The organism is Chromobacterium sp. LK1, assembly GCF_001043555.1.
GTDB lineage: Bacteria > Pseudomonadota > Gammaproteobacteria > Burkholderiales > Chromobacteriaceae > Chromobacterium > Chromobacterium aquaticum.
Genome location: NZ_LDUI01000033.1, coordinates 57672 through 112843, shown reverse-complemented (window position 1 = coordinate 112843; position 55172 = coordinate 57672). Strand labels below are relative to the sequence as shown.

At 63.2% G+C, this 55172-nt stretch carries 57 protein-coding genes and 1 riboswitch (2 of these 58 cut by a window edge); of the genes, 24 read left to right on the top strand and 33 right to left on the bottom strand.

Annotated features, from left to right (window positions below; all coding sequences use genetic code 11):
* The 3 genes from VI26_RS15240 to VI26_RS15230 all read left to right on the top strand — a co-directional run.
* Positions 1-53, top strand: the end of a protein-coding gene (locus tag VI26_RS15240) for a DMT family transporter (RefSeq protein WP_048410595.1). Its footprint begins 796 nt before the window's first position; the window shows 53 of its 849 coding nt (coding positions 797-849); the start codon falls outside the window, past its left edge; it ends in the stop codon at positions 51-53.
* A gap of 72 nt (positions 54-125) precedes the next feature.
* On the top strand, positions 126-584 hold the full coding sequence (mscL, locus tag VI26_RS15235) for a large conductance mechanosensitive channel protein MscL (RefSeq protein WP_048410594.1): 459 nt from the start codon (positions 126-128) through the stop codon (positions 582-584).
* Between the two features lie 34 nt (positions 585-618).
* A riboswitch (yybP-ykoY riboswitch) is annotated at positions 619-793 on the top strand.
* A 9-nt stretch (positions 794-802) separates the two neighbouring features.
* The gene (locus tag VI26_RS15230) at positions 803-1372 is read left to right on the top strand and encodes a TMEM165/GDT1 family protein (protein WP_048410593.1); all 570 of its coding nucleotides are present in this window, start codon (positions 803-805) and stop codon (positions 1370-1372) included.
* A 61-nt stretch (positions 1373-1433) separates the two neighbouring features.
* On the opposite strand, the gene VI26_RS15225 is transcribed toward VI26_RS15230, so the two are convergent.
* From VI26_RS15225 to VI26_RS15215, 3 genes are all read right to left on the bottom strand, one after another.
* A complete protein-coding gene (locus VI26_RS15225) occupies positions 1434-3254 on the bottom strand; it encodes a methyl-accepting chemotaxis protein (RefSeq protein WP_048410592.1) in 1821 nt (606 codons plus the stop codon).
* A 192-nt stretch (positions 3255-3446) separates the two neighbouring features.
* Positions 3447-4028: a methyltransferase domain-containing protein gene (locus VI26_RS15220; RefSeq protein ID WP_197081489.1), complete on the bottom strand. Its 582-nt coding sequence runs from the start codon at positions 4026-4028 to the stop codon at positions 3447-3449.
* A 29-nt stretch (positions 4029-4057) separates the two neighbouring features.
* Positions 4058-4450, bottom strand: coding sequence for a DUF1289 domain-containing protein (locus tag VI26_RS15215; RefSeq protein WP_048410590.1), 393 nt, complete (start codon positions 4448-4450; stop codon positions 4058-4060).
* Between the two features lie 95 nt (positions 4451-4545).
* Between VI26_RS15215 and VI26_RS15210 the strand changes: the two genes are divergently transcribed.
* The gene (locus VI26_RS15210; protein WP_048410589.1) at positions 4546-4797 is read left to right on the top strand and encodes a hypothetical protein; all 252 of its coding nucleotides are present in this window, start codon (positions 4546-4548) and stop codon (positions 4795-4797) included.
* A gap of 98 nt (positions 4798-4895) precedes the next feature.
* Here VI26_RS15210 and VI26_RS15205 read toward each other — a convergent pair whose 3' ends face one another.
* Together VI26_RS15205 and VI26_RS15200 are read right to left on the bottom strand one after the other, a co-directional pair.
* Positions 4896-6185: an FAD-binding oxidoreductase gene (locus tag VI26_RS15205; RefSeq protein ID WP_048410588.1), complete on the bottom strand. Its 1290-nt coding sequence runs from the start codon at positions 6183-6185 to the stop codon at positions 4896-4898.
* Positions 6186-6300: 115 nt separating this feature from the next.
* The gene (locus VI26_RS15200) at positions 6301-7476 is read right to left on the bottom strand and encodes an ABC transporter ATP-binding protein (protein ID WP_082151096.1); all 1176 of its coding nucleotides are present in this window, start codon (positions 7474-7476) and stop codon (positions 6301-6303) included.
* Positions 7477-8219: 743 nt separating this feature from the next.
* Between VI26_RS15200 and VI26_RS15195 the strand changes: the two genes are divergently transcribed.
* The 3 genes from VI26_RS15195 (at position 8220) to sbcB (ending at position 11330) form a co-directional block, all read left to right on the top strand.
* Positions 8220-9008, top strand: a complete 789-nt coding sequence (locus tag VI26_RS15195; RefSeq protein WP_048410587.1) for an alpha/beta fold hydrolase — start codon at positions 8220-8222, stop codon at positions 9006-9008.
* A gap of 30 nt (positions 9009-9038) precedes the next feature.
* On the top strand, positions 9039-9827 hold the full coding sequence (locus VI26_RS15190) for an enoyl-CoA hydratase-related protein (protein WP_048410586.1): 789 nt from the start codon (positions 9039-9041) through the stop codon (positions 9825-9827).
* 87 nt (positions 9828-9914) lie between these two features.
* Positions 9915-11330, top strand: coding sequence for an exodeoxyribonuclease I (gene sbcB, locus VI26_RS15185; RefSeq protein ID WP_048410585.1), 1416 nt, complete (start codon positions 9915-9917; stop codon positions 11328-11330).
* A gap of 381 nt (positions 11331-11711) precedes the next feature.
* On the opposite strand, the gene VI26_RS15180 is transcribed toward sbcB, so the two are convergent.
* From VI26_RS15180 to VI26_RS24830, 3 genes are all read right to left on the bottom strand, one after another.
* Entirely contained in the window at positions 11712-11987 is a 276-nt protein-coding gene (locus VI26_RS15180) for a hypothetical protein (RefSeq protein WP_048410584.1), read from the bottom strand.
* Entirely contained in the window at positions 11984-13027 is a 1044-nt protein-coding gene (locus VI26_RS15175; protein WP_048410583.1) for a DMT family transporter, read from the bottom strand. Before VI26_RS15175 ends, VI26_RS15180 begins: the two co-directional genes overlap by 4 nt.
* Before the next feature lie 210 nt (positions 13028-13237).
* Positions 13238-14953 (bottom strand): PAS domain-containing protein, encoded by a 1716-nt coding sequence (locus VI26_RS24830; protein ID WP_197081488.1) that lies wholly within the window; start codon positions 14951-14953, stop codon positions 13238-13240.
* A 429-nt stretch (positions 14954-15382) separates the two neighbouring features.
* Here VI26_RS24830 and VI26_RS15165 point away from each other — a divergent pair, with 429 nt between their 5' ends.
* From VI26_RS15165 to miaA, 4 genes are all read left to right on the top strand, one after another.
* Positions 15383-16852, top strand: a complete 1470-nt coding sequence (locus VI26_RS15165) for an aldehyde dehydrogenase family protein (protein WP_048410582.1) — start codon at positions 15383-15385, stop codon at positions 16850-16852.
* Positions 16853-16901: 49 nt separating this feature from the next.
* Positions 16902-18584 (top strand): choline dehydrogenase, encoded by a 1683-nt coding sequence (gene betA, locus VI26_RS15160; RefSeq protein WP_048410581.1) that lies wholly within the window; start codon positions 16902-16904, stop codon positions 18582-18584.
* 27 nt (positions 18585-18611) lie between these two features.
* Positions 18612-18872: a hypothetical protein gene (locus VI26_RS15155; protein WP_048410580.1), complete on the top strand. Its 261-nt coding sequence runs from the start codon at positions 18612-18614 to the stop codon at positions 18870-18872.
* Between the two features lie 70 nt (positions 18873-18942).
* Positions 18943-19920, top strand: coding sequence for a tRNA (adenosine(37)-N6)-dimethylallyltransferase MiaA (gene miaA, locus VI26_RS15150; RefSeq protein ID WP_048410612.1), 978 nt, complete (start codon positions 18943-18945; stop codon positions 19918-19920).
* A gap of 16 nt (positions 19921-19936) precedes the next feature.
* Here the strand turns inward: miaA and VI26_RS15145 are convergent, their stop codons facing one another.
* The 6 genes from VI26_RS15145 to VI26_RS15120 form a co-directional block, all read right to left on the bottom strand.
* On the bottom strand, positions 19937-21154 hold the full coding sequence (locus VI26_RS15145; protein WP_048410579.1) for a M23 family metallopeptidase: 1218 nt from the start codon (positions 21152-21154) through the stop codon (positions 19937-19939).
* Positions 21155-21344: 190 nt separating this feature from the next.
* Positions 21345-21692, bottom strand: a complete 348-nt coding sequence (locus VI26_RS15140; protein WP_048410578.1) for a RidA family protein — start codon at positions 21690-21692, stop codon at positions 21345-21347.
* A 58-nt stretch (positions 21693-21750) separates the two neighbouring features.
* A complete protein-coding gene (locus VI26_RS15135; RefSeq protein ID WP_048410577.1) occupies positions 21751-22896 on the bottom strand; it encodes a PLP-dependent aspartate aminotransferase family protein in 1146 nt (381 codons plus the stop codon).
* A 59-nt stretch (positions 22897-22955) separates the two neighbouring features.
* Complete coding sequence (locus VI26_RS15130; protein ID WP_048410576.1) at positions 22956-24332, bottom strand: cystathionine beta-synthase; 1377 nt, start codon at positions 24330-24332, stop codon at positions 22956-22958.
* A gap of 78 nt (positions 24333-24410) precedes the next feature.
* Complete coding sequence (locus VI26_RS15125; protein WP_048410575.1) at positions 24411-25247, bottom strand: class I SAM-dependent methyltransferase; 837 nt, start codon at positions 25245-25247, stop codon at positions 24411-24413.
* 167 nt (positions 25248-25414) lie between these two features.
* Positions 25415-26596 (bottom strand): fatty acid desaturase, encoded by a 1182-nt coding sequence (locus VI26_RS15120; protein ID WP_048410574.1) that lies wholly within the window; start codon positions 26594-26596, stop codon positions 25415-25417.
* 222 nt (positions 26597-26818) lie between these two features.
* Between VI26_RS15120 and VI26_RS15115 the strand changes: the two genes are divergently transcribed.
* Positions 26819-28411, top strand: coding sequence for a YdgA family protein (locus VI26_RS15115; protein WP_048410573.1), 1593 nt, complete (start codon positions 26819-26821; stop codon positions 28409-28411).
* An 80-nt stretch (positions 28412-28491) separates the two neighbouring features.
* Here VI26_RS15115 and bfr read toward each other — a convergent pair whose 3' ends face one another.
* Both bfr and VI26_RS23930 read right to left on the bottom strand, forming a co-directional pair.
* Entirely contained in the window at positions 28492-28968 is a 477-nt protein-coding gene (gene bfr / locus VI26_RS15110; RefSeq protein ID WP_048410572.1) for a bacterioferritin, read from the bottom strand.
* 162 nt (positions 28969-29130) lie between these two features.
* Positions 29131-29331, bottom strand: a complete 201-nt coding sequence (locus VI26_RS23930) for a bacterioferritin-associated ferredoxin (protein WP_082151095.1) — start codon at positions 29329-29331, stop codon at positions 29131-29133.
* A gap of 109 nt (positions 29332-29440) precedes the next feature.
* Between VI26_RS23930 and VI26_RS15100 the strand changes: the two genes are divergently transcribed.
* From VI26_RS15100 to mnmA, 3 genes are read left to right on the top strand one after another with little or no spacing between them, the layout of a single operon-like run.
* Complete coding sequence (locus VI26_RS15100) at positions 29441-29893, top strand: NUDIX hydrolase (protein WP_048410570.1); 453 nt, start codon at positions 29441-29443, stop codon at positions 29891-29893.
* Between the two features lie 22 nt (positions 29894-29915).
* A complete protein-coding gene (locus VI26_RS15095; RefSeq protein WP_231581030.1) occupies positions 29916-30464 on the top strand; it encodes a hypothetical protein in 549 nt (182 codons plus the stop codon).
* Entirely contained in the window at positions 30461-31540 is a 1080-nt protein-coding gene (gene mnmA, locus VI26_RS15090) for a tRNA 2-thiouridine(34) synthase MnmA (protein ID WP_048410568.1), read from the top strand. Before VI26_RS15095 ends, mnmA begins: the two co-directional genes overlap by 4 nt.
* Positions 31541-31601: 61 nt before the next feature.
* Here mnmA and VI26_RS15085 read toward each other — a convergent pair whose 3' ends face one another.
* On the bottom strand, positions 31602-32864 hold the full coding sequence (locus tag VI26_RS15085; RefSeq protein ID WP_048410567.1) for an MFS transporter: 1263 nt from the start codon (positions 32862-32864) through the stop codon (positions 31602-31604).
* A 101-nt stretch (positions 32865-32965) separates the two neighbouring features.
* Between VI26_RS15085 and VI26_RS15080 the strand changes: the two genes are divergently transcribed.
* The gene (locus tag VI26_RS15080) at positions 32966-33868 is read left to right on the top strand and encodes a LysR family transcriptional regulator (RefSeq protein WP_048410566.1); all 903 of its coding nucleotides are present in this window, start codon (positions 32966-32968) and stop codon (positions 33866-33868) included.
* Here VI26_RS15080 and VI26_RS15075 read toward each other — a convergent pair.
* Together VI26_RS15075 and VI26_RS15070 are read right to left on the bottom strand one after the other, a co-directional pair.
* Positions 33852-34601 (bottom strand): SDR family oxidoreductase, encoded by a 750-nt coding sequence (locus VI26_RS15075; RefSeq protein ID WP_048410565.1) that lies wholly within the window; start codon positions 34599-34601, stop codon positions 33852-33854. The genes VI26_RS15080 and VI26_RS15075 overlap by 17 nt on opposite strands.
* Before the next feature lie 2 nt (positions 34602-34603).
* Positions 34604-35488, bottom strand: coding sequence for a prephenate dehydrogenase/arogenate dehydrogenase family protein (locus VI26_RS15070; protein WP_048410564.1), 885 nt, complete (start codon positions 35486-35488; stop codon positions 34604-34606).
* Between the two features lie 114 nt (positions 35489-35602).
* On the opposite strand from VI26_RS15070, the gene VI26_RS15065 reads away from it, so the two are divergent.
* Positions 35603-35872, top strand: coding sequence for a DUF4936 family protein (locus tag VI26_RS15065; RefSeq protein ID WP_048410563.1), 270 nt, complete (start codon positions 35603-35605; stop codon positions 35870-35872).
* Here VI26_RS15065 and VI26_RS15060 read toward each other — a convergent pair.
* The 12 genes from VI26_RS15060 to VI26_RS15005 all read right to left on the bottom strand — a co-directional run bounded on the left by VI26_RS15060 (position 35857) and on the right by VI26_RS15005 (position 47028).
* Complete coding sequence (locus tag VI26_RS15060; protein ID WP_082151094.1) at positions 35857-36732, bottom strand: EAL domain-containing protein; 876 nt, start codon at positions 36730-36732, stop codon at positions 35857-35859. The genes VI26_RS15065 and VI26_RS15060 overlap by 16 nt on opposite strands.
* Positions 36733-36988: 256 nt before the next feature.
* Positions 36989-38173, bottom strand: coding sequence for a dicarboxylate/amino acid:cation symporter (locus VI26_RS15055; protein WP_048410562.1), 1185 nt, complete (start codon positions 38171-38173; stop codon positions 36989-36991).
* A gap of 191 nt (positions 38174-38364) precedes the next feature.
* Positions 38365-39177 (bottom strand): aminodeoxychorismate lyase, encoded by an 813-nt coding sequence (pabC, locus tag VI26_RS15050; protein ID WP_048410561.1) that lies wholly within the window; start codon positions 39175-39177, stop codon positions 38365-38367.
* The gene (locus VI26_RS15045; RefSeq protein ID WP_048410560.1) at positions 39177-40469 is read right to left on the bottom strand and encodes an aminodeoxychorismate synthase component I; all 1293 of its coding nucleotides are present in this window, start codon (positions 40467-40469) and stop codon (positions 39177-39179) included. The genes pabC and VI26_RS15045 overlap by 1 nt, the downstream gene beginning before the upstream one ends.
* A 154-nt stretch (positions 40470-40623) precedes the next feature.
* Positions 40624-41865, bottom strand: coding sequence for a beta-ketoacyl-ACP synthase II (gene fabF, locus VI26_RS15040; protein ID WP_048410559.1), 1242 nt, complete (start codon positions 41863-41865; stop codon positions 40624-40626).
* Between the two features lie 180 nt (positions 41866-42045).
* A complete protein-coding gene (acpP, locus tag VI26_RS15035) occupies positions 42046-42285 on the bottom strand; it encodes an acyl carrier protein (RefSeq protein WP_048410558.1) in 240 nt (79 codons plus the stop codon).
* 106 nt (positions 42286-42391) lie between these two features.
* Complete coding sequence (gene fabG, locus VI26_RS15030) at positions 42392-43129, bottom strand: 3-oxoacyl-ACP reductase FabG (RefSeq protein WP_048410557.1); 738 nt, start codon at positions 43127-43129, stop codon at positions 42392-42394.
* 52 nt (positions 43130-43181) lie between these two features.
* Positions 43182-44111, bottom strand: coding sequence for an ACP S-malonyltransferase (fabD, locus tag VI26_RS15025; RefSeq protein WP_048410556.1), 930 nt, complete (start codon positions 44109-44111; stop codon positions 43182-43184).
* A 127-nt stretch (positions 44112-44238) separates the two neighbouring features.
* Complete coding sequence (locus VI26_RS15020) at positions 44239-45198, bottom strand: beta-ketoacyl-ACP synthase III (protein WP_048410555.1); 960 nt, start codon at positions 45196-45198, stop codon at positions 44239-44241.
* Positions 45199-45203: 5 nt separating this feature from the next.
* Entirely contained in the window at positions 45204-46241 is a 1038-nt protein-coding gene (plsX, locus tag VI26_RS15015) for a phosphate acyltransferase PlsX (RefSeq protein ID WP_048410554.1), read from the bottom strand.
* A 57-nt stretch (positions 46242-46298) separates the two neighbouring features.
* Entirely contained in the window at positions 46299-46478 is a 180-nt protein-coding gene (rpmF, locus tag VI26_RS15010) for a 50S ribosomal protein L32 (RefSeq protein ID WP_011136965.1), read from the bottom strand.
* A 46-nt stretch (positions 46479-46524) separates the two neighbouring features.
* Positions 46525-47028: a DUF177 domain-containing protein gene (locus tag VI26_RS15005; protein ID WP_048410553.1), complete on the bottom strand. Its 504-nt coding sequence runs from the start codon at positions 47026-47028 to the stop codon at positions 46525-46527.
* Between the two features lie 119 nt (positions 47029-47147).
* Between VI26_RS15005 and VI26_RS15000 the strand changes: the two genes are divergently transcribed.
* Genes VI26_RS15000 through pncB form a run of 3 tightly spaced genes read left to right on the top strand, consistent with a single transcriptional unit; the run spans position 47148 to position 49646 of the window.
* Positions 47148-47729 (top strand): nucleoside triphosphate pyrophosphatase, encoded by a 582-nt coding sequence (locus VI26_RS15000; protein ID WP_048410552.1) that lies wholly within the window; start codon positions 47148-47150, stop codon positions 47727-47729.
* On the top strand, positions 47726-48430 hold the full coding sequence (locus tag VI26_RS14995; protein WP_048410551.1) for an SAM-dependent methyltransferase: 705 nt from the start codon (positions 47726-47728) through the stop codon (positions 48428-48430). The genes VI26_RS15000 and VI26_RS14995 overlap by 4 nt, the downstream gene beginning before the upstream one ends.
* A 16-nt stretch (positions 48431-48446) precedes the next feature.
* Positions 48447-49646 (top strand): nicotinate phosphoribosyltransferase, encoded by a 1200-nt coding sequence (gene pncB / locus VI26_RS14990; protein ID WP_048410610.1) that lies wholly within the window; start codon positions 48447-48449, stop codon positions 49644-49646.
* Here pncB and VI26_RS14985 read toward each other — a convergent pair.
* Positions 49635-50510, bottom strand: a complete 876-nt coding sequence (locus tag VI26_RS14985) for a Rossmann-like and DUF2520 domain-containing protein (RefSeq protein WP_053074449.1) — start codon at positions 50508-50510, stop codon at positions 49635-49637. The two genes, pncB and VI26_RS14985, sit on opposite strands and share 12 nt — an antisense overlap.
* Before the next feature lie 98 nt (positions 50511-50608).
* Here VI26_RS14985 and VI26_RS14980 point away from each other — a divergent pair, with 98 nt between their 5' ends.
* From VI26_RS14980 to VI26_RS23315, 3 genes are read left to right on the top strand one after another with little or no spacing between them, the layout of a single operon-like run.
* Positions 50609-51181: a LemA family protein gene (locus tag VI26_RS14980; RefSeq protein ID WP_048410550.1), complete on the top strand. Its 573-nt coding sequence runs from the start codon at positions 50609-50611 to the stop codon at positions 51179-51181.
* Between the two features lie 2 nt (positions 51182-51183).
* Positions 51184-52107 carry a hypothetical protein gene (locus VI26_RS14975; RefSeq protein WP_053074444.1) on the top strand — a complete coding sequence of 308 codons (924 nt, stop codon included), beginning with the start codon at positions 51184-51186 and terminating at the stop codon, positions 52105-52107.
* A 50-nt stretch (positions 52108-52157) separates the two neighbouring features.
* On the top strand, positions 52158-52610 hold the full coding sequence (locus VI26_RS23315) for a BLUF domain-containing protein (protein ID WP_053074443.1): 453 nt from the start codon (positions 52158-52160) through the stop codon (positions 52608-52610).
* Between the two features lie 11 nt (positions 52611-52621).
* Here VI26_RS23315 and VI26_RS14965 read toward each other — a convergent pair whose 3' ends face one another.
* Positions 52622-53896 (bottom strand): O-acetylhomoserine aminocarboxypropyltransferase/cysteine synthase family protein, encoded by a 1275-nt coding sequence (locus VI26_RS14965; protein ID WP_048410549.1) that lies wholly within the window; start codon positions 53894-53896, stop codon positions 52622-52624.
* Positions 53897-54564: 668 nt separating this feature from the next.
* Here VI26_RS14965 and VI26_RS14960 point away from each other — a divergent pair.
* A protein-coding gene (locus VI26_RS14960) for a porin (protein WP_053074442.1) crosses the window boundary here: on the top strand, positions 54565-55172 show its 5' portion. The gene runs 532 nt beyond the window's last position; the window shows 608 of its 1140 coding nt (coding positions 1-608); its start codon is at positions 54565-54567; its stop codon lies beyond the right edge, outside the window.

Genomic DNA, 55172 nt, shown 5'->3' with positions numbered 1-55172 from the left:
TGGGCGGCGCCTTATTAGGCAGCCTGCCAAGCCGCGCCGTTTCCACCGCATGATGGTTTGCGGCTATAGAGAAACGGCAGGCTGATGCCTTATAATACTTAACGCTATTTAAACAGAGGTTAACCATGTCCATTATCAAAGAATTCAAAGAATTTGCCATGAAAGGCAATGTCATCGATCTGGCGGTCGGCGTGGTCATTGGCGGCGCCTTTGGTTCCATTGTCAAATCGCTGGTCGACGATGTAATCATGCCGCCCATCGGCCTATTGATCGGCAACGTCGATTTTTCCAATCTGTTCTTCGTACTGAAAGAGGGCAGCAAGCAGGCCGGCCCCTACGTATCGGTCGCGGCCGCCAAGCAAGCCGGCGCGGTCACCTTGAATATCGGCCTGTTCATCAATGCCATGGTCAGCTTCACCATCGTCGCCTTCGCCATTTTCATGCTGGTCAAGGCCATCAACCGGCTGAAACGGGAAGAACCCGCCGCCGCGCCGGCTCCCGCCACCAAGGAATGCCCGTTCTGCGCGTCCAGCATTCCGGAAAAAGCTTCCCGCTGTCCGCAGTGCACATCGCAGCTGCAGTGAGACGATTGCCGCGAACCCCCGCCTGATTTACAATCGCCGGGTTCTGGGGGAGTAGCCTCGGCGCGGATGACAGCGCCGGCATGCATCAACACACTTGGCCGCCACGGCCATGGTGCATGCGACGAAGACTTCCGTTTGGCAAGACCCATGACATGTCTGCGCAACGCGGGGCTGCGGCGCAGGCTTGTCATGGCGTATGCGCAGCCCCCGGAGTCCTCATGGAAGCCTTTCTCATTTCTACCGGCATCGTTGCCCTGGCTGAAATCGGCGACAAGACCCAATTGTTGGCGCTGATGCTGGCTGGCCGTTACCGCAAGCCCACCCCTATCATCCTTGGTATTTTCGTCGCCACCCTGTTCAACCATTTCGCCGCCGCCGCGGTTGGACACTGGCTGATGAGCAAGATTGGCCCGGACATCATGCGCTGGGGCCTGGGGCTTTCCTTCCTGGCCATGGCCGGCTGGATGCTGATTCCCGACAAGCTGGACGAAGACAGTCGCTTGCTGGAGCGCTTCGGTGTGTTCGGCACTACCTGTATCGCTTTCTTCATTGCAGAGATGGGCGACAAAACCCAACTGGCCACCGTGGCCCTGTCCGCGCGCTTTCCCGAGGCCTTGCTGCTGGTGGTGGCCGGCACCACGCTGGGCATGATGCTGGCCAATGTCCCCGCCGTGCTACTTGGCGAGGTGGCCGCCAAGAAGCTGCCGCAAAAGCTGGTGCACACCGTAGCGGCCTTGTTGTTCGCGGGCCTGGGCGTCATCACCCTGCTGACCCCGCTGCAGCTCTGAGAGCTGGCATGGAAATAAAAACGGAGGCCGCGGCCTCCGTTTTTTTATCCTACCCGATATCTCAGTGCCGTCCCGCGCCCTGTCCCAGCGACTGCAGCAATTGCTCCGGATTGAAGCCCAGGCGGAAACCGCCCCAGTGCTTGCCGGACAAGATGATGGGCAGTACCACTTCCGACAGTACTTCGCCGGTGTCGCGCGTATAGGTTTGCAACAGGAAGGACTGGGTACTGCGCGCCGCGCGCAAACCGGCCACATCCGAGAACTTACGCTTATCGCGGCTATTGATCAGATCCTTGTCCGGATCGCCGCTCAGGGGCTGGCTGTACCAGCTATTGTGAGTGGGCGCATAACCATTGGTATCCACCGCCAGACAGAACACGCCGCCTGGCACCGATTTGGCCGCGCGATCGTACACCGGCTGCATCAGCTTCTCCAGCTTGGCATCGTACTGAGTGCGGAATTTAGCCGGCTTGCTGCCCGGAATGGCCTGGTAGTTTTGATCGAACAAGGGCACGCCCAGGCCCTGTTGGGCTTCCATCATCGTTTGCAGCTCATCGCGCGCGCCGCGGGCCGCCTGCATGATCTGGTCGAACTCGCCCTCGCCCAGAATGAAGCGCGCCACCAGCTGCTGCACCTGCTCCGCCGCACCGGACAGCTTGGTGGCCGAGTCCTCGGTGTGATTCAGGCGGTCGGTCACTTTGTGGCCCAATTCATGGATTTCCGCCACATGCAGATTGACCTGGCCGTTGGCGGCGACGAATTCCGACATGGTGACCGCGATCTGGCTAAGACTGCTGGCGGTGCTTTCAAAATCCCCCATCATCTTGCTGAAGTGATCGGACGCTTTTGACACGATTTCACGCGCCGACTTGGTGTCCTCGGTGATCTGGGCGGTCTCCACCTGAGTTTCCGACACCAGTCCCAGCATACCGTCGATATTGTGCGAGATCTCGTCGGTGGCCTGTTTGACCCGCTCGGCCAGCTTGCGCACCTCGTCGGCCACCACGGCGAAGCCACGCCCGGTTTCGCCGGCTCGCGCCGCTTCGATCGCCGCGTTCAACGCCAACAGATTGGTCTGCTCGGACACGTCCTTGATCAGGTCGACTATGGTCTTGATGCTGGAAGAACGCTGACTCAGGTCATCCACCGTATGGTTGAAATGACCCACCTTCAGATTGATGTCGTAAATGCTCTCCGCCACTGATTTCAGTTCGGCATAGGACTCGCGCGCCACTTCCAGATTGGCCAGCGTGGTCGCCGAAATCGCCTGGGTCTGATCGGTGACCTGGCCCACGCCCTCGGTGCTCTGATCGCTGGCGGCACGGACTTGGGTCGCCAATTGGTCCTGCTTGCGCGCGCCCTCCAGAGACTCCACCACGTTCTTGCGGGTGCGCGCTGAATCCATTGCAATCCGCACCGTCATCAGCCGAACATTGCTGATGATCTCGCGCATCTTCAGCAGAAAGCGGTTATAGGACAGCGATAGCTCGCGGATTTCGTCATGGGTGATCGTGGGGATGTCCCGGGACAGATCGCCCTCGCCGGCGCCAATCTCATTGAAGATCTGTATGATCATCTTCAATGGCCTGACGATGAGGAAGCGCAGATACCACACCATGAAGGCGATGAAGACAACGCTGACCACCCATAGCGCCAGGGTCCAGAACAAGGCGCCGTCTATGCTGGACTCGATGCCGGCCAGCACTTGCGGCGAGCTGACTTGCCCTTTCAACGACCCCCGTATGTTTTCCAGCACGTAGTAGACATAAGCCACCATGCCCAGCTGAAACAGGCTAATGAAAAAGAAACTGCACAACTTCTTGGTCAACGTATCCCAAAAAGTCTTTTCCACCAGGGTATACACGCGCCAGAACCACTGCATGACATCTCCTCTTGCTCCGCAATCCTTGTTCAGCAACGGGAGCTCGCCGGAACCTGCCCACCCTCGCTCACCGCTGTCGCTTGGAATTATTGTTGTTTATCGACTTCAACCCGCCATCGTAAACGACGACGCGCTTATTGTCGCACTAGTCGGTGGACTATTGATTACCATCAAACCAGTAATGTCAATGTATTACAAATCCCCTGACTTGTGTTGCCTTCTCCACACCATCCAATACTCGCTGCCACCGAATACCGGCACGCCATCCGCCTGCTGCCGCTGACACTCCAACGTAAAAGCCGGCTCCAATAAAGCCCGCAGCGCCGGCATGCTCAAGCCGAACGGCGGGCCGCGTTGCGTGTCGGCAATGAAGAACACGCCAGCCAACACGCCTCCGGGCTTTAACAGCCGCGCCATTTTGCTGGCGTAATCGGCATGCAGCCGCGGCGGCAACGCGCACAGAAACGCCCGTTCAAACACCGCATCAAAGGGCTTGTCCTCCGCCAGCGCGAAATAATCCGCCTGCCGGATAGAAGCTGCGGCCTGCGGCCATTGGGCCTGGGCGATAGCCACCGCCGCCTCGCTGAAATCGACGGCCAGCACCTGATGGCCACAATCCAGCAGCAGCGGCAGATCCCCGGCGCTGCCACAGCCGGGAATCAAGACTCGCCCCTGCGGTAGGCGCTGGAAAAAATCCAGCTCCGCGGCGCTCATGCGCGCCCCTTCCCAGGGGGTGACGCCATCGCGATAGCGCACATCCCAAAATCCGGTCAAAGAGCTGTCCTGAGCCATAAGCCCTCTCCTCAGTTGCTGTCCGTTTCCGCCTGCTCGCGCAAGAACGCGGCCACTTGCGCCGGTCCCCAGCCGGCGCAGTCGCGCTGACGGGCCGCCTCCTCTCCGCGCCGCCACCACAAGCAGTCCCCATCCATGCGAAACAGCCAGGGCAGGCAGGGAACGCTCATCCACTCACCATCATCACGCGGGTGGAGCTGCGGCAGGCAGGCGAACACCGCGGCTATCTTCAGACCGCGCTGACGCAGCGGCAGTTGCTGCCACACCAGCTCCCGCTCCTCCTCATCCATGAAGCACCACTGCGAGATCTCGTCGAAGCTACGCGCGCAACCACGGCAGATATCGTCGCCAACCGCGGTGGAACACACGGCGATGCAAGGAGAATCAGGCCGCTTCGCGCTCATGCCCCACCCCCTGCAACAATAATGTCATATTTCTTGACGCACCAAACTAAAGTGTCAGATAAATGAATAGTCATAAAAATAAAATACCATCTGTCATGATCCGCAACGAGACCTTGATTTTCCGCACCCTACGCCTGCTGCAGACCATGCATGTTCAATATTTGGAGGAGCGCAGGCTGTTTTTGGCGCTGACGCGCGAATCGGGCGGCGAGTATAGCGCCGCCGATGTGCATGAGCACCTAGTCTACATGCAGCAAAACGGCCTGCTCAAACCGATACGCACCGCCGACAACCATACCGCCTATGCGCTGGATTGGGGCGGCTACGATTACCTTGACGCGTCCTGAGTACGCTCAAACCCCGCGTCGCCAAGAGCTAGCCCTAATACAAAAGGCAGCCTGGCGGCTGCCTTGAACGGGCGGGGCATCTCCACTCCGGCATTGGATCACAGATAATCGCGCATCCGGAAATAAGCCATGCCCAACACCAGCGCCGGCGTGCGCAGCCATTTGCCGCCGGGGAAGTCATTATGGCGAATCCTGCCGAAAAGATCGAAGCGCGAAGCATCGCCGGCCACCGCCTCCGCCACCACCTTGCCGGCCAAGCCAGTGATATTGACGCCGTGGCCGGAGAAACCCTGCAAGTAATAGATATTGCCGTCCAGCCGCCCGAAGTCCGGCGCCCGGTTCACCGTGATATCGCAATACCCGCCCCAGGCGTAATCGATCTTGGCATCGGCCAACTGCGGGAACACCCGCAGCATATCGTCGCGCATGCCGGCGGCGAGATTGGCCGGCTCACGCCCGGAATAGCTGACCTTGCCGCCGAACAAGAGCCGGTGATCGGCGGACAGGCGATAGTAATCCAGCACAAAGTTGGTGTCGCACACCGCCATATCGTTGGCGATCAAGGCCGCGGCCCTCTCCTTCCCCAAAGGCTCGGTGGCGATCACATAAGTGCCGGCCGGCATGATCTTGCGCTCCAGCTCCGGCACCAGCGCGCCGATATAGGAATTGCAGGCCAGCACCACTTGGCCGCAGTTGACTACGCCGCGCTCGGTCGCCACTTGCGGTCGCGCCCCTCGCGTCAGCCGCAATGCCGGGCTTTGCTCATAAATGGCGACGCCGGCCTCGCGCGCGGCGCGGGCCAGGCCCAGCGTGTAGTTCAATGGATGCAGATGACCCGAGCGCGGATCGAACAAACCGCCCTGATAGCGCTCGCTGGCCAGCCGTGCGCCCAGCTCCGCCTTGCCCCACAGCTGCATGCCGCCATAGCCGTAGACTTGTTCCGCCTCGCGCTGCCAATCCTCCAGCTCCCGCATATGCCGCGGCTTCACCGCCACGCTGACATAGCCGCGACGCCAGTCGCAATCGATGCGGTGCCGGCTGACGCGCTGCTCGATGATTTCCACCGCCTCCACCGACATGTCCCACATCTGCCTGGCCAGGCCATCGCCTAGCTGCGCGCTCAAGGTGTCGATGCCGCAGGCGTAGCCGGCAATCACTTGCCCGCCGTTGCGCCCGGATGCGCCAAAGCCGATGCTCGCGCCTTCCAGCAGCGCCACCGAAAAACCGCGCTCGCGCAAATTCAGCGCCGCCGACAGCCCAGCCAGCCCGCCGCCCACCACGCAGACATCGCAATCGACACTCCCCTGCAACGCCGCTCCGGGCTCCCAGGGCAGAGCGGTGGCGGCGTAATAGGATGGAGCGTGAGCCTGATGGGCAAAGCTAAGCATGAAGACCTCTCAATGAAAACAGGAATGGCGGCCAAAGCCGGGCGGATCAAACGCCTCGGGGAAGAGAAGAAAAAGCGGATGCCATGCGGCATCCGCTGCGGCGCGTGCGTGGGCGCTAGCGCGTCAACACCACCGGCACATCCTGGCGCCAGCTGACGAAGACCGGATCTCCCCAGGTCGGCGCGGTTTCCGCCGCATCGTACCAGCGCGACGAAGGCACCACCGATTTGACGACCTTGCCGCTGGCCAGTTTCACGTGATAGATGGAATAGCTGCCCAGATAGGCGATATCCTCCACCACGCCGGCGGCGGTGTTCGGCCCCGCTGGCAGCGGCTTCACGTCAAGCCTCACATCCTCGGGACGAATGCTGGCCCAGACATGCATGCCCTTGGGGCCGGTGATGCCGTGATCCACGCGGATGTCTCCGCCCAGTTCCTGCGAGCGGATCTCCACCAGATCCGGCTCATCCACCACCACCGCGCCCTCGAAGATATTGCTCTCGCCGATGAATTCCGCGGTGAAGCGACAGTTGGGGTAGTCATAGATTTCCGATGGCGTGCCCACTTGCAGCAGGCAGCCTTCGCTCATGATGCCGATGCGGCTGGCCATGGTCATCGCCTCTTCCTGATCATGGGTGACCATGATGCAGGTCACGCCCACCTGTTCGATGGTATTGGCCAGCTCCAGCTGGGTCTGCTGGCGCAGCTTCTTGTCCAGCGCCCCCAATGGCTCATCCAGCAGCAGCAGCTTGGGCCGCTTCACCAGGCTGCGCGCCAGCGCCACCCGCTGCTGCTGGCCGCCGGACAGCTGGTGCGGCTTGCGGTTGGCGTATTTGCGCATCTGCACCAGGTCCAGCATCTTGCCCACCCGCTCGGCGATCTCGTCCCGCGGCACCTTGTCCTGCTTCAGGCCAAACGCCACATTCTGCTCCACCGTCATGTGCGGAAACAGCGCATAGCTCTGGAACATCATATTGACCGGCCGCTCATACGGCTGCAGCCCCTGCATGTCCTCGCCGTCCAGGATGATGCGGCCCGAAGTCGGCGTTTCCATGCCGGCCAGCATGCGCAGCAAGGTGGACTTGCCGCAGCCGGAGCTGCCGAGCAGCGCGAAGATTTCATTCTTGCGGATATCCAGGTCGACATGGTCCACCGCCACATGGTCGCCGAATTTCTTCAGCACGCCGGCAATGCGCAGATAGGCTTTGTCGTCGGAACGGGCATTGGCGGCCTGGAGACTCTGGGCGGCCACGGCGGCCTGGGCCGGCTTGGCGGCAACAGCTTGCGTCATGATGGGCTTCCTCTCTTGCGATCTTGCAGCGGCGGGAGCCGGCTGCGGCTGCCTGTGACACTTTTATATAGGTTGTCACGGCAGCGGTCGATTCCTTGCTTGAAATCGCGCCGGTCCAGACCGACGCGCTGACGGGCCTGATGCCCGGCGTCTAAGAGCCTGCTCAAAGTCTCGCGAGCAAGAGCGAGACAAGGCGTTGCGGCTGAGAAAGCGGAATGTACACACGGTACATGAGCATTTCGAAGTCGTTTTCAACGCCGTATCGCCGAAGCACAGCAGACTATGAACAGGTTCTAAGGACCGCCGGGCGGGCCCGCCGCAAGCGCGCGCGGCCATGCCGCCGCAGCCATGCCTGTTGCCAACATGATGTCTCCTCTGTATGGCCGCCATCCGCGCGGCTCGGCGGCCGCGGCGCCGGCAAGCGCCTTTGTCGTTTTAGTCCTGTCTAGAAGACTATGTCACGTTTAATAAATTTGACAACATCTAGCTCCAGCGCCATCAGAAAATCATCACAGCTGTGGCGCGCGCACATCACCCCGCCAAGCCTGTCAAACAAAGAACGCCTCTGCCGAGCCGCTTGCGTCCAGCGGCAGCACCTGATTCGGAATTGTTTAATTCGTCAAACACCCATCCTGTCCACGCGGCTCAGAAACCCGTCATGGCGCTTGCCGGCTACCCAGCAAGCGCCGCCACGCTCTAGAATGAATTGACGCCGCGCAAGGCCAGAACCGAGGAGCTCCGCCATGCCCTATGCCGTAATCGCCGGACACGATGTCTATTACGAAATGAGCGGCCAGGGCTCCCAGGTGCTGGCGCTGTTCAACGGCATCACCATGTCCACCGCCGCCTGGGCCTTGCTGCAGCCGCAGCTGGAGCCCCATTTCCAGCTGCTGCGCTTCGACTTCCTGGGCCAGGGACAAAGCGACCATCCCGGCGGGGACAAATATCCGCTGAGCGAACAGGCCGATCTTGCCGCCGGTCTGTTGAATCATTTGGGCATAGATCAGGTCTATCTGACTGGCTTGTCTTACGGCGGCATGGTGGCGCAGCATTTCGCGCACCGTCATCCGCAACGCGTGTCGCGGCTGTTGCTGGCCGCCACGCTGGCGTGGGCCGACAGCGTCAATAACCGCATCAGCGACAGCTGGCTGGCAGCAAATCTCAGCGGCGGCCTGGACTTGCGTTACGCCGTCAGCGTGCCCTGGCTGTTTTCCAGCCGCTTCCTCGCCAGCAACGCCGCCCTGCTTGACGATATGAAGTTGATCGCCGGCATGGTGGACTGGGATGCGGTGATCCGGCTGATCGCGGGCGTCGCCGATCATGACGCGCGCACCTGGCTACACGAGCTGACCATGCCCTGCCATATACTGGTTGGCGACGAGGACCGCCTGACGCCGCTATATCAAGCCGAGCTATTACACGAGCGCCTGCCCGGCGCGCAGCTGGAAATCCTGCCGGGCGTCGCCCATGTGTTGCACATCGAGGCGGCCGACGCGTTTGTCCGCAGCATCATCCGTTTCGGCCAAGGCTGAAACCTCCACCATCAGAACAAGGAAAACCCAATGACCGCCGAGTCCGTTTTGCTTGCCGTTGACCCCAAGGGAATCGCCACCATCACCCTCAACCGCGCCGAACGACTGAACGCGCTGGACGATAGCGGCGTCAGTTTGCTCACCGCCATGCTGGAAACCCTGGCCGAGGATGCCAGCGTGCGCGCCGTGGTGCTGACCGGCAACGGCATCAGTTTCTCCGCCGGCCACGACATCGACTGGATGCGGCGCATGGCCGAGTTCGGCCGCGAGGAGCTGGAACGCCATGCCCGGCTGCTGGCCAGGCTGCTGCGCACGCTGGACACCCTGCCCAAACCCACCATCGCCAAGATCCAGGGCTCGGCCTTCGGTCTGGGCGCCGGGCTGGTCGCCTGCTGCGACGTGTCCATCGCCGCTTCGGAAGCCTTGTTCAGCTTTTCCGACGTCAAGCTGGGCGTGATCCCGGCGCTGGTGGCGCCCTACATGGTGCGCGCCATCGGCGAACGCGCCACCCGCCGCTACTTCATGACCGCGGAGCGCTTCAACGCCGGCAAGGCCAAGCGCCTGGGGCTGGTGCATCAGGTGGTGGAAGGAGACGAACTGGACATGGCGGTGGACTTCCTGATCAATCACCTGCTGATCAACAGCCCGGCCGCGATGCTGGAAGCCAAGCGGTTGCTGGCCGACATCGCCGGCCAGGAGGTCAGCGAGGCCACGGTGGAAACCTGCATCCAGCGCATCGTCGCCGTTCGCCTGAGCGAGGAAGGCCGCGAGGGGGTGCAGGCCATGCTGGAAAAACGCAAGCCTTCGTGGATGGATTGAAGCCGCACTGACACGCAGGCCAGCGCGGCTGGCCCTGCCGCGCCATGGATGCGACAATGCGGCCAACTTCACCGCATTGTTGCCGCCATGTCCAATCACAGCTTCTTCTGGCACGACTACGAAACCTTCGGCGCCGTGCCGCGTCAAGACCGCCCATCGCAGTTCGCCGGTATTCGCACCGATGCCGACCTCAATGAAATCGGCGAACCGGTGATGCTCTACTGCCGACCGGCGCCCGATTACCTGCCCACCCCGGTGGCCTGCCTGCTGACCGGCATTACCCCGCAATGGTGTTTGCAACACGGCGTGGCCGAGCACGAATTCGCCGGCGTGATCGAACGCGAACTGGCGACGCCGGGTACCATAGGCGTCGGTTATAACTCCATCCGCTTCGACGATGAAGTCACCCGCTTCCTGTTCTGGCGCAATCTGATCGATCCCTATGCGCGCGAATGGCAAAACCAGTGCGGCCGCTGGGATCTGCTGGACCTGGTGCGCGCCACCTTCGCGCTGCGCCCGGAGGGCATTCAATGGCCGCAACACGAGGATGGCCGCCCCAGCTTCAAGCTGGAACACCTGAGCGCCGCCAACGGCCTGGCGCACGAAGCCGCCCACGACGCCTTGTCCGACGTGCGCGCCACCATCGCGCTGGCGCGCCTGATCAAACAGCGCCAGCCCAAGTTGTTCGACTTCTATCTATCGCTGCGCAAGAAGGACGCGGTCAAGGTCCAGCTCAGCCTGCACGATCCCAAGCCGGCGCTGCACATCTCCGGCATGTACGGCGCCGAGCGCGGCAATATGGCGGTGGTGTGGCCGCTGGCGGCGCATCCCTACAATGCCAATGAAGTGATCGTCTGGGACCTGGCCCACGATCCGCGCGAACTGCAAGGCCTGGGACCGGACGCCATCCGCCAGCGCCTATACACCCGCAGCGAGGACTTGCCGGAAGGCGTGCAGCGCTTGCCGCTGAAGACAGTGCACATCAACAAATCGCCGTTCGTGGTCGCCAATCTCAAGGTGCTGAGTCCGGAGCGCGCCGCGCATTGGAGCATGGACATGGACGCGATCCAGCGCCATGCCGATTACGCGCGCGCGCTGCCGGAACTGACACCGATCTGGCGCCAGGTCTACAAGCGCGAAGCCGGGGACGTCCGCGATGTCGATGAGAACCTCTACGGCGGCTTTGTTTCCAATAATGACCGCAAGGTGCTGACCAAGCTGCGCCGGATGTCGGCCGATCAGCTCAGCGGCGAGATGGCCTTTTTCGAAGACGCGCAACTGGCCGAGCTGCTGTTCCGCTACCGGGCGCGCAATTTTCCGCGCTCGCTATCTGGTGAGGAACAACAGCGCTGGCAAGCCTGGCGCCAAACCAAGCTGAACGGCGAAGCGGGACGCGGCTTCCCGCAGTTCCGCCAGGAGCTGGCTGAGGCCCGCGCCGGCGAGCTTGACGCCAAGGCCCAGCACATCCTGGAGCAGTTGGAAGCCTACGCTGCTCAGCTGTAAGAACCTGTTTACGATCTCGCGAGCTAGAGCGAGACAAGGCGAAAACAGCTGAGAAAGCGGAATGTACGTGTGGTACATGAGCATTTCGAAGCTGTTTTCAACGCCGTATCGCCGACGCGCAGCAGATCGTAAACAGGTTCTAAGAGCCTGTTCAACGCCAGCCACGACGAAACCAGGCCTTGCGGCCGCCAGCGTGAAATGCTCGGCTGCGGGCCGAGCATTTCAAAAACCAATGCGCGCGGCGGACTTTGGGCAGGTTCTCACAACCGGCGCACATAGCGCCTGGCAACGAGCAAGGCCGCCAAACTCAGAACCACGATCAGCGCCATGGCCAAGACACATGCGCCCTCGTAGGCCCAGTAGCCGGACATCGCCATCTCCTCAAACCAGGCCGGTCTGGCGCATACGCTCCAGACCGAAGGCACTGATCCGGTAATTGAACAATAAGCGCCCATCCTCGGCGCGCCAGCGCTCGCTCAGTGCCACAACCAGGCCGCTGGCGCTCAAATCGGCCAGATTGGCTCGCACCATGCCCAGCCAATAAGCGTCCTCCGGCTTGCGGTATTCGCGGCAGATGCGGCCGGCCAGTTCGATATCCCACAAGCCAGGCTGCCTGGCCAAGGCCTGCAGGATAAAACCCTTGATATGGATCTTCATGCCCCCTCCTCCACCAGGCGCACCGCGCCAACGTTGCGCTCGCTGTCCGACACCATGACAAAGCCGCCGGCAATCACCAGCGCGAGGCCGATCAGGAAATACCACTCGGGAAAATTCAAGGTGAACGCGGCGGTGAACAGCGTGGCGAACATCGCGTAGAACGCGCCTATCGCCTGGCCGCGCCCCACGCCTATCAGCGGAAACGATTTGTACCAGGCCACCGCGCAGAAAGCGAAGCTGAGCGCGCCCACCGCCAGATAGAGCAGCGGCCGCCACGCCCACAGCTCGCCGGCCAGGCGGTACACCGGCAGCGGCGTCAGCCAGGCCAGGCCCGGCAGGATCAGCAACACCCAGTACAGCGCCTCGGCGAGATAGCGTATCGTCACTCCGCAATCGGGGTCGGTCACATCCATCGCCCGCCCGACGATGGCGCCTTCCATGCCCCAACCCAGCGCCGCCAGCGCGCCGCCCAGATACCCCAGCCAGCGCGCGCCGCCCTCCGTGTCCAATTCGCCCAGCAAGGCCGGCAGATAGATGGCGACGCCGCCCAATACGATCACCGCGATGCCCAGCGCCGCGCGGCGGCCTATCCGCTCGCGGTACCACAGCCGCGCCAGCGTCGCGCCCACCACCGGATACAACAAGCCGGCCACCGCGGCGAACACCGCGCCCACATAGCCCATGGCCAGGTAGGAACCGAAATTGGCCAGCAAGCCGCCCATTACCGCCGCCAGGAAATACCATTTGGAAATGCCGCCAAACCGCCATAGCGTGCGAAAGAAGTCGGCCAGCTTGCCCAAGGCCGCCAGCCAGAACAATTGAAACACCACCACCAGGCAGGCATGAAAGGCGGTCAGCACCGCCGCCGCCATCAGGAAGTTCGCCGGCGAGCCCTGGCTCAGGCCGGATAGCGGCGTCTCGTGCCAGATCGCGGTGCCCGGCACATACCACGCGCCCCACAATACCGCCGCCCATAAGGCCCAGCCATAACCCCAGCGGGTCCGGCGGCGCAGATACTGCTGTCTGTGCATGCTGCTCATAGCGGTCAGCTCCTGGTTTCGGACGCCGCAGAGCAACACGCGGCGCCTATTCTTGGTTCGAACGCAACAAGACGACATTCATCGGCCTTGCCAGACTAGGCCTAAAAATTACCACAAGTTAATTTTTTTACCAATAGTAAATAAAATTTACACTGACCATGAAAAAAGCCAGCCGACAAACGGCTGGCTTACGTGACTGCGGAGTACTGCTCAGCGCGGGCCCAAGGCTCCGATCAGACGGCAGAGCACGCCGCCTTCATCTCGCTGCGCCACCAGGGACAGGGCCAGAGGCAGGGTCTTGCCGCCTTCGCCATGCCACAGCACATCCAATTGCGCGCGACTGGAAATATTGAAAATCGCCTCCAGGCTATCCAACCAGCGCTGCCGCGACGCGGCGCGCAAGCCGTCCAGAAAGCGCTGCTCCGCCACCTCTTCCTGGGGCGCGCCGAACAATAGCGTCGCGGCCAGCGGCGACAGCCGCAGCCGCCCGGCGGCGAGATCCCATTCCCAGCTGGCCATGCCGATGGACTGCAACGCCAGTTCGCTGCGCTGCCCGGCCGCTTCCAACACGCGGCGCGCCTCGCGGCGCTCGGCCACCTCCTCCACCACCGCGATCAGATGCCAGGGCTCGCCGCTCACGGGATGCCGGCTCAGCGAGGCGCTGACATTCACCCAGACATGGCCGCCCTGTTTGCGCAGCAGGCGCTTCTCCAGCGAAAAATGGGCGATCTCCCCGCTCAACAACTGATCCAGCCGCAGCAGATTGTCCTCCAGGTCCTCCGGATGAGTCAGTTGCTGGAAGCTCAAGCCCTCCATCTCCGTCGGCGCATAACCCACCATGTCCGCCAGCCGGCGGTTCACCTTCTGCCAGCGCCCGTCCAGGTCCAAATGCGCCAGACCCAGAGCCGCCTGCTCGAAAATCTCGCGGAAGCGTTCCTCGCTTTCACTGAAGGCCACCGCGGCCTGGCGACTGTCGGTCACGTCCCGGGTCGCGCCTATCATCGCCTCCGCCCGCCCCTCGCCGTACAGCACCTCGCCCTCTTCGTGAATATGGCGGCGGCGGCCATCCGGCAACAGAATGCTGTATTCCACCCGGTAAGGCTGGCGCTCGCCTATCGCCCGCCGGATGGCGGCATCGATGCGCTCGCGGTCCTCCGGCACCATGGCGGCGAAGTAGCGCTCCATCGTCACCTTGAAGGCTTGCGGCTGCCAGCCGAAAATCCGGTAGGCCTCGTCCGACCAGATGCAATCGTCCTTGCCCACGTCCCAGAACCAGCTGCCCAGATGGGCGATGGACTGCGCCTTGTCCAGGATGGCCTGGTTCTGGCGCAAGGCCTGCTCCGCCAGGCAGCGCTGGGTGATGTCGAAGCTGACGCCTATCATCTTCACCGGCCGGCGGTCGGCATCCAGCACGCAGGTGGCGCGCGATGCGATCCAGCGCGTGTCGCCCGCCGGCCAGCGCACGCGGAACTCCGCCTCGTAAGCGGCGCCGGAACGCAGGCATTCCTCCTGCCGCGCCCGCAAGGCCGGCGCGTCGGCAGGTTCCAGCGCGGCCCAGAAATCATTCAGCAGGCGCAGCGGGCGGCCAAACAATTGCTCGGCATTGGCGGAATAGGCCACCGCATCGGTCAGGATGTTCCACTCCCAAGTGACGATGCCGGACACATTCTGCGCGAACTTCATTCGCGCTTCGTTTTCCATGATCTCCGCCAGATGCTTGCGTCGTATTTCGGTCAGTTGCTCATCGCTGCCCGCCGCCGTGGCCAGATCCAGCACCGCCTGCTCGCCATAGCGCAGCCAGACCCAGTTGACCCCGAGAAAATCCGCCAACACCCGCAGCTTGCGATATTCGATTTCGCCACCGCGCGTCCATTTGTGCACGGCGGCGGACGACACGCCCAAGGCCTCCGCCACTTGTTTGAGCATGATGCGCTTGCGCCCCAGCACTTCTTTCAGGCGAAGGGCGAAAGTTTCATCCCCGGCGGCTACAGCGGCTTGACTGACTTGGTTTGGCAACACGGAACTGGTCGCGGCGGCTGGCCGCGCCTCCTGGCTAGTTGGACGCATGACGATGATGGCGCGGCGACGCGCCCAAGCCGCAACCCCGCGGCCGTCAGCCGGCATGTTAACCCAGGGTGGAAAAATCCCGAAGCGGACCATTGCCCTCGATACCGGCAAGCCGGCATCGGCCTCCATCCCGGCTTGACCATAGCTGATATAGCCAAAGCAAATAGATTCGTCATAACCATAGCCGTTTCCGGATTGCAGCTCGCGGTAAAGCAACACTACAATTAAACCAAAGGTAAATTAATTTACCAATGGTTAATTACATTAACTGCATCCGAAAGAACAAGCATGATCCACACTCAGCTCTTCATCGATGGCCAATGGCGCGACGCCGCCAAGCGGCAAACCCGCCAGATTCTCAATCCCTGCGACGAAACCGTGATCGCGCTTGCCGCCGATGGCGACCGCCGCGACGCCCAGGACGCCATCGCCGCCGCGCGCGCCGCCTTCGACACCGGCTCCTGGCGCGGCAGCACTCCGCGCCAGCGCAGCCGCCTGCTGCTGGACATCGCCCAGTTGCTGGAACGCGACAGCGAAGACCTGGCCGCGCTGGAAACCTTGAACACCGGCAAGACCCTGGCCGAAAGCCGCACCGATATGGGCGATGTCGCCGCCACCTTCCGCTATTTCGCCGGCCTGGTGGCCACCGACAGCGGCCAGACCAACGCCGCGCCCGAACACATAATCAGCCGCACCCTGCATGAACCGGTGGGCGTCTGCGGCCTGATCACGCCCTGGAATTACCCCTTGCTGCAAGCGGCGTGGAAGATCGCGCCAGCGCTGGGCGCCGGCAACTGCGTGGTGCTCAAGCCCAGCAGCCTGACCCCGCTGAGCAGCTGGCGCTTCACCCAATTGCTGACCGAGCTGGACCTGCCTCCCGGCGTGTTCAACCTGGTCAGCGGCGGCGCCGAGGTGGGCGCCGAACTGGCGGAGCACGCCGACATTGACCTGGTGTCCTTCACCGGCGGCGCCCAGGCCGGGGCCAGCATCATGCGCGCCGCCAGCGGCAACTTCAAACGCATAGGGCTGGAGCTGGGCGGTAAAAACCCGAACATCGTCTGCGCCGACGCCGACCTCGACACCGCCGTCGACTACGCGCTGAACGCCGCCTTCTTCCACGCCGGCCAGGTCTGCTCCGCCGGTTCGCGGCTGCTGTTGCAGGAAGAGATTCATGACGAGTTCGTGCGCCGGCTGGCGGAACGGCTACCGCGCATCGTCATCGGCCCCGGCCAGCTGCCGGACAGCCAGATGGGACCGGTTCAATCCGCCCAGCAGCACGACAAGATCCTGAGCCTGATCGCCGCCGGGGTGAAGGAAGGCGCCCGCCTGGTCTACGGCGGCGGCCGTCCGGACGGCGAGCGCTACCGCAACGGTCATTGGCTGCAGCCGACGCTGCTGGCCGGTGTCCACGCCGACATGCTCATCGCCAAAGAGGAGATTTTCGGCCCGGTCATTACCGTGGAACGCTTCCACGACGAGGCCGAGGCGCTGCGTCTCGCCAACGGCACGCCATACGGCCTGGCGGCGGCGGTGTGGACGCGGGATCTGGAGCGCGCCAGCCGCATGAGTCGCGCGCTGCGCTTCGGCACCGTCTGGGTCAACGACTATCACCCCTACTTCCCGGAAGCGCCATGGGGCGGCTTCAAGTCCAGCGGCATCGGCCGCGAGCTGTCGCGCATCGGCCTGGACGAATACACCGAGCTCAAGCACAGCTACATCAATCTGGCGCCCAAGCCCATGGGCTGGTTTGGCGCTTGAGCGCCGCTTCGCCCGATCCCGCCTTCGTTCACGTCCGAGGAGAGTCAAGATGAGCACCACTCAGGAATACGACTACATCATCGTCGGCGCTGGTTCCGCCGGCGGCGTGCTGGCGGCGCGGCTGAGCGAGGACAGCGATGTCCGCGTGCTGCTGCTGGAGGCCGGCGGGCCGGACTGGCGGCTGGACTGGCGCACCCAGATGCCGGCGGCGCTGGCCTATCCCTTGCAAGGCAGCACCTACAACTGGGCCTATCTGACCGAGCCGGAGCCGCATATGGGCGGGCGCCGCATGGCGCAGGCGCGCGGCAAGGGCCTGGGCGGCTCCTCGCTGATCAATGGCATGGTCTATATCCGCGGCAATGCGCTGGACTACCAGGGCTGGGCCGAGCTGCCCGGCCTGGGCGACTGGAGCTATGCCGACTGCCTGCCCTATTTCCGCAAGGCGGAAAGCTACGACAAGGGCGCCAACGACTATCACGGTGACGATGGGCCGCTGCATGTCACCACGCCCAAGGCCGGCATCAGCCCCTTGTTCGAAGCCTTCATCCAGGCCGGCGAACAAGCCGGCCACGGCCGCACCGACGATCTGAACGGCTATCGCCAGGAGGGCTTCGGCCCCATGGACCGCACCACCACCGCTAAAGGACGGCGCTGCAGCGTGTCGCTGGCTTATCTGGACAGCGCTCGCGACCGCGCCAATCTCTCGGTGCAAACCCGGGCGCTGGCGGACCGCATCCTGTTCGACGGCGCGCGCGCCACCGGCGTGCAATACCTTCAGGGCGAGCGCAGCCACCAGGCCCGCGCCTTGCGCGAAGTCATCGTCTGCAACGGCGCGGTGGCCTCGCCGCAGCTGCTGCTGCGCTCCGGCGTCGGCGACGCCGCCGAACTCGGCCGCCACGAAATCGCCATCGTCGCCCACCTGCCCGGCGTCGGCGCCAATCTGCAGGACCACCTGGAAATGTATCTGCAATACGAATGCCGGCAGCCGGTGTCGCTGTACCCGTCCCTGCGCTGGTGGAACAAGGCCCGCATCGGCGCTCAATGGTATCTGGACGGCAGCGGCGTCGGCGCCAGCAATCACTTCGAGGCCGGCGGCTTCATCCGCAGCGGCGAACACTTCGCCTATCCCAATCTGCAATACCACTTCCTGCCGCTGGCGGTGAATTACGACGGCAGCCACGCCGTCAAGATGCATGGTTTCCAGTGCCACGTCGGCTCGATGCGCTCGCCCAGCACTGGCCACGTCAAGCTGGCCAGCCGCGATCCGCGCGCCAAACCCTTGCTGCAATTCAACTATATGGCGCACGACACCGACTGGCGCGAATTCCGCGCCGCGGTGCGGCTGACGCGGGACATCATCGGCCAGGACGCGCTCGCATCCTTCCGCGGCCGGGAAATCCAGCCGGGCGCCGCGGTGCGCAGCGATCAGGAGATCGACCGCTTCGTCCAAACCCACGCCGAAACCGCGCTGCATCCGTCCGGCAGCTGCAAGATGGGCGCCGCCGACGACCCGATGGCGGTGGTGGATCATCAAGGCCGGGTACACGGCGTGTCCGGCCTGCGCGTGGTGGACGCGTCCATCATGCCGCGCATCGTCACCGGCAATCTGAACGCGCCCACCATCATGATCGCCGAGAAAATCGCGGATCACATTCGCCGGCGGCCGCCATTGCCACGCTCCAGCGCGCCCTTCCACCAGGCCGCCGCCGCGTCGCCAGCGCTGTCCTTGTAGCGCCCCCCTATCCCAGGAGCCGCCGCCATGTACGATTTCATCGGCCTGATTGGAGTCATCAGCTACCTGACCGCCTATGTCGGCCATCAATTGCTGGGCCTGCGCACATCGGACCCGCGCTATTTCGTCCTCAATCTGCTCGGCCCGGTCTGCATCCTGGTTTCCTTGTCCAACCACTTCAACCTGGCCTCCTTCGTCAACCAGTGCATGTGGTTCCTGATCACCCTGGGCGGCTGGTGGCGCGCCAGCCGGCAACGGACGCTGCCGGCGCCGGAGTCCGGCTCCTGAACCTTGGGTGGACTGTCCGGGCATGGGCCGCTTATGCGACAATCCGATGATTGAACCGCAAGACCCGCCCATGAACGACATCCCGCACGCCATCCTGCTGATGGGCCCCACCGCCTCCGGCAAAACCGGCCTGGCCCTGGAGCTGGCCCGCCATTTTCCGGTGGAGATCGTCAGCGTGGACTCCGCGCTGGTCTATCGCGACATGGACATCGGCACCGCCAAGCCCAGCACGGCGGAAATGGCGCAATGCCCGCACCACCTGATCGACATCATCAGCCCGCTGCACAGTTATTCCGCCGCCCAGTTCCACGCCGACGCCAACCGCCTGATCCGCGAGATCAACGGCCGCGGCCGGCTGCCCTTGCTGGTGGGCGGCACCATGCTGTATTACAAGGCCTTGCTGGAAGGCTTGTCCGATCTGCCGCGCGCCGACGCGACGCTGCGCGCGCAACTGGACGCCGACGCCGCGCAAGCCGGCTGGCCGGCGATGCATGCGCGGCTGGCGCAATTGGACCCGGACACCGCCGCCCGCCTCAATCCCAATGATTCGCAGCGCATTCACCGCGCGCTGGAGGTCTGCCTGCTCAGCGGCGAGCCGATGTCGCGGCTGCTGGCGCGCGGCAAGGAAGCCGCGGCCGACTTCCGCCTGCTGTCGCTGGGCCTGGTGCCGGCGGAGCGCGCCTGGCTGCATCAACGCATCGCGCAGCGCTTCGAACTGATGCTGGAACAGGATTTCCTGGCCGAAGTCAGGCGCTTGCGCGAACAGTATCCGGCGCTGGCGCTGGAGCTGCCGTCGATGCGCTGCGTCGGTTATCGCCAGGCTTGGGAATACCTGGACGGCGTCGGCGATGAACAAGCCTTCATCGACAAAGGCATTGCCGCCACCCGCCAGCTGGCCAAGCGCCAACTGACCTGGATGCGCAGCCTGGACCTGGTGCCGGTCAATGCCCAGCAGCCAGGTCTGGCCGAGCAGCTGTGCGCCGCCGTCGCGGCCTTCCAGGCCGGCGAGCCCTTGCCCGCCGGCCTGCGTTTCGACGGCGCCTACTAAACCGGCCGCGCCCGACTCACCAGGGCCGGCTGGCCGACGCGCACAGCGGCACCACCGGCGCGTTGCTGCCGGTGTCGAGGAAGCCGTCGCTGATCCAGTCGCCGCTGCGGGTGCGGTTCCACACATCGGTGCGCCCCCACACTCCATCCACCGCCTCGGCGCGCACATGGCATTGCAAGGCGACGCTGTCGCCGCGCTTTACGGAGCCGGTGATGCCCGCGCTCAGGCTGGGCGCCTTGCGCAGATTCACCTGCCCTTCTCCCTTCGCCGGCGTCGCCACGCCGCTGGCGCCGGTCGGCGCGCCTCCGCCGCCGTAATTGTTCAGCAAGCCGCCGACATTGACCCGTGTGCCGTTACGCAGCGCATAACCCTGATAGGCGCGGCTGCCGGCGAAGAACTGCCAACCGCCGAACAGCTTGCCGTTCACCGGCTCGGCTCGACCCTGATACAAGAGGGAGAAATGCACGTGCGGGCCGGTGGTGCTGCCGCCGCACGGCAGGCCATTGCCTATGGTGCCGAGATACGCGCCCGGATTGACCCGCGTCCCGTCCGCCAGCGTATTCAGATTGATCATGTGGTAATAGGTGGACGAGAAGCCGTTGTCGTGCACCAGCTTGACCAAGCCGCTGCCACCGCGCACGCAGCTCTTGTAGATCACCCCGGCCTGAGGCGCCAGCACCCTGCCGTCGCCGCCGGCGAAGTCTATAGAATCGTAAGGCTGGCTCTCGCCGCTATAGCCGTGGGGCCCGCCGGTCATGCGCCAGGCCGCGCCCTGGCGCCAGGGCAGGCCCAGGTTGGTGGCATTGGGCGCGAACGGCTGCCCCGGCCTGGCCAGCTGACTGCGCCAAGCCTGTCGTTCTTCCGCGCTGAGCCAGCCGGCCGGCGCCTGCTCCAGCATCGCGGCGAAGCCCGAACTGCTTTCCAGCTCCAGCGTCCAGCCTTGCGCATCGCGCCGCGCCAGGAACAGCCGCGACAAGGGCACATGATCCATCGCCGCTATCGTCGTCATCACCGGCAAGGGCTGGGTCACCGAGCCCAACACCCAGTCGCCGTCCACGCTGTCGCGGTTGATTTCCACCAGCATGTCCAGCTGCTCGCCCTTGGCCAGCGGCAACAAGGGCTGCAAGGCCTTGACCGCCGCCTGGCGCAGCATCGGATCGGGCTGTTTCGACTCCGCCTGCGCGCCGCTGGCCAGCACCGCCAATACCGCCATCGCTAAAGCTGCTTGTTTCATTTCGGGCTCCGTATGGGTTGGGGAAAAACCAAAGCGACGCAATGCCATAAGCATTACGTCGCAAACACTAAGGTTATAGAAACGCCCGTCCTTATTTCCTGCTGGCCTTTGGCCCAGCAGACAGCCCGCGAAAATCGATAAAAAAAGCCCACGTCGCATGACGTGGGCTTTTCATCGAATGGGGGCTTGCTCAGCGTGCGGCCACCAGCTTGATTTCCACCTTCCAGGCCGGGTTGGCCAGCTTGGCTTCCACCGTGGCGCGCGCCGGCACATTGCCGGCCGGCACCCAGGCGTCCCAGGCGGCGTTCATCGCATCGTAGTCAGCGAGATGGGCCAGGAAGATGGTGACATCGACGATCTTGCTCTTGTCCGAATCCAGCTCCGCCAATAGCGCGTCGATCTGGCCCAGCACGTTCTCGGTTTGCGCCTTGGCATCGGCCTCGGTGTTTTCCGGCACCTGGCCGGCCAGGAAGATCAAGCCATTGGTGACCACGGCTTCGGCCAGACGCGCGCCCTGCTTGTGACGATAAATGCTCATGCGATTCCCCTTCTGTGTGTATCGAAGCGATGACGGAATTCTAACCCGGCGCCGCCGGCTATTGCCATGCCTGGCGCAAGTCCTCGATCAGCGCCGCTTCGCCCTCTATGCCCACCGACAGGCGGATCAGATTGTCGGCAATGCCCAGCGCGCGCCGGCGCTCGGCCGGGATCGACGCATGCGTCATCGCCGCCGGCAGGCACACCAGGCTCTCGACGCCGCCCAGGCTCTCCGCCAACGTGAACAGCTTCAGGCGCGCCAGCACCCGCCGCGTCTCTTCGGCGTCGCCTTTCAGATAGAAGGACACCACGCCGCCGTAGCCCCGCATCTGGCTGCGCGCCAGTTCATGCTGCGGATGGCTGGTCAGGCCCGGATACAAGACCCGCTCCACCTGCGGCTGGCTTTCCAGCCAGCGCGCCACCGCCAGCGCATTGCTGTTGTGACGTTCTATTCGCAAGGCCAGCGTGCGCAGGCCGCGCAGCACCAGGAAGCTGGCGAACGGGTCCTGCACCGCGCCCACCGCGTTGTGCAGGAAGGCCAGCCGCTCGGCCAGCTCCGGCCGCTGGCGGCTGACCACCGCGGCGCCGGCGATCACGTCGGAATGGCCATTCAGGTATTTGGTGGCGGAATGCACCACGATGTCGAAGCCGAAGGCCAGCGGGCGCTGCACCACCGGCGAGGCGAAGGTGTTGTCCGCCACCGTGATCAGGCCGTGCCGTCGCCCCAAATCGGCCACCGCAGCCAGGTCCACCAGTTGGTTCAGCGGGTTGGACGGGGTTTCCACCCAGATCATGCGGGTGTTCGGCCGGATCTCCGCCTGCAAGGCGGCGAGATCTTCCGACGCCACATAGCTGATCTCCAGCTGCGCGCTTTGCTTGCGCACCTGCTCGAACAAGCGGTAGGTACCGCCGTACAGATCGTTGACCGCGATCAGATGGCTGCCGGCCGGCAGCAGCTCCAGCACCGTGGCGATGGCCGCCAGGCCGGACGGAAAGGCGTAGCCGCGCACGCCGTCTTCCAGCTCGGCCAAGGCGCGCTCCAATGCCTCGCGCGTCGGGTTCTGTGAGCGGGAATACTCGTAGCCGCTATGCTCGCCCGGCGCGTGCTGCCGGTAGGTGGAGGTGGCGTAAATGGGTGGAATCACCGCGCCGAACGCATCCTGGTGCAGGCCGGCGGTGATGGACAAAGTATTGAAATCAGTCATGGTCTTTTCTCGCAATGCGGATGGCCGGTCCCGCTTGGACCGGCCTGGATCGAGTGGAGCTAAATGGAACGCGAGCGCGGCTGGCGGCGCCAGAACGCCAGCAGATCGGCCTGGGTGATCAGGCCCAGATAGCGCTCGCCGTCCACCATCAGCGCGACATGGCCATCGTTGAAAATATGCAGCAAGTCCTGCAGCGAGGCCTGCGGCGACAGGGTGCGCACTTCGCTGGTCATCGCGCTGCGCACGTTCTGGCGGAAGTTCTCCGGTTCGCCGTGCACCGACAGCAGCAGATCCCATTCGTCCAGGATGCCGACCACCTTGTCGTCGGCCAGCACCGGCAGCTGCGATACATCATGCAAGCGCATGCGCTGGTAGACCACGTTCAAGGGCTCGTCCGGGTGGCAAGACACGGTGCTGCCGTCGGCGTGGCGACGCACGATCAGATCGGTCAGATCGCCCAGCCGCGGCAGTTCCACCAGGCCGTTGTCCACCAGCCAGTCATCGTTGTACATCTTGGACAGATACTTGTTGCCGCTGTCGCACACCAGCGTCACCACGCGCTTGGGCGTGGTCTGGGCGCGGCAATAGCGCAAGGCCGCCGCCAGCAGCGCGCCGGACGAGGAACCGGCCAGAATGCCCTCCCGGCTCAGCAGCAGGCGGGCGCTGTCGAAGCTTTCCTGGTCGCTGATGCGGTAGGCGCGCTTGACCAGGCTGAAATCGGTCTGCGGCGGGATGAAGTCCTCGCCTATGCCTTCGATCAGCCAGCTGCCGGCCTCGCCGTGACGGCCGGTCTCGACATGATCGGCCAGCACCGAGCCCACCGGGTCCGCCAGCACGATTTCCAGTTGCGGCGCCTCGCGGCCGAAGAAACGGGTCAGCCCGGTCAGCGTGCCGCTGGAGCCTACGCCCACCACCACCGCGTCCAGTTCGTGGTTCATTTGCGCCCAGATTTCCGGCGCGGTGCCGGTTTCATGCGCCAGCGGGTTGGCCGGATTGTTGAATTGGTCGATGTAGTAAGCGCCCGGCGTGTCCTTGGCGATGCGCGCGGCCAGGTCCTGGTAATACTCCGGGTGCCCCTTGCCCACGTCGGAACGGGTCAACACCACCTCCGCGCCCAGCGCCTGCAGGTGCAAAATCTTCTCGCGGCTCATTTTGTCCGGCACCACCAGCACCAGGCGATAGCCCTTTTGCGCGGCCACCAAGGCCAGGCCCAGGCCGGTATTGCCGGCGGTGGCCTCGACGATGGTGCCGCCCGGTCGCAGCTTGCCTTCGCTCTCGGCCGCGGCAATCATGGACAGCGCCACCCGGTCCTTGATCGAGCCGCCGGGATTGTGGCTTTCCAGTTTCAGATACAACTCGCACAGGCCGGTGTCCAGATGCGCCACCCTCACCAGCGGCGTATTGCCGATCAAGGACAGAACGGATTGGTCTTGCATATTGAAATCTCCTAGCTACAGCATATAAATATTGTTTTTAAAAACTTTTTGTTATATTGAAACTAAAAAAATTCCGCCTCACACCACGGCGGTCGCCTGCAGAAAACTATAGAAAAACACCAGCTCCGGATTGCTGCGCAGCTGCCTCAACTCCCGCGTCATCGCCGCCACCAGCGCCGCGTCCACCCGCCCCGCCTCGATCAGCTGATCCGCCGCCGACAGCAGCAGCTCGGTCCAATAGTCCAGCACTTGCTGGCGGCGATGCGGGTCGCGGCTGTCCAGATGCCAGGTCTTGACCTGGGTTTCCACATGACGGAAGCCCAGCCGCAGCAGCATATTGCCCAGCTTGGCGCCGACGAAGGGATCGCCGCCCACCGCCAGTTGGTGATCATTGAAAGCCAGCCAGTACTGCTGCAGATGCGCGGAATAAGGCGATAGAAAGAAGGAGGCGTTCATCGCCTCGGTGGCGTATAGCCGCGCGCCCGGCTTCAGCACGCGGCGTACCTCGGCCAACACTCGTTCCGGCGACAGCACATGCTCCAGTACCCAGCACAGGAAGGCGGCATCGAAACTGGCTGGCTGGAAATCCAGGTCCTCGGCGTCCATGTGCAACAGCCGGGCGCGGTCCTGCCACGGGCTGCCCTGCAGGCGCTGCCGCGCCACCGCCAGTTGGCGTTGGCTGAAGTCGACGCCGGTCACTTCCAGATCGGGATAGCGCCGCAGCAGGATCTCGGTCTGCGCGCCAACGCCGCAGCCCACTTCCAGCAACTGGCCGACGCCGGAGAAATCGATGTCTCGATACACCACGGACTCGGAGAAACGCGCCTGACGCACCAGGCGCGCCTGCTCGCTAGCGGAAAAACCATGAATATAGGGCAGCTCGCTCGCCCCGTCGGTCAATTGCAATGTGGCCATGTTCATCTCACGATTTACATCAACATCGCCGCATTATATTCCCAATCATTATTAAAAATATAAATTTTATTTCTTATTTTTATATAAAGAACAAATCTAATCTCCGCTAACGCCAAACGCAAAAAACCCGCAGCATGCTGCGGGTTTCGGCTTAGCCTGGAACAGGCTTAAAGCATCGCGGATTGGCGCAAGCTCATGGAGAAACGCTGCAGCGCGGCAATGCCGGAAGCTTCGGCGCGATTGCACCAGTCCTGCAATTCCTTCAACAGCTGCTCGCGGCTCAGCGTGGAACGTTCCCACAAACGGGTCAATTCCTGGCGCATGGAGTAGACCGTGGCCAGCACCTGGCTATGCTCCAGCAAGGTGGCCAGCTGCATGCGCTCGGTTTCCGGCGTGTCCTTGGCGTCCTGCTTCAGCCACACCTTCATCTTGCGGCTCAGCTTGCTGCCGGAAAAGTCCGGCAGATTGATCTTGTCCAGCTCGCCGCGATACACCTCTTTCAGCTCGCGCGCATAGCGCGAAGCGATGGCGTAGCGGTTGGAGATGATGGCCTGCAAATGCTCCAGGTCCAGTTGCGGGCGCGACGCGTCCTCGGCCAGCCGCGGCGCCACCTTGCGCACCTTGGCCAGGCCCAGGATTTCCAGAATGCGGATATACATCCAGCCGATGTCGAACTCGTACCATTTATACGACAGCTTGGCCGAGGTGCCAAAGGTATGGTGGTTGTTGTGCAATTCCTCGCCACCCACCAGGATGCCCCAGGGGAAGATATTGGTGGACGCGTCCTCGTTCTCGAAATTGCGGTAGCCCCAGAAATGGCCGATGCCATTGATCACCCCGGCCGCCCAGAACGGAATCCACACCATCTGCACCGCCCAGATCGTCAGGCCGGCGGGCCCGAACAGCACCAGATTGATCAGCAGCATCAGCACGATGCCCTTGGCGCTGTGGCGGGTGTAGACATTGCGCTCCAGCCAGTCGTCCGGCGTGCCGTGACCGAACTTGTCCATGATGGACTGGTCCTTGCAGGCGCCGCGGTACAATTCCGCGCCTTCCCACAATACCTTCTTGATGCCCAGCACCTGCGGGCTGTGCGGGTCGTCCGCGGTCTCGCACTTGGCGTGGTGCTTGCGATGGATGGCCGCCCATTGCTTGGTGACCATGCCGGTGGTCAGCCACAGCCAGAACCGGAAGAAGTGGCTGGGAATGGGATGCAGATCGAGCGCGCGGTGCGCTTGGTGACGATGCAGGAAGATGGTGACCGATGCGATGGTGATGTGGGTCAGCACCAAGGCCACCACGATATAGCCCCACCACGGGAGGTCTAGCACGCCGTTTATCCAATTCATGTACTAATCGCGCCTCGTAAAGCAATCTAGAAGAAAGACTCTATTCTATACAAGCGGCCTGCCGATGTCAGACCGTTTTGCTGTTGCGCCGGCTAGCCGCCGCCGCAAACGTCAAACTTGGACCCCGCCGACGCCCCCCGGTTCACGCGCCGGCAGTAACGCAAGCAGCAGGCGATGGTGTACCATAGGGCCTCATTCCATCCTAGTTAAGAAAAAGCGCTAGTGTTGCCAAATCGTCGTCTGATCATTGCCGGCGCCACCCTCGGTGGCCTGTTCGTTCTGTATGGAGGCGCGACCCTGTGGGCCGGCGTCAAGGCGGAGCAGACCTTGCAGGAACAGCACAAGATGCTGGCCGACCTGCCGCTGTTCAAAGTCAAATCCCACAGTTATCAACGCGGCTGGTTCTCTTCCACGGAAACCACCGAGCTGGTGTTCAACCGCCATTTGTCCGGCCCGTATGAAAACATGCTGCCCGACAATGTGAAGCCCTTGCTGAACGCCACCATCAAGTTCACCAACCACGTCAAGCACGGCCCCTTCCCCGGCATCGGCGATTTCGACTTCCGCCCGGGCCGCGCGCTGGTGCGCACTGAGTTCGCGATGAGCGACTCCACCCGCAAGACGCTGGCCAGCTTCTTCGGCGACAAGGAACCCATCACCATCGTCAACCGCCTGGGCTTTGGCGGCGGCGGCGAGCTAGGCGTCACGGTGCCGGCCTTCGACTATGAAGAAGCGCTGTCCGGCGTCAAGATGAAATGGAAGGGCTTCGACCTCAAGCTCGACTACGCCGACGGCTACAAGGAATACAAGACCGAGGCGCTGTCGCCCGGCTTCCTGCTGGAAGCCGCCAGCAAGGGCAGCATCGCCTTCGATGGCGTGCGCTACCTGTCCGACATCCGCCCCGGCAACACCGGCGTCAAGCTGGGCACCAGCGAATTGACCGTGGGCAACGTCCGCCTCAATTCGCGCGAAAGCGTGCCCTACAGCATCAAGCTGAACGAACTGGTCTATTTGATGACCCGCGTGCGCATCGGCGAATTCATCAATCCGTCCGGCGAGTTCAAGCCGTCCGCGGTGACCTTGAAGGACTTCCGCTACCAGATCGTCACCAGCGAGCAGGACGACTACGTCAATACCCGCGGCAAGCTGAACTTCGCCGAGTTCAACTTCAACGACCACCGCTACGGCCCGATGCGGCTGGACATCTCCGCCAATCACCTGCATGGCCCCACCCTGGTCAAGCTGGACCAGGCCATAGGCCAGATCCCGTTCGAAGGCGTGGACCCGGCGCTGCTGCGCAAGCAATACATCGATACCATCAAGAAGAATGGCATCCCGCTGCTGCAGAACGATCCCAAAGTGGTGATCAACGAGTTCTATCTCAAGATGCCGAGCGGCGAAGCCAAGCTGGAAGGCAGCCTGGGCGTCAAGGGCCTGCAGCCGGCCGACCTCAACGACGCATCGCAATTCCTCAAGCGCTTTGACGTGGACGCCAAGCTCAGCCTGCCGCGCCAGACGCTGGAAGACCTGGTGATCGCTCAGGCGCGCACGCTGTTCACCGTCGACCAAAGCGCCGAGGACCAGCCGAACATGAAGGAAGTGGAAGACCTGGCCAAGAACCTGCTGGACAGCCAGTTGGCGCAGTGGAAGAGCGAGCAGTACATCGTCGAGGACAAGGGCCAGATCAACACCGAGCTCAACTACGGCGCCGGCGTGCTGACCATCAACAAGAAAAAGGTGGCGCTGCCCTGGGAGGAAATCGACCTGGAGCCGCCGCACGACGCGTCTCAGCCTGCCACGACGCAGAAGAAATAACGACGCGCTCGCCATGTGAAAAGGGCTGTCTCGCGACAGCCCTTTTTCTTTGCCGGCCAGTGCTGGCCTCAGCTCGACACTCAGTCCTCGTCGTGCATCTGGCTTTGCAGATAATTCTGCAGGCCAACGCTCTCAATCAGGCTCAACTGCGTTTCCAGCCAATCCACGTGCTCTTCCTCGCTCTCCAGGATGTCTTCCAGCAGGTCGCGGGTCACGTAGTCCTTGGCGCTCTCACAGTAGGCGATGGCTTCGCGCAATACCGGCAGCGCGTCCATTTCCAGCTTCAGATCGCACTCCAGCATTTCCTTCGGATTCTCGCCGATATGCAGCTTGCCCAAGTCTTGCAGATTCGGCAGCCCTTCCAGAAACAATACGCGCTCAATCAGCGCATCGGCGTGCTTCATCTCGTCGATGGACTCGTGATACTCGTGTTCGTTGAGTTTCTTCAAGCCCCAGTTCTTGTACATGCGGGCATGCAGAAAATACTGGTTGATCGCGGTCAGCTCGTTCTTGAGAATCTGGTTCAGGTATTTGATGACCTTTTTATCGCCTTGCATCGCGCTCTCCGGAAGAAATGATTCTTCCATTATGACATAGCGCGCGCCAGTCTCAAGGCATCAAGGTCGAAAAGAGGATATGCGCGCCGCGAGAATACGGCGCGTGGGGATTTGCAGTCTGCCCGGCCTTGGCCGAGACTAAGCAGGAAACGAAGGATGAGATCAAGCGGCGCTGCGCGCGGTCGAAGCCGGACCAAGCGCTTGAACAGCCTCCTTGCGAAGTTGATTGGCCATGCAGGCGCATTTGCCGCAATCGGTCGCCACGCCAAGCTCGCGGCTCAAATCGCACATGCGGGTGGCTCCGTTGTGCACCGCTTCGCGGATTTGCTTGTCAGTTACAGCATGGCACAGGCAAACGTACATGGCAGTTCCGGTGGTGTAATGTGGCGCGGGATTGCGTTAAAGTAATCGAGAATCGTTATCAAGAATATAGATTCAAACAAGAATCATTGTCAACAAGAAAGCGCAGACCATGACGCAGTGGAAACCAAATGCGACAGTTGCGGCAGTCATCGAACTGGACGGGCGCTACCTGATGGTGGAGGAAGTGACCAGCGACGGCATCTGCTTCAACCAGCCGGCCGGCCACCTGGAGTATGGCGAGACGCTGGAAGACGCGGTGAAGCGCGAGGTGCTGGAGGAAACCGGCTGGCACTTCCGCCCGCTGGGGCTGGTGGGCATCTATCTGGTGGACCGCCCCAATAGCGACATCACTTATCTGCGCTTCGCCTTCTACGGCCACCCGCTACGACGCGAGGATTATCCGCGGCTGGACGACGGCATTCTGTCGGCGCAATGGCTGAGCCACGAGGAAATCGTCGCGCTGCGCGCGCAGCACCGCAGCCCGGTGGTGCAGCAGTGCCTGGACGATTTCCGCGCCGGCAAACGCCACCCTCTGTCCATGATCCACCATCTGGGCCGCTAAGCGCCGCGGCCCCGGAGTCTGCATGTCCTTGAGATTATTGTCTTTCCTATTGGCGCTGCTGGCCGGCCTCCCGTGGGCGGCACAAGCCAGCGCCATCAATATCTGCTACCATTACGGCTGCTCCAGACATGCCTACGTAGACATCCCCGCCGAGGCCGATGCCTGGCTCGCCGCCCGCCTGTCCGCCGCCAACAGCCCGGAAACCGAACGTTCCGCCGTCAGAGACGCCGTCACCGCGCTTTATCACATCGCCGCGCGCACGCTGCCGATCTGGCAGGACAAGGGCGGCAATTTCCGCGACGGGCCCGCCGAAGGCCGCATGGACTGCGTGGACCACAGCAGCAATGTCAGCACCTTCCTCACTTATCTGCAGGACCACGGCTGGCTGCAATACCACACAGTGGGCAAGCCGGCTTGGCGCGCGCCGCTACTGCTGGACCTGCACTACACCGCGGTGCTGCGCGACATGCTTTCCGGCCGGGATTGGGCGGTGGACAGCTGGTTCAAGGACTTTGGGCAAGCCCCGGTGGTGATTGCCCTCGATATTTGGATGGAAGGATTTTCCCCGTGACGGGTAGTAAGAAACGAATTGTCGTCGGCATGTCCGGCGGCGTGGACTCCTCGGTAACCGCCTCGCTGCTGAAGCAGCAGGGACACGAGGTGATCGGCGTCTTCATGCAGAACTGGGAAGACGACAACGACGACGAGTACTGCTCGATCAAGCAGGATGCGCTGGACGCGATGAGCGTGGCCGACATCGTCGGCATCGACATGGAGATCGTCAACTTCGCCAAGGAGTACAAGGACCGCGTGTTCTCCTACTTCTTGAAGGAATACTCCGCCGGCCGCACGCCCAATCCCGATGTGCTGTGCAATGCCGAAATCAAGTTCAAGGCCTTCCTTGACTACGCGATGGAACTGGGCGCCGACTGCATCGCCACCGGCCACTACGCGCGCAAGCTGGAGCAGGATGGCACCCACTACCTGATGAAGGCGGTGGACCACACCAAGGATCAGAGCTACTTCCTGTATCGGCTGCAGCAGCATCAGTTGGCCAAGGCCATCTTCCCGCTCGGCGACATCCGCAAGACCGAAGTGCGCAAGCTGGCCGAGGAAGCCGGCCTGCCCACCGCGGCCAAGAAGGACTCCACCGGCATCTGCTTCATCGGCGAACGGCCGTTCCGTGAATTCCTGCAACGCTATCTGCCCACCAAGCCCGGCGAGATGATACTGCCGGACGGCAAGGTGGTGGGCGAGCATATCGGCCTGATGTATTACACCTTGGGCCAGCGCAAGGGCCTGAATATAGGCGGCGCGCGCGACGGCACTGGCGAACCGTGGTTCGTCGCCGGCAAGGACATCCCCGGCAACAGGCTGATCGTGGTGCAAGGCCACGATCACCCGCTGCTGCTGAAGCCGACTCTGGCGATGGCCGACCTGAGCTGGACGCTGCCATCGGCGCCGGCGGCCGGCGAGTACGCGGCCAAGAACCGCTATCGCATGGCCGACGCCGGCTGCAATCTGTCCGCCATCGTCGACGGCCAGGCCACGCTGACTTTCCGCGACAAGCAATGGGCGGTCACTCCCGGCCAGTCCGCGGTACTGTACGATGGCGACATCTGCCTGGGCGGCGGCATCATTCAATAAGCCCACCGCTAGTCAAAAAGCCCCGCGCCGAATCATCGCCGCGGGGCTTTTCCATTCATCATCAAGATTGCGGCAAGGGTTGCAGCCTCCGCAGGCCCAGGCTGATCGCCAGCATCGCCGTCAGGCACAGCGCCAACACCCCCGCCACCCCGTTCCAGCCGCCGCGCCCCCACATCAGGCCGGACAGCGAGCCCAGCAGGCTGGAACCCAGATAATAGGCGCTCAGGTAAATGGCGGAAGCCAGCGCCCGCCCCTGGCGCGCGCGCAATCCCACCCAACTGCTGGCCACCGAATGGCCGGCGAAAAAACCGAAGGTGAACAGGGCGATGCCGGCCACCAGCAGCACGACGCGATCGCTCAAGGTCAGCGCCAGTCCCAGCAACATGGCCAGCACCATCAGCCACAACACATTGCGTCGGCCCAGACGGTCGGACAGCTTGCCGACCCAGGCCGATGACCAGACGCCGACGATATACAGCGAGAACACCAGCCCCAACAGGCTCTGGCTCATATTGAACGGCGGCGCCAGCAGGCGGAAACCCAGGTAGTTATATAGGCTGACGAAGCAGCCGGACAACAGGAAAGCGGACACGAACAGCCAGGGCAGACCGGCATCGCCGAACAAGGCTTTGGCCTCTCGCCACATGCGACCCAGATCATGCCGGCGCGGCTGGAAGTGCCGTGACGGCGGCAGATTGCGCCAGAACAACCACGCGCCAAGCACGCCGAGCAAGGCCAACGTCAGCAAAGCCCAGCGCCAGCCGAAATGGTCGGCCAGCAAGGAGGCGATGAAGCGGCCGCTCATCCCGCCCAGCGCATTGCCGGCGATGTACAAGCCCATGGAATGGCCCAGCGACTTGGCGTCCACCTCCTCGCTCAGATACGCCATCGCCACCGCCGGCAGGCCGGCCAAGGCCACGCCGAAAGCCGCGCGCAACCACAGCAGATGCTGGAAACTGTCCGCCAGCGCCGACAGCAGCATCAGCAGCGCGCCCAGCGCCAGCGCCGCGTTCATCAACGGACGTCGTCCCAGACGGTCCGCCAGCAGGCCGGCGGGAATCAGGCTCAACGCCAGGCTGCCGGTGGCCAAGGACACCACGCCGCTGGAGGCGGCCGGCGACAAGGCGAAATCCTGGGAAAACAGCGGCATCAATGGCTGCGCGCCATACAACATGGCGAAGGTGCAATAACCGCCGACGAACATCGCCCACGCGGTGGCGCGGAATTCGGCGGTGCCGGCGTGCAGCTTGGCTGGAGAAAGTGACGAAGCGGACGACGGCGATACCACAGAGCGAAGGCAGGAAGACGGTGACTCGGCGGACATGAAAATCTTTCAATACGAAATATATTCTTGAGCTTAGTCTTGGCCAAATTCGCAGTCCAATATATATTTAACCATCATTTGATACTTTAAAAATATCAATCATGGAACTACGCCATCTGCGCTACTTCGTCGCGGTCGCCGAAGAACTGCATTTCACTCGCGCCGCCCAGCGGCTGCACATTGGCCAACCACCGCTCAGCCAGCAGATCCAGGCCTTGGAGGCCGAGCTGGGCGTGCGGCTGCTGCGCCGCCACCAGCGCAAAGTGGAGTTGACCGAGGCCGGCCGCCAATTCCTGAGCCGCGCTCAGCGCATTCTCGCCGACACGGAATTGGCCGCGATGGAAGCCCGGCGCGCCGCGCGAGGCGAGATCGGCGAACTGAGCATAGGTTTCACCTCCTCGTTGCCGCTGTCCCCCATCCTGCACGCCGGCCTGCACGACTATCGTCAGCGCTTTCCGGAAGTCGGGCTAAAACTGTGCGAGATGTTCACCACCGACCAATACCAGGCCTTGCAGCAACGGCGGCTGGACATCGGCTTCGTGCGCTTCAACGGCCTGGAACCCATGGCGGATATCGCGGTGGTGGAGTTGCAGCGGGACGCGCTGCGGGTGGTAATCAGCGCCGAGCATCCGCTGGCCGGTCAGCCGGCGCTGCGGCTGGGGCAATTGCGCGGAGAAAGCCTGATCGGCTATCCGCAGGAAGCCGGTACCGGCTTGAACACGGTGCTGCGCGAGCTGGCGAGCCGCCAAGGCATGGACTGGCGGCCGCGGCAGGAGGCCGGCGAGGCCATCACCCAGATCGGCCTGGTCGCCGCCGGGCTAGGCATCGCCATCCTGCCCTCGCCACTGGAATGCGTCCGGCTTCCCGGCGTGCGCTATCTGCCGCTGCTGGACGAGGGCGCTTATCTGGCGATGGGCCTGGCCACGCGCTTGGACGAAGACTCGCCGCTGGTGATCCAGTTTCTGAACTTGATGCGCGAGCGCTGGCTCAACGCCCGCCGCTGACGTCGAGCAGGCTGCCGGTGCAGAAGGAACTGGCATCCGACAACAGCCACAGAATCGCCGCAGCGACTTCTTCGGCTTCGCCGCCGCGCCGCATCGGCACGCTGTCGGCCAGGCGCGCCACCCGGCCCGGCTCGCCGCTGCTGGCATGAATGGAGGTATTGATCAGCCCCGGCCGCACCGCGTTGACACGGATGCCCTCGGCCGCCACTTCGCGCGCCAGGCCCAGGGTCAGGGTATCGATCGCGCCCTTGCTGGCGGCGTAGTCGATGTATTCGCCGGCCGAGCCCAACCGCGAGGCCGCGGAAGACACGTTGACGATGGCGCCGCCACCGCCGCCATGGCGGGTGGACATCCGGCGCACCGCCTCGCGGCAGCAGAGAATGGGCCCCAACACATTGCTGCGCAGCACCTGCTCCACCCGTTGCGCCGAGTAATCCTCCAACCGGCCGATAGGCGCGGTCACGCCGGCATTGTTGACCAGGGCGTCGATACGACCGAAGCGCTCCGCCACCGCGTCGAACAGCCCCACGATGTCCGCCTCGAGCGAGACATCTGCGCAAAACGCCTCGGCGTCCGCGCCCGCGCGCCGCAACTCGGCCACCACCGCCTCCGCTCCGGCCAGGTCTTTGCGGTAATTGACCGCGACGCGCCAAGCCTCCGCCGCCGCCAGCCGCGCCGTCGCCGCGCCTATGCCGCGCGAAGCGCCGGTGATCAACACCACCTTATCGTCCATCTTCAACCCTTGCGCATGAATTGCTGATGCCAGCGCGTGCGCGCGCCGCGCGCGGCGCCGAAGCGCTCCGCCAGCCTTTCTCCATCACCGGCGTCCAGCATCTGGCGCAATTGCTCCAGCCCGGCGCGGTAGCGGTCCAGCTCCTGCAGCAGCGCGTCGCGATTGGCCAGGCTGATATCGGTCCACATTTCCGGATGGCTACCGGCGATGCGGGTGAAATCGCGGAAACCGGTGGCGGCGAAATCGAAACAACGCTCGGCATCGGCCTTGCCCGCCACCATGTCCACATAGGCGAAGGCCAGCAGATGCGGCAGATGGCTGACGGTGGCGAACACCGCGTCGTGCTCTTGCGCCGTCATCTCGTGGATTTCCGCGCCGCAGGCGCGCCATAGCGTCGCCACCCGCTCCACGGCGGCAGGCAATGTTTCCGGCAGCGGCGTCAGCACCACCTTGCGGTTTTCGTACAGGCCGTACTGGGCGGCGGCGGCGCCGGACAAATCGGAACCGGCGATGGGATGCGCCGGCACGCAATGCATTAATTGGCCGGGTAGATGCCGGCGGTACAGTTCCACCACGTCGCCCTTGGTGCTGCCGGCATCGGTGACAATCGCTCCCGGCCGCAACCTCGGCGCCAGCGCCGCCATCAAGCCGCCCATCTGGCCGACCGGCGAAGCCAGCAACACCAGATCCGCGCGCGCGGCCACCGCGGCCAGGTCCTGACTGATCTCGTCCACCACCCCCAGCTCCAGCGCCCGCTCCAAGTTTTCCCGGGTGCGGCCGACGCCGATCACATGCCGCGCCAGCCCGGCGCGTTTCAGCGACAAGGCGAACGAACCGCCAATCAGACCCACGCCCACCACTACCAGGGTTTCTATCCCTTGCTGCACCGCTTCTCCCCATCCATGGCCTTGGAACACAGAACGGTTATCATACCTGCCTAACGATGGCTGACAACCACTTCCGTTGCGGCGCGATGACGCCCACGCCTCCAAGGACCAGCGATGAATCACTGCTTGTATTGCTATTTCAAGGCCGACGCCGATGATGCCGCGCTGCTATCCCGCTTGCGGGCGCTACAGTCAGCGTTGCAGGCGCGTACCGGCGTCCCTGGCCGCCTGCTGCGCCGTCGCGACGACGCCGGCACCTGGATGGAAGTGTATGAAGGGATCAGCGACGCCGACGCGTTCCGCCACGCCTGGCTCGAGATCAGCGTCGAATGTGGTCTGGCGGCGCTGAGCCGCCATGAAGAGTGGTTTCAGCCGCTGGCTTGAGAAACGGGCCAGTTCAAGCAGTCCACCGGCCGCGCCAAGTGAAAACCCTGGACGAAGTCGCAACCGGCGGCACGGGCGATGTCCAACTGCATCTCGCTCTCTATGCCCTCGCCCACCACCTTGGCGCCGTGCAGCTTCAGGATGGCCACCAGCTCGGTCAGCTTATCGCGCAGCGCCGGCCGCATCAGCGCGCGCCGCATCAACACCTTGTCCAGCTTGACGTAATCAGGCTCCAGCAGCCACACCCGTTCCAGATTGGACGCGCCCTGGCCAAAGTCGTCCAAGGAGATCAAAAAGCCCAGATCGCGGTAGCGCTGCACCGCGCCGTGCAGCCGCACCGGGTCGCTGACCGCGTCCTCGACGATTTCCAGGCAGACATGGCGCGGCTCCACCCCCAGCAGTTGCAGCGCCTCGGCAAAGAACTGCCCGTGGGACTCGCTGACATTCACCAGGTGCTGGGCATTGACGTTGAGCGACAGCAGCAGGCCCGGCGGCGGCGACTGCAGCAGGAAATTGAGCAGGTGCAGGCAGCGCAGCTGCCGGTCCACATAGACGGTGCGGCGCGGCGTGGTTTCCGCGGCGAACAGCACCGTGGGAATCAACTGGCCGCCAAAGCGGTCCGATACCCGCGCCAGCGCCTCCACCGACCACAAGCGCGGCTCGCCGTCCTGCAGACGATACACCGGCTGGAACACGCTGCGGAAGCGCCAATCCTCGTGCCGGCCGCGCACGCGGCCTTCACGCCAGCATAGCGGCTCCGCCTCGAAGCCATGCCGCGCCAGCATCAGGTTCAGCTCCGGCAGCGCCGCTTGCACGCCTGGATTCGCCATCGCCACTTCACACTCCGCCATCGCCGACATCGCGCCTCCCGGCCTGCGCCAAGCAAACAAGAAAAAAGGCCGAACATCGTTCGGCCCAAACAAGATACGAGAGAAACCTGCATGCGGTTCCGCAAAACCGGCAGACAGAAAGAGGCCGGCTTCCCGGCGGCAGCGCCGCCAATAGCCGCCAGCGCTCTACTGCGCCAGAAAGACCCGCTCAATATACCCGTCTCTCTTTATCTCTAAAAATAATTAAATGCTCGTTATATAGTTCACATAAATCTATGAGTCGAACTCAGACCTGCTGCGATGCCGGCTTGGCTTCCACTTCTTCCGCCGACCGGCCCATGATGCGGTCCAGCCACAACGCGATCACGCCGTCGCCGGTGACATTGCAGGCGGTGCCGAAGCTGTCCTGCGCCAGGTAGAGCGCAATCATCAAGGCCAGGCTGGCCTCGGGGAAATGCAGCATGCTGGCCAGAATGCCCAGCGCCGACATCACCGCGCCGCCCGGCGCGCCCGGCGCCGCCACCATGGTCACGCCCAGGAGCAGGATGAAGGGGAACATCACGTCCCAGCTGGGCACGTCCAGACCAGCCGTCATCAGCATCACCGCGGTGGCGCAGGTAACCAGCGTGATGGTGGAGCCGCACAAGTGAATGGTCGCGCACAGCGGCATCACGAAATCCGCCACCGGCCCGGACACCTTCATCTGCTTGGCCGAGCGCAGCGCCACCGGAATGGTCGCCGCCGAAGACATGGTGCCCAGCGCGGTCAGATAGGCCGGCAACATATTGCGGATCAAGGACCAGGGATTGCGGCCGCTGGCGAGACCCGTCACCGTGTACAGCAAGGTCAGCCAGATCCAGTGCATCGCTATGGCCAGCACTAGCACCACGCCGAAGGTCTTCAGCGTGGAAAACACCGAGCCATCGGCCGCCATCTCGGCGAAAACGCAGGCGATATAGGCCGGCAGCAGCGGAATCAGCACCTTGGCCAACACCAGTTCCACGATGTCCTTGCCCTGGTCCACCACCTCCTTGAGCCGCAGCGCGCGGGTGACGGCGATGCCGAGGCCGAACACGAAGGCCAGCATCAAGGCGGTCATCACATCGAACAGCGGCTTGATCTCCAGCGTGAACAAGGCCTTGATCGCCGCCGGCTTGTCGGTGGCGTGCACGCCCTGAGCGATCAGCGACGGCAATACGCCGGAGGCGACGGCGAAGGCCGCCAGCCCGGACAGGATGGTGGAACAATAGGCCAGCCCCACGGTCCAGCCCAGCATCTTGCCGGAATTGGATTCCAGCGCGGCGATGCCGCTCATGATGTAGAACACGATGATCAGCGGAATCATGAAGCCGATGAATTGCCCGAACAGGGCTTTGAAAGTCATCAGCAGGGCCAGCGGGCCGTCCGGGGCCCATAGCCCCAGCGCCAGGCCCACCGCCATGCCGGCCAGTAGTTTAAGAATCAATTTCACGGCAACCTCTCTGAGCTTTGGTCTAATGTTGTTCGCGATCCGCGCATGCGCTTGCCCCATGCCCGGTCCGGGCACGGCGCCAGTCGGAAGAATGGAGATCTGCCCGGCCAGGGCGGCATGGAGCAAGAATGCAGACGCGGTCTGGGCAGGTCTGTCGTCGACGCCGGGAACTGCCCTCCCGACGCCTAGCTTCAGGCTTGAAGCGACAGGCTGTGTTGCAGGGCGCGCAGCTGCGGATGAGGGCTCCAGCGGCGCTCGCCCAAGCGGGTAATCTGCCAGATACCCATCAGGCTATTGGAGAGAAACACCGCATCGGCGTCAATCAAGCGCTGCGTGGAAAGTCGCGTTTCAGTAAAAGAGCGTCCGATATCCAAACAATGCGCGCTCAACCAATCCCGCACCGCGCCGTTCACGCCGCAGCGGTCCAGCCTGGGCGTGGCGATGACCTCGCCTTCCAGCACATAGACATTGCTCATCGTGCCCTCCGCCACCCAGCCTTCCATATCCAGCATCAGGCCTTCGGCGATGGCGGGATCTTGCCATTCCGAGCGCGCCAGCACATTCTCCAGCCGGTTCAGATGCTTGATGCCGGCCAGCGCCGGCTGCAAGGCCAAGCGGGTTTGGCACCAGCGCGCCGTCACGCCCTGCTCGGCGCGCTCCGGCGGATAGCCATTCCAGAGTGTGGCGCTGACGATGCGGGTGCACAATGGCGCCTCCGGCATCGCATAGCCGCGCGCGCCTTCGCCGCGGGTCAGCACGATCTTGGCCGCCGCGCGCGGCAGACCGTGTCCGGCCACGGCCAGTTCGGCCAGCAGCAGCGCCTCTTCGGGCGGCGGCAGGCTCAGCCGGCGCGCGTCATCGCACAGCCGCGCGTACTGCCAGGCCCACAGCCGCGGCCGGCCGCTCAGCAGCTCCAGGGTGCGGAACACGCCGTCGCCGTAAGACAGGCCACGGTCCGCCGCCGCGATGCGCTCGTCGGGACGGCCGTTGATCAACATCACCATCAGCCCTGCTCCACGCCCAGCGCCCGCAGCAGGCCGCGCGCCTTGTGGCGGGTTTCCTGCAGTTCACGTTCGGGATCGGAGTCGGCGACGATGCCACCGCCAGCGCGGAAGCGCAGCTTGCTTCCCTCTTGCATGAAGCTGCGGATCAGGATGTTGAAGTCCATGGTGCCGTCGCGGTTCAAATAGCCCAGGCTACCGGTGTAGGCGCGGCGCGCGCTGTTTTCCAGCTCGCGGATGATCTGCATGGTGCGCACCTTGGGACAGCCGGTGATGGTGCCGCCGGGGAACAGCGCGCGCAGCACATCCGCAGGCGTCACATCGTCGCGCAGCTGGCCGCGGACATTGGATTCGATGTGATGGACATAGGCGTAGCTGGCCACCGCCATCAGTTCGTTGACTTCCACCGTGCCCGGCCGGCTGATGCGGCCCAGATCATTGCGCTCCAGGTCGATCAGCATCACGTGCTCGGCGCGTTCCTTGATGCTGCTGATCAAGCGCTTCTTCAATGCCGCGTCCTCGACCGGGTCCTGTGAACGCGGATGAGTGCCGGCGATAGGCCGCGTCTCCGCCCAGCCGTCGCGCACCCGCACCAGCCGCTCCGGCGAGGAACTGACGATCTGCGCATCGCCAAAATCCGCCAGCGCCGAGAACGGCGCCGGATTGGCGCGGCGCAGAGCGGCGAACAGATCCGGCGCGCTCAGCCCCTCGCCCAGTTCGGCACGCCAGCCACGCGATATATTCACCTGGAACACATCGCCTTCGTAGATGTAGCGCTTGAGGCGGAGCACCGCGTCGGTATACCACTGCGGCGGATCTTCCTCCAGCGCGGCCAAGACCACCGGCTTGGGCTGGAAGCCGGGCTGTTCGGTCACTCGCTGCTCGAGCGCGTGCCAGTCCTCGGCGGTTTCGCCCACCAGCCAGGCCGCCTGCTTGGCTCTATCCACCAGCACCGCGGCCGGCGTGCGCGCCCATACCGCCAGCGGGAAGCTGTCGTCCAGCGCGGCCGTCACTTGCGGCTCGAACTCGGACAACAGATCGTAAGCCAGATAAGCGAACCAGCCGCCGACGAAAGGCAGGCCGTGCGGATTGGACACCGCCTGCGGCTGGAATGCGCGTAGCTGGGCCAGGAAGTCCTGTCCCTCGCCCGCCATGAACACGCGTCGCTCACGTTGCATCAGCAGCAGATCCCAGCCGCTGTCGCCGGATGACTGCATCAGGTAGGGGAAGTGTGCGCGGTCCGCCGCGTGCAATGCCAGCAGATCGGGGATGAAATCGAGTTTCTGGGTGAACATCTATGGTCCTGGGCCGGCAGGCCCGGCGCTGATTCTGAATGGATAATAGTCTGGCCGCGACAGCCAAGCCCTGCGCCGGCCCATCGCGACAAAAAAGAAAAACCGCTGCGAGTGTAACGCAGCGGTCTTGGCTGTCAATCGCCGGCTACGACGATCAAACGCGCTTGAACACCAGGGTGCCGTTGGTGCCGCCGAAGCCGAAGGAGTTGGAAATACCCACTTCTATCTTCATGTCGCGCGCGGTATTGGCCACGTAGTCCAGATCGCAACCGGCCTCCACATCCTGCTCCTGCAAGTTGATGGTGGGCGGCGAAACCTGATTGTGCACCGCCAGGATGGTGTAGATCGCTTCCACGCCGCCGGCGCCGCCCAACAAGTGGCCGGTCATCGACTTGGTGGAGTTGACCACCAGTTTCTTGGCATGGTCGCCAAACGCCAGTTTGATCGCCGTGGTCTCGTTGGCGTCGCCCAGCGGCGTGGACGTGCCGTGCGCGTTCACATACTGCACCTGATCGGCATTGATGCCGGCATCGCGCAGTGCATTGGCCACGCCGCGCGCCGGGCCCTCCGCGCTGGGCGCCGTGATGTGGTGAGCGTCCGAGCTCATGCCGAAGCCGATCAGCTCGGCGTAGATTTTCGCGCCGCGTTTGACCGCGTGCTCATAATCCTCCAGCACAAGCACGCCGGCGCCCTCGCCCATCACGAAGCCGTCGCGGCCCTTGTCCCAAGGACGCGAGGCCGTGGCCGGATCGTCATTGCGGGTGGACAGCGCCTTCATCGCGGCGAAGCCGCCTATGCCCAAGCGCGAAACCGCGCCTTCGGAACCGCCGGCCACCATCACATCGGCGTCGCCGTACTGAATCATCCGCGCAGCGTCGCCGATGCAGTGCGCGCCGGTGGTGCAGGCGGACACGATGCCATAGGTCGGACCCTGATAGCCTTTCAGGATGGATACCTGGCCGGCGATCAGATTGATCAGCGAACCCGGAATGAAGAAGGGGCCGATCTTGCGCGGGCCGCCCTCCATCAGCGCCACGCCGGTGTCCTCGATCAGCGGCAAGCCGCCGATGCCGGAACCGATGTTGACGCCGACGCGGGTCTTGTCCAGGCCCGGAATATCATCCAGCCCAGCGTCCGCCACCGCCTGCAAGGCCGCGGCGATGCCGTAATGGATGAACAGGTCGTTGCGGCGGGCTTCCTTCGGCGAGATATAGTCGCTGATCTCGAAGCCCTTCACTTCGCCTGCGATCTGGCAAGCCATGTCGCTGGCGTCGAAACGGGTAATCTTGGTGATGCCGCTCTTGCCGGCCAGCAAATTGGCCCAGCCGGTGGCGACATCATTGCCGACCGGGGACACATGACCCAGGCCGGTTACTACAACTCTGCGTTTTGACACGAAGAATCTCCGTGAGAGATGGGAGGGCAGTCTCCCGAGAGACCACCCGCGCGCCGCGATGCGCTGGCTCTTAGACCGACGATCAAACGCGCGTTTGGCATCCTCTTGGCAAAAGACCTCTGCAAAGAGACCAGAACGGCTCCGGGCAGAGGTCCTAATACCCCCTCGAAAGGGAAGGAATTACTTTTTCAGATGAACGCTGACGTAGTCAACGGCCTGCTGAACGGTGGTGATCTTCTCGGCTTCTTCATCCGGAATTTCGCACTCGAACTCTTCTTCCAGAGCCATTACCAGCTCAACGGTGTCGAGGGAGTCGGCGCCCAGATCGTCCACGAAGGAAGACTCGATTTTGACTTCGGCTTCGTTCACGCCCAGTTGTTCGGCAACGATCTTCTTAACGCGCGCTTCGATGTTTTCCATTTGTTTAAACCCATGACCTTTCTGATTCGGGATAACAAAACCCCGGTATTCTACAAAAAAAAATTAGAGCAGCCTACCTAAATCTCCAGGAGGGCTGCAAGCCTGTTTACGGCATCAACATGCCGCCGTTGACGTGCAGCGTCTGGCCAGTGATGTAGCCAGCGCGATCCGACGCCAAAAACGCGGTGGCGTCGGCGATATCCTTGGCATCACCCAGGCGCCCCAGGGCGATCTGCTCCACCAGCGCCGCGCGTTGCGCTTCCGGCAGCGCGCGGGTCATATCGGTGTCGATAAAGCCCGGCGCCACGCAGTTGACGGTGATGTTGCGGCTGCCCACTTCGCGCGCCATCGACTTGGTGAAGCCGATGATGCCGGCCTTGGCGGCCGAGTAGTTGGTCTGGCCCGGGTTGCCGGACACGCCCACCACCGAGGCGATATTGATGATGCGGCCGAAACGCGCCTTCATCATGCCGCGCAGCACGGCCTTGGAGGTCTTGAACACCGACTTCAGATTGGTGTCCATGATGTCGTCCCAGTCCTCGTCCTTCATCCGCATCAGCAGACCGTCGCGGGTGATGCCGGCATTATTGACCAGCACCGCGATCGCGCCGAATTCTTTCTCGATCGATTCAACCAGCGCCTCGATCGCGCCAGCCTCGGTCACGTTCAGCACCCGGCCGGCGCCGCCGTGGGCGGACAAGCGTTCATGGATGCCGGCCGCGCCGGCCTCGCTGGTGGCGGTGCCGATGACGATGGCGCCTTCGGCCGCCAGCGCCGCCGCGATCGCCGCGCCGATGCCGCGCGACGCGCCGGTGACCAGGGCCACTTTGCCTTGCAGGCTCATTGCTGTCTCCTTGCCTTTATCGCGGCCGCGCCATGGCGCAACCGCATTGTATTCAGTTCAGTTCGCCGCGGGCGGCTTCCAGCGCCGCCACATCGGTCAGCGCCAGGCACTTGACGTTGCCGTCTATGCGCTTGGCCAAACCGGCCAGCACTCTGCCCGGTCCGCACTCCGCCATCTGCGTCACGCCGTCGGCGGCCAGCTTCTGGATGGTTTCGGTCCAGCGCACCGGCATGTACAGCTGACGGGTCAAGGCGTCGCGGATTTGCGCCGGCTCGCCGTAGCTGGCGACGTCGGCATTATGCAACACCGGGATGGCCGGCGCGCCGATATGCACTTGCTCCAGCGCCGCCGCCAGCTTCTCAGCCGCCGGACGCATCAGCGAACAGTGCGAGGGCACCGACACCGGCAAGGGCAGCGCGCGCTTGGCGCCGCGGGCCTTGCATTGCTCCATCGCCCGTTCCACCGCGCCTTTATGACCGGCGATCACCACCTGGCCCGGCGAGTTGAAATTGACGGCTTCCACCACTTCGCCCTGAGCCGCTTCCGCACAGGCGGCGCGGATATCGTCATCGGACAGATTCAGAATGGCCGCCATCGCGCCGATGCCTGCCGGCACCGCGGCTTGCATCGCTTCCGCGCGCAAGCGCACCAGCTTGACCGCTTCCGCGAACGGCAGCGCCGCCGCGGCGACCAAGGCGGTGTATTCGCCCAGGCTATGGCCGGCCACCAGCGAAGGCTGACGACCGTTCAGCTCCTGCCAGGCCAGATAAGTGGCATAGCCGGCGGCCAGCATGATGGGCTGGGTATTGACGGTGGCGTTGATCTCGTCGGCCGAGTCCGCCTGCAGCATCGCCCACAGGTCGACGCTCAGGGCGTCCGATGCTTCGTCAAAAGTGTGTTTCACCACGGGCAGATCGGCGAAGCCGTCCATCATTTTCAAGCTTTGCGAGCCTTGGCCCGGGAACAGAAAAGCAAACGACATAGTCGACTCCTGAGAATTCGACGCAAGAATGACGCAAATCGGCGGCCTCTGCCAAGCCTAGCGATCAAATATCGCCTTGGCTAGTGACCCCACGGTCAGCCGTCCGCCGCTTGCGCCGGATAAGGGATCAGATCTTCAACAGCACCGCGCCCCAGGCGAAACCGCCGCCAATTCCTTCCAGCAGGACAGTCTGGCCACGGCGAATGCGTCCGTCGCGCAGCGCGCAGTCCAGCGCCAGCGGAATGGACGCAGCCGAGGTGTTGCCCTGTTGCGGCAATGTGACGATCACGCGCTCCATCGGCAGCCCCAAATGCTTGGCGGTGGATTCGATGATGCGCAGATTGGCCTGATGCGGCACCAGCCAGTCCACTTCGCTCTTGTCGACGCCGGCTTCGGCCAGGGTCTTGGCGGCGATGTCGGACAGGGCCTTGACCGCGAATTTGAATACCGCCGGGCCGTCCATGTGCAGATAGGGCATGCCCTGGATCTTGCCGCCGGAAATCTGGGCCGGGGTATTGAGGATGTCTTTGTAGCGGCCATCCGCCGCCAGCTTGGCATGCAGAATGCCGGGCTCGTCGGAATCGCCCAGGATCACCGCGCCGGCGCCGTCGCCGAACAGCACGCAGGTGCGCCGGTCGTCCCAATCCAGCACCCGGGACATGATTTCCGCGCCCACGACCAAGGCGCGGCGGGCCATGCCGCTCTTGATATAGTTGTTGGCGGTCACCAGCGCGAACATGAAGCCGGCGCATACCGCCTGCACGTCGAAAGCCGGACAGCCGGGAATACCCAGCTTTTCCTGCAGCAAACAGGCGGTGCTGGGGAAAACCATGTCGGGCGTGGTGGTGGCCACGATGATCAGATCGATCTCGTGCTTGTCGATGCCCGCGCTCTGGATCGCGGCTTCCGCCGCCTTGAGCGCGAGATCGCTGGTTTTGTGTTCTTCTGCGGCAATATGGCGCGCGTGGATGCCGGTGCGCGAGACTATCCACTCGTCGCTGGTATCCACGCGTTCGGCCAATTGCGCATTGGTGAGCACCTGCTCGGGCAGAAAACTGCCGGTGCCTAGAATGCGGGAATAGCCCATGGTTGTCAGTTCGCTTCCGCCTCGGACTGCTTGAGATTATTTAATTGGTGCGCAATCCGGTCGGCGATGTGACCAATCACGTCGGAGCCGGCTTCCTCGCAAGCCTGTTCCAGCGCGTAACGGAATCCTGTGACATCGGTCCCGCCGTGGCTTTTCACCACGATGCCGCGCAGCCCCAGCAAGCTGGCGCCGTTATAGCGGCGAGGATCGATGCGCTTCTTGAACAGTTTCAACACCGGCAGCGCGGCCAGCGCGCACAAGCGCGTCCACCAGCTGCGGCCGAACTCTTCACGCAGGAATACGGCAAACATGTGAGCCAGCCCCTCAGCTGTCTTCAATGCCACATTGCCGGTAAAACCGTCGCAGACCACCACGTCCACCGTGCCCTTGCAGATGTCGTCGCCCTCCACGTTGCCGTGGAAATTGAGCTCGGACTGGCGCAGCAGTTCGGCAGTCTTCTTGATATTGTCGTTGCCCTTGATGTCTTCCGAGCCGATGTTCAGCAGGCCGACGCGGGGAGAGGCGTTGCCGCTGAGGCACACCACCAGTTCGGACCCCATGATGCCGAACTGCAACAGTTGTTCCGGGGTGCAATCGACGTTGGCGCCCAAATCGAGCACGCAAGATGAGCCCTTGACGGTGGGCAGCATTTTGGCGATGGCGGGACGGTCGATGCCGGGAATGGTCTTGAGCACGAAACGCGCGGTCGCCATCAGCGCGCCGGTGTTGCCGGCGGACACGGCGGCCTGGGCCTCGCCTTCCTTGACCAGATTGATGGCCACCCGCATCGACGAATCTTTCTTGTTCTTCAAGGCGAGCTGAGGCGCCTCATCCATGCCCACCACCTGAGTGGCATGCTGGATGCGGATGCGTTCACGCGCGACGCCTTGATGCGCGGCCAGTTCCGCCTCTAGGGCTGGCTGGTCGCCAACAAGAATCAAACGGGTGTCGGGATGGTTTTGCAGGAATTGGATCGATGCAGGGACGGTAACCTTGAGGCCAACGTCACCGCCCATTGCATCAACCGCGACGGTGATAGTCATCAACGAGTGCGGTAATAGTGCTGCCTAATCAGTGGGGAAAGTAGGAAGACGGGGAGATTACTCGCCCTTGGTCTTCACAACTTTGCGGCCGCGGTAGAAACCGTTCGGGCTGATGTGGTGACGCAGATGCGCTTCGCCGGTGCTGGCTTCTACTGCCAGGGCCGGAGCGGTCAGAAAATCGTGTGCACGATGCATGCCGCGCTTGGACGGGGACTTTTTGTTCTGTTGAACAGCCATGGTCGACTCCTAAGAAATTCAAGTAGATTCGGTTCGAATCCGGGTTTTACTCGGACTTGGGTCTCTTAAGCGCCGCCAGCACCGCAAACGGATTGGGCTTGTCAGCCTTGGCGAGCGAGAGAGTTTCCCTGCCGCAGTCGTCGTGTTTCGGCGAAAGCGGCAAGCCCATAATGATTTCGTCTTCGATCAGCGCCGTCAGGTTCAATTCCGGTTCGGCGATGACCGCGTCCAGCTCCTCGTCCTGCTCGCAAGCCTCTTCCAGCTTGTCGGGGTCGGTAAACAAAGTGATCACCGAATCGGTGTCCAGGCTGTACGGCATGCTATCCATGCAGCGCTGGCAGGTCACTTTGAGTTCCGCCGACAAATGAAGACGCAGCGACAAACGCTTCAAGCTGTCGCGAAAACCATCCAGGGTGTATTCCACATCCCCGGAGGTGTCGGACAGATCGCTGTGCACACGCTCATCCAGCTCGCCAACCGGCAGTTTGCCGGCCTGCGAACGCCCTTCCCGGGCGAACTTGAGCGGATCGATCAAAATCGGTTTAGACATAAACCTCGCATGGTACAATCCATTCCCCTGATTTGTCAAAAGAAACAAGGGGCCCCGCGCGCGCGCCACTGGCGCCGCCTTGCAAGCGCGCCGGCTCCGCAACAAGCGACGCCTCAAATATGCAGATTGTACTGGCTTCCACCTCCCGCTACCGCCAAGAAATCATCGCCCGCCTGGGCCTGCCCTTCCACGCCGAGCCGCCGGTGTGCGACGAAACCCCGCTGCCGGGTGAAACCGCGCTGGAAACCGCGGTGCGGCTGGCGCGCACCAAGGCGCAATCGCTGGCGGAAAAGCATCCGCAAGCGTTGATCATAGGTTCAGATCAAGTGGCATTGCTTGACGGGCAGCAGATAGGCAAGCCAGGATCGTTCGACAACGGCGTCAAGATGCTGCAATGGATGAGCGGCCGCACCGTGGTGTTTCATTCGGCGCTGGCCTTGTACAACAGCGCCGAGCGTCGGCTGCAAGAAGCGGTGGGCATCACCCGCGTCACCCTGCGCGCGCTGAGCGACGCGCAAATCCGCAACTATCTGGAACGCGAGCCGGACGCGCTGCACTGCGCCGGCAGCGCCAAGAGCGAGGGCCTGGGCGGCGCGCTGCTGGAGCGGGTGGAGTCCGACGACCCCAATGCCTTGATCGGCGTACCGCTGTTCAAGCTGATCACGATGCTGGCCAACGAAGGCGTGGAGATTTTGCAATGAGCGGCACCCTGTTCCTGATCCCCGCCCCGCTGGGCGACGAGTCCATCGCCTGGCTGCCCGAAGCCGAGCGCGCCAAAGTGCTGCACCTGACCCATTTCGTGGTGGAAGCGGAAAAAACCGCGCGCAAACACCTGAAAGCGCTGGGCATCAACACGCCCATTCGTGAACTCGCCATGAGCACGCTGAACGAGCACACCGCCGCGACCGACGTCGCCGCCCTGCTGCAGCCGCTGCTGGACGGCCATGATCTGGGTCTGATTTCCGAAGCCGGCTGCCCGGCGGTGGCCGACCCCGGCGCGCAACTGGTGGCGCTGGCGCACGAGCGCGGCGTCCGGGTGGAACCCTTGATCGGTCCTTCGTCCATTCTGCTGGCGCTGATGGCCAGCGGCGCCAATGGCCAATGCTTCGCCTTCCATGGCTATCTGCCGGTGGACGCCGCCGACAAGGCCAAAATAGTCAAGGAACTGGAGCAGCGCTCGCGCCAGCGCAACGAGACCCAGGTCTTCATCGAAACACCGTACCGCAATAATGCGCTGCTGCAGCAATTGCGCGACACGCTACCCCCGGCCACCCGGCTGGCGGTGGCCTGCGATCTGACCCTGCCGAGCCAGACCATCGTCAGCCGCAGGGTCAAGGACTGGCCCAAGGACGCGCCGGACCTGCACAAGCGCCCGGCCATTTTCATCATTCACGCCGCCTGAACCCACCATGGCCAAGATTCCGCCGCTGATACACTCCCTGCTGGACACCGATCTTTACAAGTTCACCATGCTGCAAGTGGTGCTGCACCAATTCCCGGCCTCGCACGGCGAGTACGAGTTCAAATGCCGCAACCGCCCGGACATGCCGCTGACCCAGTTGAAGAAAGAACTGGAAGCGCAACTGGATTGGCTGTGCCAGCTGCACTTCACCCAGGAAGAACTGGCCTACCTGCGCACGCTGCGCTTCATCAAGAGCGATTTCGTCGATTACCTGGAATTGTTTCACCTGCAGCGGCGCTTCATCACCGTGTCCTGCGAGGACGGAGAACTGGCGATTCGCATCAAGGGCCCGCTGGTGCAGGCGATGTTCTTCGAGATCTTCGTGCTCGCCATCGTCAACGAATTGTATTTCCGCCGCCTGGATTCGGCTGAAGTCCGCGCCGAGGGTCTGCGCCGGCTGGACGCCAAGATCGCCGTGCTGGAACGCTTCCGCGACAGCGAGGCCGCGCAGCAGCGCTTTCCCTTGCTGATCGCCGACTTCGGCACCCGCCGCCGCTTCAGCCGGGAATGGCAGCAACACGTGGTGGAGCGCCTGAACAGCGCGCTGCCGGACATCTTCCGCGGCACCAGCAATGTCTACCTGGCCTGGAAGCTGGGCATCACCCCCATTGGCACCATGGCTCACGAATTCTTCCAGGCCTTCCAGGCGCTGGGCGTGCGGCTACGCGATTTCCAGAAGGCGGCGCTGGAATCCTGGGTGCAGGAATACCGCGGCGATCTCGGCATCGCTCTGACCGATGTGGTGGGCATGGATGCCTTTCTGGCCGACTTCGATCTCTATTTCGCCAAGCTGTTCGACGGCCTGCGCCACGACAGCGGCGATCCCTATCAATGGGGCGAGAAAGCGATCTCGCATTACCGCAAGCTGCGCATCGACCCGGCCACCAAGATGCTGACCTTCAGCGACGGCCTGAGCGTGGACAGCGCGCTGAACCTGCAGCGCCACTTCAGCCCGCACATCCAGATCAGCTTCGGCATCGGCACCCATTTCACCAACGACATGGGCCTGGAGCCACTGCAGATCGTGCTCAAGCTGGTCAGTTGCAACGGCCAGCCGGTGGCCAAGTTGTCCGACAGCCCCGGCAAGACCATGTGCAGCGACGAGACCTTCCTCGCCTATCTGCGCCAAGTGTTCAAGGTGGCGCTACCGGCCTGAGTCCTCGTCGAGTTCCAGCACGCTCAGCACTTGCCGGCGCGCCGGCTCGGACAGACGCTCGCCGGCCAGCGCCGCCGTCTGTCGACCCAAGGCTTGATAGGCGGCGCGCAAGCCGGCATCGTCCATCGCCTGCAGATGCAGCGCCACCGTCGACGCGTCGCCGCGCACGATGGGCCCGGTCAGCGCCGCCTGCGGCCCCAAGACCAGCGCATTCTCCAGCGTCTGCCGCATCAAGCCGCCCAGCAGCGGAGTCAGCAGCTCGACCGGCACGCCGCCCTGGCGGGCCAACTCTTGCGCCATCGCGGTCAGCGTCACCAGATAATTGGACGCCACCGACAAAGCCGCGTGATAAGCCGGCTTGCCGCCGGTGGCCAATTGAAACGGCCGCCCGCCCACGGCCTGCGCCAGCGTCCGCAAAGCGGCGCAGGCCGGCGCATCGCCCTCCAGCGCGCACAGCACATCGACGAAATACTCGGCCGCCCGCTCCGGATCGGCGAATGAGAAAGCAGGATGCAGGCTGCCCAGGTGCGCGCCGCGCGCCGCCAACGGCTGCAGCATGCCGGATTCGCTGACGCCGCTGGCGTGAAACACCACGGCACCGGGCGGCACCACGCCGGCAGCGGCCAGCGCCTGAGCGCAGTCGGCGATGGCCGCGTCCGGCACCGCCAGCAGATAGAGATCGGCCGGCGCCAACTGCGCCCAATCACAGACCGGCCGCCCGGCGCCGATGAATTCGCAGGCCGCGCACGCCGACTCCAGTCGCCGCGTCATCACGTCCAGCACCCGATAGCGCCCGGAGCCTTGCGCTAGCCGCGCCAGGGTCTTGCCTAGGCGACCGGCACCGATGATGCTGATGAAATTCACGCTTTCCCCTCTTTCTGAATGTAGCGACAAGCCGCCGCCGCTGGACAATAATGCCAGCATCCGCCGCCAAGTCCGCGCGGCCTCGCAAAGGATTCCATATGAAGCTGGCCATCTTCCTCGCCGCCGTCGCCGCCGCGTTGCTCTACCTGGTCACGCTCTACAATGCGCTGGTCAATCTGAAGCACCAACTGACGCAAAGCTGGGCCAATATCGATGTCATCCTCAAGCAGCGCCACGACGAGCTGCCCAAACTGGTGGAAGTGTGCCGGCAATACGCCGCCTTCGAACAGGAAACCCTGACCCAGGTGATGGCCGCGCGCGGCGCCGTCGCCGACTCCGCCCGCGCGCGCGACCCGGAAGCGCTGGGCGCCGCCGAGGGACGGCTGCACGGCCTGATCGGCCAGCTCTACGCGGTGGCGGAGGCGTATCCGGCACTGCAGGCCGATCAGCAATTCGCGCAATTGAGCGAACGCATCACTCAATTGGAAGAGGCGCTGGCCGATCGCCGCGAACTGTACAACGAGGCGGTCAAGCTTCACAACGCCCGCATCGAACAGTTTCCCGACTTGCTGCTTGCCCGCCTGTTTCATTTTCCGCCGGCCAGGCCGCTGCGCTTCGCCGCAGCAGAAACCCGTGATGTCGACATGCAAGCGCTGTTCGCGCGACGCTGAGCATGCCGTTCATTTTCGCTTCGCTGTTGCCGGAATTAAGCCTCGGCCTCTACCTGCTTGCCGGCGCAGTGTGGCTTGGCGGCGTCACGCGCTACGGTCTGTTGTTCGTCGCCGCGGTGGGCCTGTTCAGCTGGCATGCCAACTACCGCCGCTACCGGCAACTGGCCGACACCCCCACCTCGCGGCTAGCCAGCGCGGCGCTGGGCCAGGTGGAATTGTCCGGCATGGCCCGCTGCCATCCCAACGCGCCCAACTACAGCCCCTTGAGCGGCCGGCGCTGCGCCTGGTACCGCTGCTGGCGCATAGATGAACGCGGCAAGCTGGATCTGGAAGACTGGCTGCGCTGGACCATGCAGCGTTCCACCCGGCTGGCCGCCCGTGTCAACCCGCCGGAAATCAGCAGCGACGACAGCTTTCTGCTGGTCGACGGCGACGCGGAAGCCACCGTGCTGCCGGGCTCGGCCCAGGTTATCGCCCATCATCGGCGCCGTTGGCACGAGGACGGCATGCTGCTGATAGAGGAATGGATAGACGAAGGCGAGACCATCCATGTGCGCGGCCAATTGTCACGCCTGGAGCCGCGCGTCGGCGCCATCGAGCTGCGCTTGGACATCGGCGCCAAGTTGGCGGAGTGGAAACGCAACCAGGCCGAGCTGCTGCGCCGTTTCGACCTGGACGGCAACGGCCAGTTGGACCAGCGGGAATGGGGCCTGGCGCGCGCCGCGGCGCAACGCGAAGTGCTCGCGCTGCATAAAGAAATGGCGCGGCAGCCCGCGTACTGGCTACTGGCCGGCAATGAGCAGAGCGGCCCGCCCATCATCACCACGCTGCCGCCGCGGCAAAGCGCCAGCCTGTTCCGTCGCCGCGCCTGGCTGCACGCCGTCGTGGCTTTGGTCTGCGTGTTGGCCTGGCTCAAATTGACTTAACCGTCAGGCGCTATACTGCAAGCAAGAGTTCTCGCCACGCGGAGCACACGATGATCCGTCTGATCTATAGCAGCGCAGCGCAGCACCCGGTATCCGCCGGGCTCATGCACGCCCGCATCGGCCGTTTTCGCGACTACAACCACAGCCAGGGCATCGCCAGCGTGCTGCTGATGTTGAACGACGATTTCCTGCAGATACTGGAAGGACCCGAAGACGTGGTCGATGCGCTGTACCAACGCATCGCGCGCGACCCGCAGCATCATCAGCTGACCCTGCTGTCGCGCGAAGAAATCGATCATCCGATGCTGGCGGATCATCCGCTGGAATACATCGCGCCAATACAGCCGGCCGACGGCAAGCCCCTGTCCGCCGCCGCGATCGCCCGCGACGCCGGCTGGACCCTGCATGGCAAGGTCCAGCAGGTAATGCAGAGCTTTCTGGACGGTAAATGGCATCACCACCTGCCTAATGGCATGAATCCCCAGGTATTGCGCCGCGGCTGAGCGAGGCCTTATTAAGCCGCGGCGACCAAGGCCTGGTCAATGTCGGCCAGAATGTCGTCGATATGTTCGATGCCGATGGAAAGCCGCACCATCTCCGGACGCACCCCGGCGCGTAATTGCTCCTCTGCGGACAACTGGCGGTGAGTGGTGGTGGCCGGATGGCAGGCCAGCGACTTGGCGTCGCCGATATTCACCAAGCGGGTCACCAACTGCAAGGCGTCGATGAAACGACCGCCCGCGGCCGCGCCGCCACGGATGCCGAAGGACAGCACGCCGGAAGCGCGGCCGCCAAAATAGCGCTGCGCCAAGCCATGGTCCGGATGATCCTCCAGCCCGGCGTACTCCACCCATTCCACCGCCGGGTGCCGGCGCAGACGTTGGGCTACTTGCAAGGCATTGGCGCAGATGCGATCCATGCGCAGCGCCAGCGTTTCTATCCCTTGCAAGATCAGGAAAGCGTTGAACGGCGCCAGCGCCGCGCCCATATTGCGCAGCGGCACCACCCGCGCCCGCGCGATATAGGCGGCCGCGCCCAATGTCTCCACGTAGTTGACGCCGTGGTAGCTGACATCCGGCGCGTTCAGACGTGCGAAGCGCTCGGCGTGCTCAGCCCAGGGGAAGCGGCCGCTGTCCACGATGATGCCGCCTATGCTATTGCCGTGGCCACCCAGGTATTTGGTCAGGCTGTGCACCACGATGTCGGCGCCGTGCTCGAACGGCCGGCATAGATAAGGAGACGGCACCGTGTTGTCGACGATCAGCGGCAGGCCATGACGATGCGCCTGATCGGCGAAGGCGGCGAAATCAACCACATTGCCCAGCGGATTGCCGATGGACTCGCAGAATACCGCCTTGGTGCGCGCGTCCGCCATTTCGCCAATCCGCTGCGGCTGGCGGTAATCGACGAAACGCACCTCGATGCCCAATTGCGGCAGCGTGTGCGCAAACAAATTATAAGTGCCGCCGTACAAGGTGCCGGTGGCGATGATGTTGTCGCCGGCCTCGGCGATGGTTTGTATTGCGTAGGAGATCGCCGCCATACCGGACGCCACCGCCAGCGCGCCGATGCCGCCCTCCAGCGCAGCCACCCGCTGCTCCAGCACATCGGTGGTCGGGTTCATGATGCGGGTGTAGATATTGCCCTGCACCTTGAGATCGAACAGGTCGGCGCCGTGCTGGGTGCTGTCGAAGGCATAGCTGGTGGTTTGATACAGCGGCACCGCCACCGCCTTGGTCGTCGGGTCCGGCGCATAGCCGGCATGCACCGCCAGGGTTTCCAGTTTCATCGCGTCATCCTTCTATATGGAGTGAGTTGCCCAGGTTCAGACATGCAACCCGACTACCTTAGCCGGGAAGCGGCAACAGCAAAAGAAGCAAAATGCCGCGCCATAAAAGCAAACGATCTACCATTCCGCACAAAGACCACCACAAGAGCAATCATTCACAGAAGAATCAAATCAATATGAATAATATTTTATAAACAACACGTTAGCACTCACCACACCACCAAAAACGGGTAACCATCGCCCCTGACATCACTATTTACATAGCCTTCGCTTTCTATTATGATTCAGATACGAATTCATTCTGATGTGCTTCTTGCAGCATCGTGAATTCTCTTCAAGTCACGTTGATTTCGAGCCCGCCCTCCGCGGGCTCATTTTTTTTCACTGCCGCCACTGCTCCCCATCTCCACACCCACGCCAAAATCCTTATGGCATAAGGAATGTAGGCGATAGATGCTTTTTTACAACACTTCACTCCCATTCGCATAATTCATATTTTCTTCATTTTGTTCATTGGCTTAGCAAGACTTTTCCATGTAAAACCACACATAGAAAGCAACATTTGGTTGTTGATTTGCAACACGCCATTTACCGAAAAGTTGCATTTAAACAACTTAGCCAATAGCATTTGCTCACATTCCTAAACCCATATAAAGGATGACTTGACCATGAAAAAGAGTCTGATCGCCCTGCTGGTAGCTACTCTGCCGGCCGCAGCTTTCGCTGACGTTACCATCTACGGCAAAATCAAAGGCGGCGTAGAGTACGTTGACAACGGTTCCACCAAGCAAACCAACATCGACGACCTCGGTTCCCGTATTGGTTTCAAAGGCAAAGAAGACCTGGGCAACGGTCTGAAGGCTATCTGGCAAGTTGAAACCGGTTTTGGCATCGACGGCCAATCCCGCACCGGCTCCAGCAGCGGCACTTTCGCTAGCCGTAACTCTTTCGTAGGCCTGCAGAGCGATCTGGGCACCCTGCGTCTGGGCAACGTGTCCAACTTCCTGGACAGCGACATGGGCATCGTTGACAGCTGGGAATACAGCAGCGACGCACTGGGCCTGGGCATTTTCACCCGTGACGGCAAGCGCCTGAAGAACTCCGTGCGCTACGACATGCCGAGCATCGCTGGCTTCAGCGCCGCTCTGCAATACGGCACCAAAGAAGACAAGACCTCGAACACCCAAGCGCGTGAAACCGCTATCGTTGGCCTGGGCTACGAAAATAGTGGCTTCTTCGGCAAGTATGCTTACATCCATGAAAGCAAAGCCAACTC

What these genes read in the sequence shown, in the direction of transcription:
- mscL (WP_048410594.1), top strand. Translation starts at nt 126, where the DNA reads ATGTCCATTATCAAAGAATTCAAAGAATTTGCCATGAAAGGCAATGTC.
- VI26_RS15230 (WP_048410593.1), top strand. Translation starts at nt 803, where the DNA reads ATGGAAGCCTTTCTCATTTCTACCGGCATCGTTGCCCTGGCTGAAATC.
- VI26_RS15225 (WP_048410592.1), bottom strand. Translation starts at nt 3,254, where the DNA reads ATGCAGTGGTTCTGGCGCGTGTATACCCTGGTGGAAAAGACTTTTTGG.
- VI26_RS15215 (WP_048410590.1), bottom strand. Translation starts at nt 4,450, where the DNA reads ATGAGCGCGAAGCGGCCTGATTCTCCTTGCATCGCCGTGTGTTCCACC.
- VI26_RS15210 (WP_048410589.1), top strand. Translation starts at nt 4,546, where the DNA reads ATGATCCGCAACGAGACCTTGATTTTCCGCACCCTACGCCTGCTGCAG.
- VI26_RS15205 (WP_048410588.1), bottom strand. Translation starts at nt 6,185, where the DNA reads ATGCTTAGCTTTGCCCATCAGGCTCACGCTCCATCCTATTACGCCGCC.
- VI26_RS15200 (WP_082151096.1), bottom strand. Translation starts at nt 7,476, where the DNA reads ATGACGCAAGCTGTTGCCGCCAAGCCGGCCCAGGCCGCCGTGGCCGCC.
- VI26_RS15195 (WP_048410587.1), top strand. Translation starts at nt 8,220, where the DNA reads ATGCCCTATGCCGTAATCGCCGGACACGATGTCTATTACGAAATGAGC.
- VI26_RS15190 (WP_048410586.1), top strand. Translation starts at nt 9,039, where the DNA reads ATGACCGCCGAGTCCGTTTTGCTTGCCGTTGACCCCAAGGGAATCGCC.
- sbcB (WP_048410585.1), top strand. Translation starts at nt 9,915, where the DNA reads ATGTCCAATCACAGCTTCTTCTGGCACGACTACGAAACCTTCGGCGCC.
- VI26_RS15180 (WP_048410584.1), bottom strand. Translation starts at nt 11,987, where the DNA reads ATGAAGATCCATATCAAGGGTTTTATCCTGCAGGCCTTGGCCAGGCAG.
- VI26_RS15175 (WP_048410583.1), bottom strand. Translation starts at nt 13,027, where the DNA reads ATGAGCAGCATGCACAGACAGCAGTATCTGCGCCGCCGGACCCGCTGG.
- VI26_RS24830 (WP_197081488.1), bottom strand. Translation starts at nt 14,953, where the DNA reads ATGCTCAAACAAGTGGCGGAGGCCTTGGGCGTGTCGTCCGCCGCCGTG.
- VI26_RS15165 (WP_048410582.1), top strand. Translation starts at nt 15,383, where the DNA reads ATGATCCACACTCAGCTCTTCATCGATGGCCAATGGCGCGACGCCGCC.
- betA (WP_048410581.1), top strand. Translation starts at nt 16,902, where the DNA reads ATGAGCACCACTCAGGAATACGACTACATCATCGTCGGCGCTGGTTCC.
- VI26_RS15155 (WP_048410580.1), top strand. Translation starts at nt 18,612, where the DNA reads ATGTACGATTTCATCGGCCTGATTGGAGTCATCAGCTACCTGACCGCC.
- miaA (WP_048410612.1), top strand. Translation starts at nt 18,943, where the DNA reads ATGAACGACATCCCGCACGCCATCCTGCTGATGGGCCCCACCGCCTCC.
- VI26_RS15145 (WP_048410579.1), bottom strand. Translation starts at nt 21,154, where the DNA reads ATGAAACAAGCAGCTTTAGCGATGGCGGTATTGGCGGTGCTGGCCAGC.
- VI26_RS15140 (WP_048410578.1), bottom strand. Translation starts at nt 21,692, where the DNA reads ATGAGCATTTATCGTCACAAGCAGGGCGCGCGTCTGGCCGAAGCCGTG.
- VI26_RS15135 (WP_048410577.1), bottom strand. Translation starts at nt 22,896, where the DNA reads ATGACTGATTTCAATACTTTGTCCATCACCGCCGGCCTGCACCAGGAT.
- VI26_RS15130 (WP_048410576.1), bottom strand. Translation starts at nt 24,332, where the DNA reads ATGCAAGACCAATCCGTTCTGTCCTTGATCGGCAATACGCCGCTGGTG.
- VI26_RS15125 (WP_048410575.1), bottom strand. Translation starts at nt 25,247, where the DNA reads ATGGCCACATTGCAATTGACCGACGGGGCGAGCGAGCTGCCCTATATT.
- VI26_RS15120 (WP_048410574.1), bottom strand. Translation starts at nt 26,596, where the DNA reads ATGAATTGGATAAACGGCGTGCTAGACCTCCCGTGGTGGGGCTATATC.
- bfr (WP_048410572.1), bottom strand. Translation starts at nt 28,968, where the DNA reads ATGCAAGGCGATAAAAAGGTCATCAAATACCTGAACCAGATTCTCAAG.
- VI26_RS23930 (WP_082151095.1), bottom strand. Translation starts at nt 29,331, where the DNA reads ATGTACGTTTGCCTGTGCCATGCTGTAACTGACAAGCAAATCCGCGAA.
- VI26_RS15100 (WP_048410570.1), top strand. Translation starts at nt 29,441, where the DNA reads ATGACGCAGTGGAAACCAAATGCGACAGTTGCGGCAGTCATCGAACTG.
- VI26_RS15095 (WP_231581030.1), top strand. Translation starts at nt 29,916, where the DNA reads ATGTCCTTGAGATTATTGTCTTTCCTATTGGCGCTGCTGGCCGGCCTC.
- VI26_RS15085 (WP_048410567.1), bottom strand. Translation starts at nt 32,864, where the DNA reads ATGTCCGCCGAGTCACCGTCTTCCTGCCTTCGCTCTGTGGTATCGCCG.
- VI26_RS15080 (WP_048410566.1), top strand. Translation starts at nt 32,966, where the DNA reads ATGGAACTACGCCATCTGCGCTACTTCGTCGCGGTCGCCGAAGAACTG.
- VI26_RS15075 (WP_048410565.1), bottom strand. Translation starts at nt 34,601, where the DNA reads ATGGACGATAAGGTGGTGTTGATCACCGGCGCTTCGCGCGGCATAGGC.
- VI26_RS15065 (WP_048410563.1), top strand. Translation starts at nt 35,603, where the DNA reads ATGAATCACTGCTTGTATTGCTATTTCAAGGCCGACGCCGATGATGCC.
- VI26_RS15060 (WP_082151094.1), bottom strand. Translation starts at nt 36,732, where the DNA reads ATGTCGGCGATGGCGGAGTGTGAAGTGGCGATGGCGAATCCAGGCGTG.
- pabC (WP_048410561.1), bottom strand. Translation starts at nt 39,177, where the DNA reads ATGGTGATGTTGATCAACGGCCGTCCCGACGAGCGCATCGCGGCGGCG.
- VI26_RS15045 (WP_048410560.1), bottom strand. Translation starts at nt 40,469, where the DNA reads ATGTTCACCCAGAAACTCGATTTCATCCCCGATCTGCTGGCATTGCAC.
- acpP (WP_048410558.1), bottom strand. Translation starts at nt 42,285, where the DNA reads ATGGAAAACATCGAAGCGCGCGTTAAGAAGATCGTTGCCGAACAACTG.
- fabG (WP_048410557.1), bottom strand. Translation starts at nt 43,129, where the DNA reads ATGAGCCTGCAAGGCAAAGTGGCCCTGGTCACCGGCGCGTCGCGCGGC.
- fabD (WP_048410556.1), bottom strand. Translation starts at nt 44,111, where the DNA reads ATGTCGTTTGCTTTTCTGTTCCCGGGCCAAGGCTCGCAAAGCTTGAAA.
- VI26_RS15020 (WP_048410555.1), bottom strand. Translation starts at nt 45,198, where the DNA reads ATGGGCTATTCCCGCATTCTAGGCACCGGCAGTTTTCTGCCCGAGCAG.
- plsX (WP_048410554.1), bottom strand. Translation starts at nt 46,241, where the DNA reads ATGACTATCACCGTCGCGGTTGATGCAATGGGCGGTGACGTTGGCCTC.
- rpmF (WP_011136965.1), bottom strand. Translation starts at nt 46,478, where the DNA reads ATGGCTGTTCAACAGAACAAAAAGTCCCCGTCCAAGCGCGGCATGCAT.
- VI26_RS15005 (WP_048410553.1), bottom strand. Translation starts at nt 47,028, where the DNA reads ATGTCTAAACCGATTTTGATCGATCCGCTCAAGTTCGCCCGGGAAGGG.
- VI26_RS15000 (WP_048410552.1), top strand. Translation starts at nt 47,148, where the DNA reads ATGCAGATTGTACTGGCTTCCACCTCCCGCTACCGCCAAGAAATCATC.
- VI26_RS14995 (WP_048410551.1), top strand. Translation starts at nt 47,726, where the DNA reads ATGAGCGGCACCCTGTTCCTGATCCCCGCCCCGCTGGGCGACGAGTCC.
- VI26_RS14980 (WP_048410550.1), top strand. Translation starts at nt 50,609, where the DNA reads ATGAAGCTGGCCATCTTCCTCGCCGCCGTCGCCGCCGCGTTGCTCTAC.
- VI26_RS14975 (WP_053074444.1), top strand. Translation starts at nt 51,184, where the DNA reads ATGCCGTTCATTTTCGCTTCGCTGTTGCCGGAATTAAGCCTCGGCCTC.
- VI26_RS23315 (WP_053074443.1), top strand. Translation starts at nt 52,158, where the DNA reads ATGATCCGTCTGATCTATAGCAGCGCAGCGCAGCACCCGGTATCCGCC.
- VI26_RS14965 (WP_048410549.1), bottom strand. Translation starts at nt 53,896, where the DNA reads ATGAAACTGGAAACCCTGGCGGTGCATGCCGGCTATGCGCCGGACCCG.